We start from the raw sequence: 56,413 nt of genomic DNA on the forward strand, positions 1-56,413 counted from the left end.
CGACGGCAACCAGCAGCAGTACCAGACCCATATGCAGACTCACCCCACCATCATCCCGGCATCTCGACGCAGCCGACATTCGGAGCGGCCGCCTCAGGGCCATTTCGTGGGTTGCCGATTTCGGCGCCTGGGTACATCCAGTCCGGGTCGCGCGCTCGCCGCCCCTGGTGACGAAGTCGGAGAGGCGGACATGGACCGCGTGGCTAGAGTTCGGCAGGCATCGATCAAGATCGGCAGAATCCAGCGTCGCGTCTGGCTGATCCAGACGTTGTTCTGGCCCGGGGCGCTGGTCGCCGGAATCGTGGTGGTCGTGGCGGTCGGTCGGTTGGTCTGGCGTCGGCGGGCCACGGTGGTGGGATCAGAGCCCGCGACGGCGGCTGCCGCCGGCAACGGCGTCGTCGTGTCCGCAGCACCTGGCGAGTCGCGCTTGAACACCCCTTCCAGCGGGAACCATTCCGGCTAATCGATGCGCGCGGGTGACGCCCGCACGTTAGGTTCCGTCGCAATGAAGCGAGAGGGAGCGCGCGTGGTGCATGGCAGTGACCTGGTGACGAGTCCTTGCGACACACATGTCGTCGCCGAGATCGGTTGTCGATCGTGACAACTCCACCGCTGCAATTGATCGAGCGCGTCGACGGCAACGCGACGGTGCTGGCCGCGGATGGCATCGTCGACATGGCTGCCGCGCCGACGCTGACCGATCGGATTCGGGTGATTCTTCGTCGCCGACCCTCGATCCTGGTCGTCGACCTCACAGCGGTTGCTTTCCTCGCCACGGCTGGGATGAGCGTGCTGATGGAGACCAAGCGCAAGTGCGACGAACTGTCCATCGGCTTCAGGGTGGTTGCGGTCGGACCGGTGACCGTCAAATCCATGCAGTTGCTGGGAATCGACGATCTCCTGGATCTCTATCCGACGGTGGACACGGCGCTGGGGGCCACGCCGCCGAGTCCGACGCCCAGCGCTTAGGTTCGACGCCGAAACTCCCTGCCGCACTGGGCATTTGCGGCGAGGGTTGTTGGCCGCTGTGGTGTGCGCCCACCACTCATCCGACATGTTCCAGCGGTTCTTGCTACGCCGCGATATACGACTCTAAATTAATAGAGTAGTTTGTTCTGCGGATAGGGCCCCGGGAAAGGATGAAGGACATTGAGTAACGCCATTGCGGTCTTCAACCCGTCCAACGAGGAGCAGATCGCGGAGGTGCCCGACTCCGACCAGGCGGCTGTCGACGCGGCGGTGGCCCGGGCTCGTGAGACCTTCGAATCGGGCGTGTGGCGCAAGGCTCCGGCCACGCACCGGGCCAACGTCCTGTTCCGGGCCGCGCGCATCATCGAGGAACGTGCGGACGAGCTGGCCGCGCTCGAAGCTCAAGACAACGGCATGAACACCAACGCGGCGAAGCACATCATTCCGGTCTCGGTCGACATGCTGAAGTACTACGCGGGATGGGTCGGAAAGATCCACGGCGAGTCGGCCAACCTGGTTTCCGACGGCCTGCTCGGCACCTGGGAGACCTACCACACCTTCACCCAACTCGAGCCCGTCGGCGTGGTCGGCCTGATCATTCCGTGGAACGGCCCCTTCTTCGTGGCGATGCTGAAGGTGGCGCCGGCCCTCGCGGCGGGCTGCAGCGCCGTGCTGAAGCCGGCCGAGGAGACTCCGCTGACCGCGCTGAAGCTGGAGGAGATCTTCCGCGAGGCAGGCCTGCCCGACGGCGTGCTGAATGTCATCACCGGCTACGGCGAGACCACGGGCGCGGCACTCACGGCGCACCCGGACGTCGACAAGATCTCGTTCACCGGGTCGACCGAGGTCGGCCGGTTGATCGTCAAGGCGGCCGCGGGCAACCTCAAGCGACTGACCCTCGAGCTCGGTGGGAAGTCGCCGCTGATCATGTTCGACGATGCCAATCTGGACAAGGCGATCATGGGCGCCGGCATGGGCCTGCTGGCGGGCTCTGGACAGAACTGTTCGTGCACTTCCCGCATCTACGTTCAGCGGGGCATCTACGACCAGGTGGTCGAGGGCCTGGCAGGCTTCGCGAAAATGCTGCCGATGGGCGGCAGCGAAGACCCCAATTCTGTTCTGGGACCGTTGATCAGCGACAAGCAGCGCACCCGCGTCGAAGGAATCGTGAACGACGGCGTCGCCGGCGGCGCCAAGGTGATCACCGGTGGTCAGCCGATGGACCGCAAGGGTTACTTCTACGAGGCCACCATCATCACCAACACCACACCCGATATGCGGCTGATCAAGGAAGAGATCTTCGGACCCGTCGGCTGCGTCATTCCGTTCGACGACGAAGACGAGGTGCTGGCCGCGGCCAACGACACTCACTACGGGCTGGCCGGCTCCATTTGGACCGAGAACCTTTCCCGCGCCCACCGCGTCGTGAATGAGCTTCACGCGGGCCAGATTTGGGTCAATTCATCGCTGGCGGCCGACCCCTCGATGCCGATCAGCGGCCACAAGCAGTCGGGTTGGGGCGGCGAGCGCGGCCGCAAGGGAATCGAAGCGTACTTCAACACCAAAGCGGTCTACATCGGCTTGTAGCCGAGGCGGCCCGGCTACCGGGCGTATCGGTCGTGCAGTTTGGTCAGGGTGGACTCGATGCCGGTCACGTTGAACCTGGTGGCGCCGATCAGGTGGTAATAGCCGATCGCGTTTTTGATCGGGCCGGCGTCATGAAAGTCGAACGTCTCGGTGACCTTGGTCGTCGTCGGTGACAGCGCTTCGAATTCCCAGCGCCAGTGGTGGCCCACGGGGTGACGCCACTCGACGAGTTCCTCCGGCTTGACGGCGGTCACCCTGCTGGTGATGCGGTACGGGATGCCCAGGACTTTCATGTGGGTCGAAAACTTCGATCCCACAGTCAGTGTCGACGGCGCTTTGATGTTGTCACCGACAGTGCCCGAGCCGTCGAGTTCGTGGTGGCGGCGTGGATCGACCGCCATGGCGTACAGCTCTGCCGCCGGAGCGGCGACCTCCACCGAGCGACTGATCCGGCGCGGCCCGGCGTCGACGACAGCGACGCTCACGACGCTCCGCTGACCTCGATGACGACTTTGCCCCGGGCATGGCCGACTTCGACACCTGCCAGTGCGTCGGCAGCCTCATCGAGCGGTCGGACGTCTTCGACGTGGGGGTCCAATTTGCCGTCCGCGACCAGGGATCCGACGATCTCGAGCACGCGCGAGGTCCGGTCGCGTTCGATGAAGTGACCGCCGAGCTCGCCGACTCCTGGGTCTCCTGCGCTGATCAGCTTGCCGCGGTCGGTGAGCAAACCCGCCACTGCGCGGAGACCGTCGCCGCCGGCCAGGTCGAGGATTCCGTCGACACCGTCGGGCAGGATTTGTCGGATGCGCTCCTCCACACCATCGCCATAGGGCACCAGGGTGGCGCCCAGCGACTCGACCAGTGCGCGCTTGTCCTCGCTCGCGGTGCCGATGACGTTGATGCCGAAGTCGCGGGCAATCTGCGCCGCGGCGACACCGACACCACCGCCGACTCCGTTGACGAGGAGCGTCTGGCCTTCCTTCAGACCGAGTTGCGTCACACCGTCGTAAGCGGTGGCGGCTGCCACGGGCAACGTGGCGGCGTCGTTGAAGGAGACGTGAGTTGGCTTGTGGGCGGCGGCGTTTGCCGTGACGAGCGTGAACTCGGTATAGCCACCCGAGCCTGGTGCGACCGAGCCGAACACCTCGTCGTTCTCAGCGAAACCTTCGACGTCCTTGCCGACTTCCCGGACCACGCCCGAGACCTCCGAGCCGAGCACGGCGGGCAGATCTGAGGCGCTCGCTTCGCCCATCATCCCGGACCGGATCTTCCAGTCGACAGGGTTGACACCCGCACTGCGCACTTCGACGAGCAGTTCGCCGGGCAGCGGGGAGGGCATCTCCAGCTCGAGGAACTCTTGGACGTCAGGTCCGCCGTTGCTGCGGTAACCGAATGCTTTGACCATGCGCGACGCTTACCCGGTCAAGGCAGGGGTAAACCGGGCGCCTAGCCCGGGGCGCCCTCGGCCGCGGCTTTCAGGGCGTCCAGCGTCCGACGGATGTTGACTCGCTGGAACTCTGGGAACGTCTTGCCCGAGGTGACCACCCGGTCGAAGACCGCGACCAGCGGATCGGGCCACGACGTCCGGTCGTCGTTCCAGATCTCGGTGACCCGGGTTTGGCCCGAGGCGGTCGGCTCGAACCGGTACTCCCAGGACGCGTTCGCGCTGCGAAGGCGCGGTTTCTTGATCCCGATCGTGTGAACGGTGAAGGCGAAGCGTCGCCCGGGATCGGCGGCGGTGACCGTGCAGCGGGTGATCCACGCGGCCCGACCCCGCTTGTTGCGCCCTTCGAACGTCATGCCGACAAACGCTGCGCCGTCCTCCGCCGGGTTCAAGACCGTTGCTCCCCGGTTCTCCGGGCTCCACGTCGGCATCCGGGTTGGATCGCTGATGAGTGCATAGAGCTTGTCTGCGTCCGTGTCGATGTCGACGGTGTCCGACACCGTCAGGATTCGTGCCATGTCGACGGCCTCCTCAGGTGATGTCGGGGCAGGGTACCCAAACAGACACGGGAGTCGCTGCGCGGCGCGAAACGGTGTGCGGCCCTCAGATTGATTCCGGTGGATACATCCACATCAGTTCAGTGAGGTCGATGACGCCGAACAACAGAATTTCGTCGTTGGCGCGCAGGAAAAGCGATTCGGAGATGACGCTTCGGACCGGAAAACCTTCCGCGTGATGCCAGTCGACGATGACGTTGTTGGCGTTGCGCAACGTGTTGACGCTGTCCAACGGTGTCATGTCGGAACACCCGTCGAGTAGTGCGGGAAGGCCATAGCCGGTCAGCGTGACGTCGGGACCATGTCCGAGCATCGTGGCGAACGCGGGGTTGTGATAGACGACCTCACCGTCGAGTCCGATCGCGAGCATGGGCACCGGTAGTCGACTCAGAAGTACCGCCGCGGGGAGCGCGTGCAGGTATTGGTCAGGAGTACCTGGCGGGGGTCTGCGGCGACGTTCGGTGCCGCGCTCCTCTGCGCGCGAAGCAGCCTGAAATGTCGAATGTGCAGGAAATTCCGGTGAAGTACTCCACGATGGCCCCGGCGTCAGACGAGCACCATAAGCGTCGAGTTTCGGCGCGGTGCGCCTTGAGTTCTGCGGCTGTGCCACGGCGGCGGAACCCGTACTCGACCCAGCTTGATTTGCCAGCCGCTTTCAAGGTACTAGATCGGCTCCCGGTACGGGGACTGGAAGGTTATCCGTACACAGCTTGATCAAAGAGGTTGAGCCCGCTACGAGCAGATGGTTTGCTTCACACCAACTCCGAACGGTGCGTATACCTGCGAGAAGACCCGTAGTTCGAGGGGAGCTCGGCGATGGCCGAATTCGACGCTCAGGCGCAGCGTGCGGTGCCTGGGGACGGCGATGTGGATCCCGAGCAGGCTGCCGCCGACAACGTCGACCTGACGTCCAGTTTGCGCGGGTTGGCTGCCATGGTCTCCGCCGGACGCGACATCGAGGCCGTGCTGCGGGAGGTGGCGGAGTTCGCCGGGGAGGCGATTCCCGGTGTGGATGGAACCGGCGTCGGAGTGACTTTGATCAAGGCGGTCGGGGCCGCGCTGGGGGTTCAGGCCTGGGCGGCGACCACGACGCTGGTGCATGAGATAGACGTCATGCAGTACGAAGTGCTCGACGAAGGGCCGTGTATCACCTGTATGCAGATCCGCCGCGCGGTGGTCAGCGGATCGTTGGGCAGCGACGAGCGGTGGCGGCGGTTCGGCGCCCGGGTGGCTCGGCTGGGGGTGGCGTCCGCGCTGGCGCTGCCGTTGCTGATCGACGAACAGGTGGTCGGTTCCATCAACGTCTACGCCCGCGACAAGGACGTCTTCGGTGAGCACGCCGTGCGGCTGGGTTCGGCGTTCGCGCAGGCGGCGGCGGTCTCGGTGTACAACACCCAGTTGCTGGTGGCCACCCAACAGCGAGCCGAGAATTTGGAACGCGCACTGATCACCCGGCAGGTGATCGATCAGGCGATCGGCATCCTGCGGAGCCGGACCGGGGGAAGCGCGGAGGACGCGTTCGACCGGATGAAGCGGATAAGCCAATCGGAGAACACCAAGCTGGCCGTGGTTGCCGAGAGGATCGTCGAGGAGTCGGTCCGCCGGGCTCGAAGCCGTCACCGCGGCCCGGGAGCCGACCCGGAGAACTGACGTTCCGCGTGCCGCCAGAGTGTGTGTCTTGGCGGTGAGCTAAGTCATGCCCAATCCAATGACACGTCACCGGGCCGATTCCTACGGTTCAGGGTGTGGCGAGCGAGCAATCGGCAGAGCACGGCTGGGTGGGACACACGCCAGGGTCCGCCGCCTACGCTCGCCTGCTTGCGGCACTGGCCTGCGCCGGCGTCGCAACGTTCGCGCAGCTGTATTCACCGCAAGCCGTATTGCCGCTGATCTCATCGGATTTGAACGTCGGCGCGGCAAGTGCGGCGTTGGTGATCTCGGCGTCCACGGTGGGCCTCGCGATCGGGGTGATCCCGTGGTCGGCGCTGGCCGACCGCATCGGCCGGGTCAAGGCAATCTCGATCTCGGTCACGGTCGCCACGATGGTGGGGATGCTGGTGCCGTTCGCCCCGACGTTCTCCCTGCTGCTCGCCGGACGCTTCGTCGAGGGTTTGATGGTCGGCGGTGTGCCCGCCATTGCGGTGGCGTATCTGACCGAGGAGGTCGACCCCGGGCACGCCGCACGGGCCGCCGGCATCTTTGTCGGCGGAACGACGATCGGCGGACTGCTCGGCCGAGTCGTGAGCAGTCCGATTGCCGAGGTGGCGGGTTGGCGCGTCGGCGTCTTCACCGTCGCGGTGATCTGCGGGATCGCGGCCATGGGCTTCGTCAAACTGGCACCCGATCCGCGCGGATTCACGCCGGTGTTGCGTCACGACCCCAATCCCGAGGGCGGCCTGGGTCATCGGCTCGCCGCGAATCTGTCCACCCCCCGTCAACTCGTGCTGTTCGCCCAGGGTTTCCTGCTGATGGGCGGCTTCGTGGCGCTCTACAACTTCCTTGGTTTCCGGTTGACGAACCCGCCGTTTCACCTGGCGCCCTCGGTGGTCAGCCTGATGTTTCTGGCGTATCTGGCCGGTACCTGGGCGTCGTCACGGGCCGGTGCGGAGGCTGCCCGTTTCGGCCGCAAGCGGGTCCTTCTCGCGTCGGAGTTGATCATGATGGCGGGCGTGGCAATAACGTTCAGCGCCAATGTGATTGCCGTCCTGATCGGGTTAGTGGTCGCCACGGCCGGATTTTTCGGCGCGCACGCCACTGCTGCGGGTTGGACCGGGCAGGCTGCACCGGTGGGCAAGGCCCAGGCGTCGTCGCTGTACAACCTGTTCTACTACGGCGGTTCCAGTGCCATCGGATGGTTGGGTGGCGTGGCTTTCGACGCCCGCGGCTGGAGCGCGGTCGCGGTGACGATTTTGTTGTGTGCCGGTAGTGCCGCGGTGCTTGCCGCGCTGTCGTTGCACGACGGTTAGGGGCGATACTGTTGTTACCACGCAACCACGTTCGGGCAACTCGAGGGCCAGGTGCTCCAGAAATCCATTGACGATGTCGCAGGCGCGAGCATCGGCATCGAGTGGGCCATCTCCTTTCGCGACGCAACCAGCCACGAAGTGGCCCGCAGCAACGCCAATAGTGCGAAGAGGACGGCAAGCGTCGGCAAGCTTCTGCTGCTCATCGAGACCGCGCGACAGTGTGATGCGGGTGAGCTCAGCGGCGTAGCGCTGCTGAGCCGCGATCACGAACTCCTGGTCGCCGATTCCGGTCTCTGGCAACATCTTCGCGTCGACGCCCTGTCCGTCGACGACCTCTGCGTTCTGATCGCCAGCGTCAGCGACAATGTGGCGACAAACGTATTGCTGAAAACAGTTGGATTGCCGGCACTTCGCGCGCTGTCGGATTCACTCGGCCTGGTCCACACGGCTCTGCTCGACTTCGTCCGCGACCAACGCCGACCAAGCGACCCGGCGACGCTTTCCACCGGCTCTGCATCGGAGTTGTCGTACCTGATGAGTCAGCTGTCCCGCGACGCATTGGTGTCACCTGCCGTGTCAGCACAGGTGAACGCCTGGCTGGCGACAGGAGTGGACCTGTCGATGGTCGGGTCGGCGTTCGGTCTCGATCCGCTGGCGCACCCACTGTCCGACCGGAACTTGTTCATCCGCAACAAGACTGGCACCGACCCGGGTGTCCGGGCAGATGTCGGAACGGTCGGCCGAGGCGCCGGGTTCTACTCCTACGCCGTGATCGCCAACTGGGACGCATCGGGCCCCGACCGCGGAGATGCCGCGCTTGCGGGGATGCGGGCGGTCGGCAACGCACTGCGTAACGCGGTCGAAGCTGCGGCCTGACCCCGGGGCCGCTCGACAGGGCGGAGCCGTCAGCTCAGATGCAGCGTAACGCCGTTGTCCTTGAACACATCTCGTATCGCGTCGAACAACGGCTGCTTGGTGTGGCCGACGACGCCGAGTTGCGCTCGCGACAGCGCGCTGTATTGCCAGTCGAATTCGAAGCGCCGGTGTTCCGGGGTGCCATATCCGCCTCGGAGGCAATCGGCCAGCGCGTCCAAATTGCGCCCGAAGTAGCCACCGGGCCCGTTGACGGCAGCGCCGATCTCGCGATAGAAGTCTTTGGGTGACTTGATCTTTCGGCCATCGAGTCGGTACCTCAGAGGTGGGGTGTCGCTCGGCTCACGCGTCATCGTTGCTCCGCGGCGTCAGTGACCAGGCAGAACGAATCGTAGTGGTCAGCGGTGTAGAAGTACTGGGCCGGATGGTCCAACGGTGTTCCGCCGGTGACGATTCGCCTCGTCGATCGATCTCGGGCACGTGGCGTCACCACGGTGTACTCGTGATAGAAGCCCCGGTGCTGCTGCGGCAGGTGCCCCTCACGATTGGTGAACACATCGCCGTCGCTGCGCGGGAACGGGAACGGGCCGCCCGAATGGATGCGCTTCACGGTGTCGACCACCTCGTGCGGCAATGTGGCTATCGGGCAGCTCGATCCGTCCCTTCCGCTGACCGTCCTCGGGACAGGTTCGAAGTCCCGCGTGCGCGTCATCATCCACCCACCGACGATGGCGATCAGCGCGCACAGTGCAACCAGTGCCAGCCTGCGTCGATCCACTGCCGAAATGTACCCGGCCCGGTAGGCCTTCCGGGCAGAGCGGACATTCGGCAGGATAAGTGCCACGCCCGTCTTACATGGAGGCCTTCGGTGTCATATCCCACCCAGCCGGAAGCGACCGTGGTGGTGATCGGCGCGGGGATGGCAGGCTTGACCGCCGCGCGTGAACTGCACCGCCAGGGTGTCGACGTCGTGGTACTGGAGGCGGCCGACCGACTGGGTGGGCGGGCGATGAGCGCGACTACCTCGTTGGGCTCACGGGTCGACCTGGGCGGCCAGTGGATCGGCCACGACCACCACCGCATGATGGCGCTGGCCGAGGAACTCGGCTCGACGCAGTTCAGGATGCACACCAGACTGATGCCCGTCCTGGTCGACGGACCCCGGCGACTCTCCGTGCCGGTTGTCCTCGGTGCGCTGCTCGTCCTGGCCGGGGTCGAAGTGGTGTGCCTCGTCGGAACCCCTCGACGGTGGGACCACAGCACCGTCGAGTCGTGGTTACAGAAAGTCCCCGGACGAAGCGTGCGACGGCTCCTCGAAGTGCTGGCCTGGACCTCGTGGACGGCGGACCTCGATCGGTTCTCGATTCGGGCGATGGCAAAAATGATCCGGCTGCAGGGTGGCCTTCGGACCGCCATGGCCACCAAAGGTGGTGCCCAGGAATCACTTCTGGTGGAAGGAATCGCATCGCTGATCGACGGGCTGGCCGCCGAACTCGGTCCGCGAGTACGCCACGGGCAGCGGGTCGACTCGATCCGTCAGGCGGACGGCAGAGTCCTGGTGCGGACGTCGACGGGCGACATCTCTGCGGCCAAAGTCATCGTCACCGCGCCACCCCCGATGGCCGCGTGCATCTCCTACGACCCGGCACTGCCGCGATCCCTGGCCGACCTGCAGCGCAGCTCCTACATGGGCTCGGTCTTTAAGGCGATCGCGGTATACGAGGAGCCGTTCTGGCGTGCGCGAAAGGGTGGCGAGTTCATCGTGCTCGACGGCCCCGGCCGCGCTGTGTTCGACACGACACCACCCGCAGGACCGGGTCACCTGTGCATCCTCGTGGCCGGTCCGGAAGCGCGTGATCTCGATCGACTCGATCCCGAAGATCGTCGCAGCGCCGTGCTGGGCAGCCTTGCCCGTCACATCGGACCAGAGGTGCTGCAACCCGCGGATTGGCATGAAAAGGCTTGGCACCGAGATCAGTTCGTGGGTGGCGGGTACATGGCGGTGCCCAACCCTGGTTCGGCGGGATTCTTGCCCATGCCGTCGACACCCGTCGGCGACATCCACTGGGCGGGCACCGAGACCGCCGGCGATCATCCCGGATACCTCGAGGGCGCAATCGAATCGGGCCATCGCGTCGCCCACGAGGTGATGGCGACGCTGCCGCTGGTCACAAGCGGACAGCGGTGAGCGGCCCTACCCCAGCGGGCTGACGCCGAGCCGCTCGCAGATCGCAAAGACTTCCTCGAAGATCGAGCCGGGAACAGAGTAGGGGTCGGTGGCGGAGACTTCGGAGAGGTGATCAGCGATGTCGTCGGCGGTCGGTGCACTGCCCGGCTCCGCGAGCCAGCCTTCGCCGAGGCCGACGAACACCCGGGCGAATCTGCCGCCGCAGGCCGAATAGTTCTGGTGCGTCAGCTCGCAGGCGCGGCTGGCCAGAAACGCCACGATGGGGACGACCAGCTCGGGTTTGATCACCTTGGTGAAACCGATCTCCTCCAGAGCTGTGGGATCGCCGATCGTCTCAGTTACCATTCTCGAAAAGCCAAATGGCAGAACGGTATTGGACCTAATACCGTATTCGGCACCCTCGATCGCGATGACGTTGGACAGGCCGACCAGCCCGGCCTTCGCCGCGGCGTAGTGAGCTTCCGACGGTTGACCGAACATCCCGCCGGACGACGAGATGAAGACGAACCGCCCGTAGCCCTGCTCCTTCATCGCCCGATAAGCGGGCTGACCGAGGTTGAAACCGCCGTCGAGGTGGACCCGCAGCATGCGTGTCCAGTCATCGTGGGTGAGTTCGTCGAACGGGGCGCTGCTGAAAATCCCGGCGTTGCTGATGACGGCGTCGACGCGGTCGAATGCCTCCAGCGCGGCGTCGACGATCGCCCGGCCGCCCTCGGGACTGTCGACGGAATGGTGCGACGCCACCGCTGCTCCGCCCCCATCTTCGATCTCGCGGACAACAGCATCGGCGACAGAGGTGTCTTCACCGTCACCACGCATGGTGCCGCCCAGGTCGTTGACCACTACGCGAGCCCCCCGCCGCGCCAACTCCAGGGCATACAGGCGCCCCAATCCACGGCCGGCGCCGGTGACGATGGCAACCTGGTCGGTGTAATCGATCATCGTGACGGCTCCTCGCAGAACGAAAGTTTGGTCTCGCAGAGCCAGGATCGGGTGGTAGGTCCGCCCGCGTCAACGGATCTTGCCGAAGCTGACGGGCTCGCCGACCTTCCGCGACTGCCGGATCACAGCCACAACGGCCGCTGAGCTGGGCAAAGTTGTGAGACAGACCGACAAGAGTGTCTTGCGATGATAGAAATGATTCCGGCCCTGTCGGGACGGAGACTGTAATGACACACGACTGGATACTCCGCGCCGACCGCGGCGCCGAGGCTCACGAGCGGATATTGACCGCGGCATCAGATATCGTGTCGCGCAGCGGTTTTGAGGCCTTGACCATTGATGCACTGGCCGCCACGCTGAACTGCTCGCCGGCCACCGTCTACCGCCGGGCCGGGGGGAAGGCCGCGATCCTGGAAGTCTTGATATCGCGTTTCGCCGACCGCATCACCCGCTCGGTCAACCGCGAGCTCGAGGGCCTGGAGGGAACCGAGCGCGTGGTGGGTGCCGTGCTGTTCGGGCTGGAACACATGCGGGCCGAACCGCTCGGGCGGCTGATCATGGGCGACGTCCGGCCCGACCGCGACACCGGTGCGGTGACCGCGTCGCCGCTGGTCGCCGCGATCGCCGAGCAGATGATCGGGCATGACGACCCGTTGGCTGCGCAGTGGCTCATCCGCATCACGTTCTCGTTGTGGTACTGGCCGCTCAAGGACAGGCACGCCGAGTACGAGTTGGTGAAGCGGTTCGCTGCGCCGTCGGTGATCGAAGGCATTCACCGGGGAGCCCCGTCCGGCATCGCATAGCCGCCCGTATACTCACACCAAATCTTTGTTCCAATCTGCGTCCGCGCACGGTTGACAATGGAGGCGCCGTTGTGAGTGATTTCGAGTCGGTCGACTACTTCACCGACCAGTCCCTGGTTCCCGATCCGTACCCGTATTTCGACTACCTGCGGTCGCAGTGCCCGGTGCGGCCGGCCACACCGCACGGCGTCGTCGCCGTCACCGGCCACGCCGAAGCGCTGTCCGCCTACAAAGACCCGGCCTTCTCGTCGTGTGTGGCGGTGGCCGGCCCGTTCCCGCCGCTGCCCTTCACTCCCGAGGGCGACGACATCAGCGACCTGATCGCCCGACACCGCGCCGCGATCCCGATGGCCGAGCACGTGGTGACCATGGACGCCGAGGACCACGCGAAAACCCGTGGCCTGCTGAGCAAGCTGATCACACCGAAGCGGCTCAGCGAGAACGAAGAATTCATGTGGCGTCTGGTCGACGAGCAGATCGACAAGTTCCTCGAACGCGGGTCGTGTGAGTTCATGGAAGACTTCGCCAAGCCGCTGTCGATGCTCGTCATCGCCGACCTGTTGGGTGTCCCGGTCGAGGATCACCGCGAATTCCGGGCGGTGCTCGGCAACGAGCATGTCGGCGAGTTGGGCAACGACGACACGGTCGCCCACAACCCGCTGATGTGGCTGGACGACAAATTTCGGTCTTACATCACCGATCGTCGGCGCGAACCGCGCGAAGACGTCCTGACCGAGCTCGCCGCCGCGACATACCCCGACGGCTCGACCCCGGACGTCGAAGAAGTGGTGAAGCTGGCGACCTTTCTCTTCGCGGCCGGTATGGAGACCACGACCAAATTGCTCAGCACCGGCATGCGGGTGATGAGCGAGCGCCCCGACATCCAGCAGAAGCTGCGCGAGGATCGGTCGCTTGTCCCGGCCTTTCTCGAGGAGTCCCTGCGAATGGAAAGCCCGGTGAAGAGCCACTTCCGCTTGGCGCGCACCAACACTCGAATCGGTGATGTCGACATCGCTGCCGGGACGATCATCATGCTGCTCCCCGGGGCCAGCAACCGCGATCCGGAAAAGTTCGACGATCCACACCAATTCCGCCACGACCGGCGCAACGTACGCGAGCACGTGGCATTTGGTCGCGGGCCGCACTCATGCCCGGGCGCGCCGCTGGCGCGGGCCGAGGCGCGAATCGCGATGAACCGGCTGCTCGATCGCGCCGCAGACTTCAGAATCGCCGAAGCGCAGCACGGTCCGGAGGGCCAGCGGTCCTACACCTACGACCCGACTTTCATCATGCGGGGGCTCAGCGCCCTACACATCGAGTTCGAGCCGATCAGCTGAAGCGGACGCCCAATGTGGCCATGCCGAAGATCTTTTTGCCGTCGGCTTTCGCGGTGACGATCACGACGCCGGAGCGGGTCTCGGGGTCCAAAGACTTGACCTTGCCGCCGAATTCGATTTCGCAGCCTTCACGCGCCGACACGATCGCGGGCGCCGACAGCCGCACCGCGTAACGGGTGACCGAACCGGGGTCGCCTGTCCAGGTAGAGGCGAACGCGGCGCCCAGACCCATGGTGAGCATGCCGTGCGCGATCACGTCGGGCAGATTCGCCAGCTTCGCGATGCCCTCGTCCCAATGAATGGGGTTGGCGTCGCCTGCCACTCCGGCGTAGTTCACCAAATCACCACGGGTGAGCCGGGCTCGGTGCACCGGCAACTCGTCGCCGACATGGACGTCCTCGAACGATGCGGTGCCCGGATTACGGGTCAGGCCGCCGTCGGCAATACGGATCTCGCCCTCGGGGCGGACCGTCTTCTCGTACTCGTCTTCCCCGATACCGAAGATGTCGACATCGTGCATCATGGCGCCCTGCACGGCGGTCTTGATCGCGGGATCGACATCGGCGGCGGTCACTCCGACAACGGTGGTGTGCAGGGTGTGGACCCGCTCGCCGGCTGCATCGGTGAAGGTGTTGGTCACGGTGATCAGATCGCGGCCGGCCATTCTGCGCACCGATGTCAGCTCGACGTCGACGGTCAACTCGTCGCCGGCCACGATCGGCCGATGCTGCTCGAACAGTTCCTCGGTCTGCATATAGGTGTCGTAGCCGACCACGATCTGTTCGAACATGCGGCGGTTGCAGGTCATACCGGGCGTCGAGGTGAAGGTGAGCGGCGCGATGAGGTCGGAGTATCCGAGCTCCGCCGCGGCGTCGACGTCCCAGTGGGCCGGGTGGTAATCCTGCACCGCACGGGCGTATTCACGTAGCTTTTCGCGGCCGACCAGATACGTCCCGTCCATCGTGTAGTGATGGCCGATCCGCCCTTCGAGCACCGACGAGTCTGTTGCTGCAGTCATGAATAGCCCAACTTTCCTGCCGGCTTGTTCGCTGAAGCCAACCAAAAGACACTAACGCGGGGCCACACCGGCAGTGCAGCGCGTGCCACCCTCAGCTCGCGATTCGAAGCGATCGACGCGAGCCGATCTCGATTCAGTTGGCGGTCGGTGGCGGTTGCGGCTGGAACGGGTCGTACCACCACCAGTCCGCGCGCTCGCCGGTGGGACCGCGCCACGGTGCCACCGCGGGCGGAGATTTCTTCGGCGGGTGGGCCAGCGACCCCGGGCTCAGCAGTCGACCGTCGCTGTCGGTGACCGCGAGCTGGTCTGCGGGTCCGGCGACGGTGATCAGGCCCCGGTGATGCAGTCGGTGGTGATAGGGGCAGAGCAGTACAAGGTTGGCCAACTCGGTGGGGCCGCCGTCTTCCCAGTGCCGGATGTGGTGTGCGTGCAGACCGCGGGTGGCGCCGCAGCCGGGGACCGCGCACGAGGGGTGGCGGTGTTCGAGGGCACGGCGAAGCCGGCGGTTGATCAGGCGCGTCGTTCGACCCGAACCAATGACCTGGCCGTCGCGTTCGAACCACACCTCGCACGTGGCGTCGCAGCCCAGGTATCGGCGTTCGGGTTCAGTGAGCACAGGACCCAGATGAAGTGCCGCGGCCCGGTCCTTCACGTCGAGATGCATCACCACGGTGGTGTGATGGCCGTGGGGGCGGCGCGCCGCCTCGGCGTCCCATCCCGTCTCGATCAGGCGCATGAACGCGTCCGCGGTACCGGGCAGCGGAGGTGCCTGATCCGACGCACGGTCGCGATCGCACTTCCACTCTGCGATCAGCGCATCGAGGTGAGACTGCAGGGCGGCGTCGAACTTCGCTGCGTCGAGGTGCGGAAGTTTGATCCGCCAATAGGTGGCTTGTTCGTCGGCGGTCCTGGTGATCGACCGCTCAGGTTCGGGCCGAGGATCGGGTTCGGGTCTCGGCTCCAGTTTCACCGCGGTACGCAGCTGATTGACCGTCGCGCAGGAGGCCAGCTCCGCGTAGTGCGCATCAGAGCCCTGCCCGGCCCGTCCCGCGATGACCCCGACCTGATCCAACGACAGCCGACCCTCCCGCATACCGCGGGCACAGCGGGGAAACTCGTGCAGCCGGCTCGCGACCGTGGCGATGGTGGCGGCGTTCGCCGATGACGAGCCAGTCTTCCAGGCCACCAACGCCGACACCGACCGCGCTCCCGTCGCGCCCCACAGCTCATCGCGATCCACCTCCGCGACGATTTCCACGATGCGTCCGTCAATCGCATTGCGTTGACCGGCCAACTCCGCCAACTCGTCGAACAGGGCCTCGAGGCGCTGGACAGGGCTCCTCAGAAGAGCGTCGGCGGAAGCGAACATGGCCTCATCGTCGCAGCGGGGTATGACATCTGTCGGCTGCCGGGTTGGCGCTGGTTGCGATGCGGGGTGGCCGTTGACGGCGGGCCGACGGGCTGGCAGACAATCAGGGCGTGACCAACCGCATCCAGACGTTGCTCGGTGTGCAGTACCCCGTCGTGCAGGCGCCGATGACGTACATCGCCCGGGCTGAGCTCGCCGCCGCCGTGTCCGAGGGCGGCGGGCTCGGAGTGATCGAGACGCTGACCCCCGAAGGGCGCGCCGACCTCCGCCGGGTCCGCGAACTCACGGACCGCCCGGTCGGAGCGAATTTGATGATCAAGGGCTGGAAGCAGGATCCGTCGATCGTCGACGAACTGGTGGCCGCCGAGGTGCGTCACGTCTTCACCTCTGCCGGCGATCCGGCGCTGTTCACCGCTCGACTGCACGACGCCGGCATGACCGTCGTCCACGTCGTCGGGTCACTTAAAGGCGCGATGAAAGCGGTGCAGGCGGGCGTCGACGCGCTCGTGGTCGAGGGAGTCGAAGGCGGCGGCTTCAAGTCAGCCCTCGGCGCATCGACGTTGGTCCTGCTGCCGCTGCTCGCCGACCGGGTCGACCTCCCGATCATCGCCGCCGGCGGGATCTGTGACGCCCGGTCGGCTGCGGCCGCTGTGGTGCTCGGCGCCGAAGGCGTTCAGATGGGCACCCGGATGCTCGCCACTCACGAAGCCGGTGTGCACGCCAACTTCAAGAACGAGATCATCGCGGCCGGCGATGACGGCACGGTAATGCTGGATCTTCCCGGCAACCCGACGATGCGCGTACTGCGAACCGGCCTCGCCGCCCGGGCCGCCGCCGAGCCGGGGATACAGCTCCTCGGCCGGATCACCGACCTGTACTTCGACGGCGACATGGAAGCCAGTGTCGCCAACACCGGCCAGGTGTCCTCGCGGATCACCGAGCTGCTGCCGGCTTCGAAGATCGTCGAGCAGACCTGGACGGAGATCGAGAAGGTGTTGAGTGACAGTCGATCTCGACTCGGCTGAGTCAGTGCGCGGCGAACCACTCCAGTAGCAGATCGGCCAGCTTGTCGGGTTCCTCGTCGGGGATCCAGTGCGAAACCCCGGGCATGATCTCGAACCGGTATTCACCGGTCACGTAACGACCGGTGTTATAGGCCGCCTTGGGCATCAACGCGACGTCCTGGTCGCTCCACACGTAAAGCGTTGGTACCGAGACTTTTTGGTTGATTGCACTCGGGCTCGACAGCGGCATCGCGCGATACCAGTTGATCGCGGACGTCAGGGCTCCGGGTTCGAGCATGGCCCGGGCATCGCGCTGGGCCACCGCCGCCGACTGCCCCGCCTGGCGTAGCGCCTTCGACATGAAGCTGCCGTTGCGGCGCAGCATCGTCCACTCCGGGAGGCGCGGCAGTTGGAAGAGATACATGTAATAGGACGCCAGACCCTGCCGGCTGTTGAGGAACGATTTCAGAAATGCCGCGGGATGCGGCACGGAAACCGGTGCGACAGTTTTCAGGCGCTCGGGCAGCTCGGCGGCGGCGGCCCACGCCACCGCGGCGCCCCAGTCGTGTCCGACCAGGTGTACCTGCTGTGCTCCGCTCTGATCGATCAACGCGCGGACATCGCCGACGAGTTCGGGGATGCGGTAATCGCGGCGACGCGGTGGTCGCGCACCCGGCGAATAGCCCCGCTGGTTGGGCGCCAGGCAGCGGTAGCCCTGTGCGGTGAGCCGCTCGATGACGGCGTCCCAGCTGTCATTGTGCTGCGGAAACCCGTGCAGCAGCACCACTACCGGCCCGTCAGCGGGCCCGGCATCGCGGACTTCGAAGGTCAACCCGTCATGGGTGAAGTGGTCCATGGTGCAAGCATGTCGCATCGGCCGGCGGCGTTGACGCGTAACACCACTTTGGCCCGCCGGCCAGGTGGTACGTCAGGATCTAGCTCGGGCCCGCAGGAGTTGCACACCGGGGCCGTCGAGTTCGTCGACATAGACCTCCCGGCCGGCCATGCTCATGATCAGCGCCAGGGTGGGCCCGGTGACCAGGGCCCCGCTCCCTGCGACGAACGGCCCGTCGTCGGCCCGCAACTGCAGATCGGCCATCCGGCTGCTGCTCGGCACGGCAAAGTTGCGCCGGGCGAAGAATTCGGCCACCGGGGTCAAAGTGTCGACGCCGGGCGTGTGTGGCAGTCCGAGCGGCTGGCGAATGTCCTGGGCGTGGACGACGACCTCGCCGAGGTAGGCCGGGATGTGCGACGAGGGCGCCACCGTGCTGTCGATGACGGCCCGGAACCGGTCGAGCGTCTCACCGGGATCGTCCCCGCGATGCTCGGCCAGTCGACGACGATTGTGCACAGCCGGACGGAAGCGAGCGCCGAGCATGCTGAGCAGCCACTTCCCTTGCGTCATGCTCGCCGCCGCGGTCAGGTGCGCGACGACGTCTTCGACAGACCAGTCCGCGCACAGCGTGCCGTGCTCCCACTGATCCGGGCGAAGGCCGGCCAGGTCGTCGGCGAGCGCCGCGCGCTCGGCGTGCGCAAGCGGCCACAGATCGTCGTACTCCGGTTTCGCCACGGCACCTCTCCGTCAGGTTGGGGTCGGCACCATCATTGGCTGCTCCAGCGAATGGCCGGCGGCACCACCCGGGCGCACAGCGGATGCCCTTTCGCATCGGTGAGACCAAGGGATCCGACCAGCGTCCCGGACGCGGCGGCCGCCAGCACCGCCGTGGGGACGTGGGCCAGCATCAGCTTCGCCCGGCGAAACATGGTGAAGTGACCGGCCTCGTCGACGGTTCCCCAGCTCAAGTAGATGAAGCGGTCTCCCGGCGGGCCCTGGATCTGCGGCCCGCGGATATCGCCCTCGGCCGCCGAGCATTCCAGCACCCACGTCGCCGAGGGGACGTCGGCGGGCAGCAACCCCACGATCTCGTCGCGAGGACGCTTGGCCTGCACGCCGACGTGAATGTTGGTGTAGCCGGGGAAGTTATCGCCCGCCCCGCAATCGCGGCCGGGCAATTCGGTTCCCCTGATCCGGATCTGCACGCCCCATTGTTACGCAGGGCGCGCAGATCCGTTTCGGAGACGGCGCGATCGTTCGGCTCCCTACCGCGGCGTGTACAACAGCGCACGAACCAGCGGGCGCGGACCGACGGACCGAAGCATCTGACTGGCCGGGCGCACGCGTACCCGCTTCGGCCACCAGAACCAGCGTCCCATCAACCTCATGATCGACGGCGTGATCAGGGTTCGAACGACGAAGGTGTCGAACATCAGCCCGATACCGATGGTGGACCCGAATTGTCCGATCGCCCGCAGGTCGCTGCTGAGCATCGCGGCCATCGTCACGGCGAACACCACACCGGCGGCGGACACCACCGGGCCGGTCACACCCACGCCGCGGATGAGCCCGGTGTTCAGCCCGGCGCCGATCTCCTCCTCGATTCGGGACACCAGCATCAGGTTGTAGTCGGACCCCACCGCCAAGAGCACGATCAAGGCGAATTCCGTTGCCACCCAGTGCAGCTGGAAGTGGCCGAGGTGCTGCCAGATCAGCGTCGAGAATCCGAACGCCGCCCCCAGCGACAGCACGATGGTGCCGACGATCACTCCCGCGGCGACCAGAGCGCGGGTGACGATCACCATGATGATGAAGATCAGCACGATCGACGCCACCGCGGCGATCAGCAGGTCATACCAGGCGCCGGTGGCGATGTCGTTGAACGTCGCGGCGGTGCCGCCGAGGTAGATGTCGGCGTTTTCCAGTGAGGTGAGTTTCAGCGCCTCCTTGGCCGCGTTGCGCTCCTGATCGACCGACGAGATTCCCGGCGCCGTCGCCGGATCCACGGCGTGCGTGATGATGAACCGCGCGGCCTTTCCGTCCGGCGACACCATCAGGCTCAGCCCGAACTGGAAATCGGAGTTCTGGAAGATCTCCGGCGGCAGGTAGAACAGGCTCTCCACCCGAGAGTCGTTGAAGGACTTGCCCATCACGGCGTTGGTGTCGGTCAGCCGGTCGAACTGATCGATCAGGCTGTTGAACGAGCTGTAGATCGTCAGCGTCGTATCCCGGATCGCCTTCGAGACCGCGATGTTCTCGGGAATGATCGCCAGCAACTCGCGCGTGGCCGAAGCCGTGTTGTTGAGGTCGGTGGTGAGGGCGTGGAACTTCTCCGCCAGTTGATCGAACCCGTCCAGCGAGTCGAACAACGATCTGGTGGACCAGCAGATGGGAATGTCGAAGCAGTGCTTGTCCCAGTAGAAGTAGCTGCGGATCGGCCGGTAGAAGTCGTCGAAATTGGCGAAGTTGTCCCGGATTTCATCCGTGATGGCAGCCGTCTCCCCAGTGGTTTTCGAGCTGTCGTCCGCAGCGTTCGCGAGCTTCTGGGTGATCGTGTACTGCTTCTCCAGCAGGGCGATCTGGGTGTTGAGGAATTCGGTGATCTTCTTGATGTCGCCGGTGCGGGCCTTCAGGTAACTGAGGTTGTCGCGGATCGGCGCACTCTGCACGCTGAGCTGGAACGGAATGGATCCGTCCTCGATCGGTGGGCCGAGCGGTCGGGTGATGCTCTGGACCCGTTCGATGCCCGGCACCCGGAAGATCGCGCCGGCAACCTTGTCCAGCACCAGCATGTCCCGGGGATTACGCAGGTCGTGGTCGGATTCGATCATCAGCAGATCCGGGTTCAGGCGGGCCTGGGTGAAGTGTTGGTCGGCCGCGTCGTACGCCTGCACCGACTGCGCACTGTGCGGCAGGTAGTAGAGGTCGTTGTAGCGCGGGGTGAAGCCCGCCAAACCCAGGGCGCCGACGATCGCCACAATGACGGAGATGGCGAGGATGGGCGCGGGCCACCGCACGATGGCCGTGGCCAGGCGGCGCCAGCGGGTGTAGTTGAACTTGCGCTTGGGGTCCAGAAGTCCGAAGCCACTGGCGAATGCGATGAGCGCGGGCGTCAGCGTGACCCCAGCCGCCACCACCACCAGCAGACCCACCGCGCACGGGAACGCCAGCGAGCTGAAGTAGGGCAGTCGGGTGAACTTCAAGCAGGCCAGCGCTCCGACGATGGTCAGACCGGAGCCGAGCACCACCTTGCTGACACCGGCGAAGGTGTCGTAGTACGCCGCTTCCCGGTCCAACCCCCGTTCGCGACCCTCCTGATAGCGGCCGACCATGAATATCGCGTAGTCGGTGCCGGCCGCGATGGCCAATGAGGTCAGCAGGTTCACGGCGAAGGTCGACAGGCCCATGACGCCGGTTTCGCCCAGTAGCGAGACCACGCCGCGGCCGGCCGCCAGCCCCACGAAGAGGATGAACATGGTCAGCAGCACGGTGCCGATGGAGCGGTAAACGAACATCAGCATGATCGCGATGATGACGACGGTGATGAGCGTGATCTTGGCCAAGCTCGCATCGCCGACCACGATGGTGTCGGCCGTCAATGCCCCCTGGCCGGCGACGTAAGCCTTCACTCCCGCCGGCGGCTTGGCGTCCGCGACGATTTTGCGTACTGCGGCAACGGATTTGTCGCCTTCGGCACCACCCTGGTCACCCTTCAGGTTGACCTGGACGTAGGCGGCCTTGTGGTCGTAGCTCTCGACGCCCGAGGACGTGAACCGCTGACCCCAGAAGTTCAGCGCGTGCTCGACGTGTTCGTGGTCAGCCTGGATCTTCTTGACCAGCTCGTCGTAGAACTTGTGGGCGTCCGGACCGAGTTTCTGGTCTCCGACCAGGGTCACCAGGACGAGGTTGTCGGAGTCGTACTCCTTGAACTTCTCGCCGATGTGCTTCATCCCGGTCACCGATGGCGCATCGGACGGCGAGAGCGGCACCGAGATTTCCTCGGCGACTTTCTCCAGCTGCGGGACGAAGACGTTGACGCCGACCGCGAGCAGTACCCAGATGATGACGATCGGCAACGCCAGGACGCGGATGGTGCGGGCTATCCGCGGTTTGTGCTCGACTTCGGTCCGCTGGTGGGCGACCGGGATTTCGTCCGTGTCGCTCGTGCCGTCCGTCACGCGGACTTGTCCAAGCAGGAGACTTGCGCGTCACGGGTGTTGACCTCGTGTTGATCGACGAGTTTGCCGTCGACAGTGATCCGGCAGCCGATCGAGGGGCCATCACCTTGGGCGACGACGTAGGCGAAGATGCCGGGCATTGCGGCGCTGATCGTCGTAGACCACGGCAACGTGGTGAAGTTGGCCTTCTGCGGTAGTGACTCCGCGTCCATCCAATTCACGACGCCAGTCGTCCCGGGCGGTCCGAGGATTTCGTAAGTGGCCGTTTTGACCGCGTAAGGCGGGGTCGCGTCCCGGGGATCCGGCTTCGGCAGTCCGGGGCCCGGGAAGACGCCGTTGAGTCGGAGCACCGCAACGCCGCCGATGATCAGTGTGACCACCACGACGAGCGGAACCCATGCTCGCTTGAGAAGCGTCATCACTGCGACCCCCGCTCAGGACTGTTGGACCGGCTCAGATTAAGGCATCTTCTTGGTTGCGGCACCGCCAGACGAACGCGGTCGTGCCCTAATTCATTCCGGCTTCGGGTGGGCAGTGTGGTCTGCGTCGGCGCCGGGTCCTTGGCCGCGGAACGCGCTCGACGACGCCCGAACACCTGGCAAGCGGGGGCGGAGTCGGCGGCAGGAAGGCGTCCAGCGGTGCCGCGATCCGCTGCCGTTCCCTGATCAGGTGCCAAGGCCGGAAGCGAAGCCTAGTTAGTTTCGAAAGGTAATCAAGTGCCTGTGCGCGAATCGCTGATGCTTGGAATTGCTACCAATGTGTTTCGGGGCCTCGAGCTATTCCGATCGTTGCCCTGAAAACGACACCGATTCAGGGCTTTCGCGCGTAATCTCAACTGTATGGCTACCAAGGTCAAGATATGTATTCACTGCGGCCACACATTCGATCCAAGTGACCGCTGGCGCGACCTGGCCAGTCCGTACTGGCAACCGGCCGCATCGTCGTATTGTTCGCAATATTGCAGCGATCGCTACCACCTCGAAATGGTGCACTGCTGTTCCACTCACGTGAAAGCGAAAGCTCGGCGCGAGGCCGCCCAGGTGACTCGATAAATCGTCCGGCGTTAATAGACGGCTCCGTCGCTTATGGCGATGAATTTCGCCCGGCGCCGAAAGTTACGCGCAATTCCGCGTAACCTCTGTGTCACGACAACGCCCGTCAAACCTGTATGCCCGCACGGCTGTCGTGTGCTGAACTAATCAGCGCAGGCGTGAATTTGCCAACTGAAGGCCGGGGCGGATGGACCAACACCTCAGCGCGGAGCCCGTCGCGGGGCCCGAGACTGAGCAGGCATCGATGGAGTCCGACGCCGAGCAGCGCTACCGGTGGTTGCTCGACCACAGTCCGGTCGGTATCTGCGTCCACGTCGACGGGCGCTACGTCTACGTCAACGAGGCGCTGGTGCGCGCGATGGCAGCCGAGTCCGCCGAGCAGCTGCTGGGACGGCGGGTCGCGGATTTCGTCCACCCGGACTCGGCGCAAGCGGTGCGGGAATATATCGCGGCGCGCCGACACGAAGGCGACGCGACGGCGGCTCTGGAAATCACAGTTCTGCCATTGGACGGGACGACCCTAGCCGTCGAGGCGCTCGGCGTCCGGACTAGGTGGGAAGGCGAGCCCGCGCACAAGGTCATCTTTCGGGATCTCAGCGCGCAGAAGGCCGTCGAGGCCGGGCTGCGTCTTCAGGCGGCTCTGGTCAACCACGTCAGTGACGCGATCATCGCGACCACCGGGCACGGTGAGGTGGTCAGTTGGAACCCGGCCGCCGAAGCCATCTACGGCAGCTCGGCAGCGCGCGCGCTCGGCCTGCCGATCAGCGAAGTGGTCGGCGCCTCCTTGAACCCCGCGGACGTCCTCGCCGGCGGGGGCGTCACGCACGCCACACACCGCGCCGCGGACGGAACCGCGCTGACCATGCGGGTGTCGGTATCGCCGATGAGCGACGGATATGTAGTGCTGTGCGCTGACCAGACCGCACTGCGTCGCGCGGAGCAGCACTTCCAGACAGTGGTGAATTCCCTGGAGGAAGGCGTCGTCGTAATCAACGCGGACGGCGGTGTGGAGTCGGTCAATCCCGCGGCCTTGCGGATCATGGGCGTTCCGGAGACCGGTGTCGACGTGATCGAGTTCGCCAAGCTCGCGCAGGTATCGATCTACGACGGAGACGGCGCGTTGCTGAGTCCCGACCAGCGGCCGGTCCTGCAGACGCTCACCGACAGGCCGTGCCACGCGGTCGTCTACGGGGTCGATCGGCTTTCTGATGGAAAGCGGATATGGGTGTCGGTCAATTGGTCGTCGCTGGATCCCACCGATCCGTCCCGGTCGTCGGTGCTCGTGTCGTTCGTCGACATCACCGCCAGCCACAACGCACACCTGCAGCTGTTGCACGAGGCCACTCACGATCTCCTCACCGGGCTGCCCAACCGGGCCCGGATCATCTCGCTGGTCACCGCATCGGTGAGCTCGAGCCAGAGTGACGTGGGCGCAGTGCTTTTCATCGATCTGGACAACTTCAAGGCGATCAACGACGCCCTCGGCCACCACGCCGGGGACACGGTCTTGCAGATCGCAGCGCGACGGCTACGCCTGGCGCTACGGGCCGACGACGTGGTGGGCCGCGTCGGTGGCGACGAATTCGTCGCGCTGCTGGCCGCGCCCTCGCCGCCGGCCGAGGTCGACCGGTTGGCCAAGCAATTGCACGCCGCGCTCGCGGAGCCGATCGCGGTCGATCACCAAGCGGACTCCACCGCAACGCGTTACGTGTGGATCAGCGCCAGCATCGGCCTGGTCGCCGTGCGGCCCGATGATCGTCGCGGTGCCGAGGGAATTCTGCGCGACGCGGACCTGGCCATGTACCAGGCGAAGAGGACCGGCCGGGCCACGAGTCGGTATGACCACCCCTCGGGCCGTCATCCCGGCCGCAGAGCGGTGATCGAACGACTGCTGACGCGCGGACGGCGCCGTCCTCACGGGTGATCGGTGGGCGTTCTCAAGCTTGCTGCCCCGCGGCAGAGTGCGTCAATTCCGCTGTCACCGAACGCAATTGGTCGGCCGACCGCAACGGCTCCGGAAAGCCGATGCGCGTGTAGGCGACCCCGCGCGGTGTGTGCACACGTAGGTCGAGACCGTAGCGGTCGATGCCGGTACATGCTGCGCCGCCGGCATCGGGGTAACCGCCGAAAGCCCGGGCCATCAAGGCCAGCGCATCGGCGTGATCGGCGTTGAGATGTGCGATGGCCCGCCCGGCGGCCGGCGTCACGGGATCCGGCTCGGCCGCCAGGTAGTCGCCACCTGAAGCCGAGTCCATCCGGCCGTAGCCTCCGACCCATCGCACCCGCTCGACCCGCAACACCCACAGGGTGAAGTCGCTGTAGTCGATGTAGAACCGCGCCGCGGGCACCGCATCCAGGTATGCCGCGCGGGCAGCATCCAGATTCGCGTCGAGCGGCGCACCGACCACGCCGGCCAACGTGATGCGACTGGTCGCCAACGGGTCGGTGTCGCTGCTGGCCGACACGATCGACAGGCTGGCCCGCGGGTCGTTGGCCAGGTTGCGGCCATGCTCGGCAAGGTTCGACACACACAGCACGGGCGCGCCGTCCACCAGTCCGTACGCCACCAGTGACGCCCACGGGTCACCGTCGACCGTCAGGGTGGCCAGCGTCGCCGCGTTAGCGGCCGCAGCGATCGTGCGGGCCTGCTCGGCCGCCGACGGCTGCGCAGCATTGGTCACCGGCCGCAGCGGCGGCGGGACGGACGGCGCGTCGCCGACGTCGCCATGATCGCGGTTCGCCACAGCCCGCAGCCTACGGAATAAGGAAGCCAGCCGGCGAAGTTGCACTGCACCACGCCGTCAAAACGTTGGCAGCCGGCAAGTCGGAACTGGAAGGGAGCTCAGATGCGCCTCGGGGTGTTCACGTTTCTCAACGACACAGGTATCGGGCCGGTCGACCTGGCCGTGGCACTCGAGTCACGCGGGTTCGGGTCACTGTTCGTCACCGAGCACTCGCACATCCCCGTCGACACCAAGACTCCTTATCCCATGGGTGGGCCGATTCCGCCGCAGTACTACCGGACGCTCGATCCCTTCGTGTCACTCGCGGCCGCGGCGGTAGCCACCGAGTCGCTGTTGCTGGGCACCGGCATCTCGTTGGTCACGCAGCGCGACCCGATCCAGACGGCGAAGGAAGTCGCCTCACTCGATCTCGTGTCGCGAGGCCGCTTCCTGTTCGGTGTGGGCGTGGGCTGGCTGCGCGAGGAAATCGCCAATCACGGCGTCGACCCGAAGGTGCGCGGCCGCGTGATGGACGAGCGTCTGCGTGCCATGGCCGAGATCTGGACCAAGGACGAGGCTGAATTCCATGGCAAGTACGTCGATTTCGATCCGATCTACAGCTGGCCCAAGCCGCTGACCAAGCCCCACACTCCCGTGTACATCGGCGGTGGCCCGGCGAACTTCAGCCGTATCGCCGACCTCGGTGCCGGCTGGCTCTCCCTGAGCCCGTCGGCCGACGCTCTTGCCGGTGACCTGACGGCGCTGCGCGAGCGCGCCGGGGCCGATGTGCCTGTGATCGCCTCGCACGTCGGGAAGGTGACTTCGGACCTACTGGCGGGCTATCGGGATCTGGGGATCGACCACGTCACCGTCGAGCTGCCCACGCAGGAGCGTGACGAGACGCTGCGCCGGCTGGATGCCCTGCATGCGGTGTATGCCGAGCTGAGCTAGGTAACCGAGGAGGCCCTGACTGCCGTGATATAGTTAAGTCAACTAACTAAATCATAGTGCAGAAAGGCACCAAGATGGTTCGCACTGATAACGACACATGGGATCTGGCGTCCAGCGTCGGCGCCACGGCGACCGCCGTCGCCGCCTCGCGTGCGATGGCGTCGCAAAACCCGGATGCGCTGCTGAACGACACGTGGGCCGACCCGCTGGTTCGCGCCGTCGGCATCGAAACGTTCGTGAAGCTCCTCGATGGCGACATCGATCATGGAGACGATCCGTTACTGAACCGGCGTGCGATGAGCGAGCAGATCGCCGTGCGCACCCGTTTCTTCGACCAATTCTTCGTACAGGCAACCGAATCCGGTATCCGGCAGGCCGTGATCCTGGCGTCTGGCCTGGACACGCGGGCTTACCGTTTGCCGTGGTCGACCGACACTACGGTCTTCGAGATCGACCAGCCTCAGGTCATCGCGTTCAAGACGCGGACGCTGGCAGACCTCGGTGCCGAACCGACGGCGCGACGGACCACCGTCGCCGTCGATCTGCGCGAGGACTGGCCGGCGGCATTGCTCGAAGCCGGTTTCGACCCGCACCAACCCACGGCCTGGAGTGCGGAAGGTCTGCTCGTCTACCTACCGCCGGAGGCCCAGGACCGCCTGTTCGACAACATCGCGGCGCTCTCGGCGCCCGGCAGTCGGATCGCCACCGAGCATATGGACATGCGCGACGTTCCGGCCGACTGGGCAGAGCGGCTCACCGAGCGGTCCCGGCGCATCGGATCCGACATCAACCTGGCCGAGCTGTTCTACGCCGGCGACCGCAACCCTGCGGCCGACTACCTCGGTGAGCGCGGCTGGAGCACCGACATCCGGACGACCGAACAGGCCTATTCCGCGAACGGGTTCGAGGTCCCCAACGACGAGCTGGCGTCGTTCGGCAGTGGATCCGGCTACCTGACAGCGACTTTCGGGTAGATCGCGCGACGGTACCGTGCAGGAATGACCGTCGAGTTCGACGCGGCACCCAGCTACGGTGCCGTCGTCGCTGCGCACATCGACGTGATCCTGCGCAGGGTGCTATGTGAGCCGGCTTTGGCCGCCGAAGTCGCGCAGTACGCGATGTTCGGTTAAACGGCCCAGCGGCAGTACTTTCGGCTCAATGCGTGTTGAGACGTTCCTCGACCTGAAGCGCATGCAGTGCGCGGGCCGCGGTCTCGTAGCCTTTGACGACGCCCTCGAGTCGCGCGGTCGAACCGTCGAAGCAGGCCCAGTCGAACACGGCTTGGCATACGTGATCAGCCAGGCTTCGCAAGATCCCGTCACGGGGAGGATTGTCGATCACCCTGATCGCGGCTGTGCACAACGCGCCCTTGTCGACGTCGTCACTGCGTAACGCGTGGTGAGCCAACGACATGAGTTCGCGGGCGTGGTCACCCTCGAAGTCCATAAAACTCCTTGCCCATCATCGATTCTCAGCCCTGTGCCGTCAGGTGTGCTGTCGATCAGCCGAGATAAAGCTAGCCGAGCAACCAACACGTGCCGGCCACGGTGAGGTCACAGAGCGACATCGGAAGTCGCGCAACAGACGACGCGCAGTCGTACGGTAAGACCATGTCTGACGACGTTGCGCTGCCGAACACATCCATCGGACAACTGCGATGAACGCGACCGAGTGGATCGCCCAGAACCACACCTTGATCAGCAGGCGTGGCCACAGCATCGCCTACCGACGGAGCGGCACCGGCCCGACCGTGCTTCTGCTGCATGGGTTTCCGACCTGGTCCTACGACTACGCCGAGTTGGCCGACGACCTGTCCGCTGACCACGACGTGCTCACCTTCGACTTTCTCGGCTACGGCGCCTCGGACAAGCCCGATCACTATCGGTATTCGGTGACCGAATCCGCCGACACCGTCGAAGATCTCGTCGCGCACCTCGCCGTCACGTCCGTGCGCCTCGTCGTTCACGACTACGGCGGCATCGTCGGGCAGGAACTCGTCGATCGCGCCAACCACGGCCGATTGCCCTTCGCGATCGACGACGTCACGATCCTGAACAGCGGCATCGTCTACAGCGCCTACCGGCCCACCCGGATGCAGAAATTGCTCATCCTGCCGGTGATCGGCAAGCTGCTGGCCGGCCAGGTCAGTGCCGGCCGGATCCGCTCCGCGCTGGATGCGATCCGCGGAACCCCGTTGAGCGACAACGAGTTCGACGATCTCTGGCTGGGCATGTCCAAGGACGACGGACACAAACGGTCGCACCTGTTGATCAAGTACAACACCGAGCGGGCGACCCACCATGAGCGATGGGAGGCGGCGCTGGCCGCCTGGCCGGGTCCGCTACATCTGGTCTGGGGACTCGACGACCCCGTGTCGGGCCACCACGTTCTCGAGCAGGCGGTGAAGGTCCTGCCGCGTGCGGTGGTGACCGAGTTGCCCGGGGTCGGCCACTACCCGTCGTCGGAAGCGCCGCGAGCGGTGGCCGCAGCGGTGCGCAACCGCCGTTAGCGCCCCGTTTCCTGCAGCTTGGTGACCAGAAAGAACGGCACCGCCACGAACAGCGTGCCGCCGATGAGGTTACCGAGCGTCGTGATCGCGATGTTGGTCAGCAGACCGTGTGCACCCAGACCCCACGTCAACGCCGTGTGCGGCGCCTCGGGATGAAATGCCGAGAGTAGCAACGGCAGTCCGAGGAAGCCGATGTTCGCAATGACGTGCTGGGTGGCTCCGCTCACGAACGCGAATGGCCCGTAGAAGGCGAATCCCATGCGGGCGACGTCGGTTCGGGCCTTGAAGAACAGGCACATCGAGGTCTGCAGGAACCAGGTGCACACCACGGCCAGCAGGATCGCGGTCAGGGTCGGTTGTGATGTCTTGGCGGCCGCCACGACTGCGGCGCGTTGGGCGAACGCACCCAGGTACGGGCCGCCGGCTGCGGCGCAGACGGCCACGAAAGTCAGTGCGCCGACGCAGTTTCCGATCATTCCGATCACCAGCAGGCGCAGATAACCGATCAGCGTCAGCCGTCGCTGCAGCAGGGCTATCGCGCCCGCTGCCATGTCGGCGGTGATCAGCGACATGCCTGACACCAGGATCAGTGCGAACGACATTCCGAACGCCAACCCCATCAGCAGGCTCGCGATACCCGGCGTCGACACTCCGGTGCTTGCCACCAGCGACAGCAACACCCCGAATGCGACCATGGCACCGCCGACCAGTGACCGCACCAGGAAACTCCAAGGATGCGCAGCCTTTTCGATGGCTGAGTCAGCGACTCGCGTCGTCATCTCGCCGATCGTGAACAGCTCGAACGGATCACGGACGTTTGGTGCATCGGACGTCGAGGTCGGCGGCTCGGCGCCGTTGACAGTGAGGGTGGTCACGGACACGGTTGTCTCCCGGTGAGTTGTTGTCATCAGCGGCCGGTGCGCAGTTCCCAGCGGAGCTGGGCCTCTGAGGGGGATTGCACCGGTATGAATGCGGCTTCGCGGAATCGGCGGCTGGCGTCGGTGCGGCGCGCGTATCCCTTGCCGCCGGCGGTGCGGATTTCCAGGGCTGCTGCGGTGCTGACGGTGTCGGCTGCGGCCAACCGCAGCGTCAGCAGATCGTGCTTCGTGGGCGTGCTCGGGCCGCCGACAGCGGCGGCGAATGCCGTCACCTGGGCTTCGATGTCAGCCAATTCAGCTGTCAACGAACCGAATTCGGCCTCGAACGCAGAGTTGACCCCGCTGAGGCTGGGCTCGACCTCGTCGAGGCACCGCCGTGCCAGACCGACACACATCGCCGACTGCAGCACCAGAAACGTCGGGCGGACGCGGCTGAGGAACTCGTCGACGTCGCGGCTCAGAATCTGGTTCTCGCTGATGAAGACGTCGTCGAGTTTCAGGAAGGACGACGCCGTGCTGCCGAGCGCGAGCAGCTCGAAGTGGTTGCCGATCGTGACGCCGTCGGTGGCCAATGGCAGTGCGACCACCAGCTTTTCGCCGGACTCGGTTTGCGCTGCGGTCACCATGATCGAATCGGGATACAGGTTGCTGGCCCAGCGCAACGTGCCGCCGAGCCGGTAGCCGCCGTCCGTCGGCGTCGCGGCCAGTTCGATCGAGCCGCAGCCCGCGGCATCCTTGAAGGCCGAGGCCATACCCGTGACACCCAGCGGGCCGCTGCCGGTCAGATCGGCGACCGCGCTGAGCGACCACGGTGTGGCCGCCGCGGACAAATACTCGACCGTCATGCGGTGTGCCCACACCGAGAAGGCCGTCGACAAGCAGTGCCCCGCGACTTCGGCTATCACCGCGGCCATCTGCGGCAGCGCACCCTCGTTGTTGGCGGGTGCTCCGAGTGCGAGCAACCCGCTACTGGCCAGCAAGGCCAGGTTGCCGCGCGTGTCGCGGTCACCCTCGTCTAAATCTGTTGCACTGCGGGCGATCTCGTCGAGGATGTGGGGCGCCAGGATTGCGGCCCGCGGCTCCGTCAGCTCGGTGGTCATCTCGGTCCTCGCCTCCGCTTATTCGACGGTCAGGGTGGAGTCGACCGTCGCCGGTCGCCGCAACGTGTTGACCACGGGGGACCAGTGAATGGCGTTGTCGTGGATCTCCTGCAGCACGTCGGCGCCCGCGTCGCCGGCCAGCACGACTTGGCTGCGGACAGCGGTGAATCCGGGGACCTTGTCGTCGGGAGTGTCACCGACGCCCCACACCGCCGAGATGTCGATGTCACCTTCCATGGCGACCTCGATCTTGGTCAGCGTCACGCCGCGGTGGGTCGCGTTGGCCAGCAGGCCGACCGCGATGCAAGAACCCAGCGCTGCCAGGACGGTTTCCGACGGGTTGGGTGCGGCGTCGTCGCCCAGCAGCGCCGGCGGTTCGCCGACCAGCATCGGCGCCAGGTCACGAACGTAGGTGAGATTGCGAAAGTTGGATTCGCACACCGTCTTTGCCTTGAGGGTCTTCTTGCCGGTGGTCGGGTCGGCTTTGGCGTTACAGGAAAGACGATCGAGCCCGGCGGCGTCGATCGTGATGGCTTGGCCAGAGAAGGTGGTCATGGGTGCCGGCTCCTTGAAGTTCGTCGATGATGCCCACACGCTGACATAGACAGACCAATCTGTCTATCAGGACGTGGCCCGGGTGTGCGGGTAACCGGGCGGCCTGCCGCTAGCGCCGACGGCGCACCCGAGGTCGCCTGCACCGGGTGGCAATGAGCTCGACCTGCGGGTTTACCCGGTGATGGTGGGCGAGCTCAGCGCCAGGTGTTGTCGCTGTTCGCACCACGGCCGATGAGCGGTCCGCGCCGTCGGCGATGGAATCGTGGTGATTCGAACGCTGCGGCCTCAGGGCCGAGCGGCGCGTGCCCGGGCTATCGCGTCGTCGGCAAGGTCGCGGCCGAACCGGATCGGCTCGACGGACTGCTCGACTTTGGACGCCACCAGGGCGCCGTCGTACAGCAGCTGGATCTGTCGGGCCAACGGCTCTGGCCGACGGATGCCGGCCGCTTTGAGCAGTCCGTCCAGTGTGGATCGAACCCATTGCCGGTGTTCGTCGATGGGCTCGAAACGGACCCCGGGGAATTCGGATGCCGCGCTGGTGTAGAGGCAACCGGGGAAGTCGTGTCTCAAGCCTTTGGCGTGCGCCAAGTCGAAGAACGTCAGTGCTTGCGCGACGGGATCGTCGACGCCCTCGACCGCCTGCGCGAATCGATGACGATCAGCGAGGTCCAGTTCGGCCAGGTAGGCGATCACCAGTGCGTCTTTGGAGCCGAAAGCGCTGTAGAGACTGGCCTTGGCGCAGTCGGCTTCGCGCAGGATCCGGTCGATGCCGATGGCGCGAATCCCGAATCTGCCGAACAGGTCCGTTGCCGCCGCGAGCAGGCGATCGGCTGGCCGCGGAGATCTGGCTCGGTCGACGACGGCCGCGTCCGTCTCGTCGCCCGCGGTCTGCATGAGAGCCAAATTTAGCAGAACAGACAGAGGGGTCTGTCCGGACGCAACTAATCAGCGGCGACGATCTTCGCGATCTGCTCGCCGACCGCTGCGCGAATCTCGGAGTCGTCGAGATCCTGCAGCCCGAACGCGACCCGCAACGTCGGCCCCAGCAGACCCCATCCCACCTGCAGTGCCATGCCGTGCGCGGCCAGCAGTCGCGCCGTCCTGTCATCGGTGTGCCCGGCCTGCACCTGTTTGAGGAACGCCTCCATGCCCGGGAAGCGCTGCTGGAGCTCCTCCACGGGAAAGCCGTCGAGGGTGGAGCGGACCATCACCCGCGCCTGGAATTCGTAGGCGGCTTCCAGCTGTGCCGGCGAGGCCCCGGATGCGCGCAGGGCGGCGGCGGAGTCGGCGAGATGTTGCAGTGTCGCACCCAGGAGTTGCCGTTTGCTGCCGAAATGGCGATGCAAGAGGCCGTGGTTGACGCCGGCCCGAGCCGCGACCTCACGTATCGACGTTGCGGCTGGGCCCTTCTCGGCGAACAACGTGCTGGCCGCTTCCAGGACTGCCGCGCTGACCTCGTCTTTGCCCATTGGCTTCGCCGTGGTCGAAACCGTTGCTTCCGCTGTAGCCATCTGTGTACGTTAACCGATATCGATCGGTGTAGACAGCCGCCTACACCCAAAAACTCGAAGAGGGAGCAGTAATGAGTAGTGACCTACGCGTGGTGAAGCTGGGCGAGAACATCGGGGCACGCATCGATGGGGTGCACCTGGGTGCTGTCGGTGCCGAGACCGCCGAGGCAATCAATCAGGCGCTGGTCGCTCACAAGGTGATCTTCTTCCGCGGCCAGACGCACCTCGACGACGACTCGCACTACGAATTCGCCGAAAGCCTCGGCGTGCCCACCACCCCGCACCCGACGCTGAAGTTCGAGGGCAGCCGCGTCATGCGCCTGGAGGCCATCGGCGGCGGCGGCGCCAACCAGTGGCACACCGATGTCACGTTCGTCGACCGTCCGCCGAAGGCTTCGATTCTGCGTGCCGTCGAGTTGCCGCCGTATGGGGGCACGACCACCTGGGCCTCCACCGTTGCCGCCTATCAACAGCTCGCGCAGCCGCTCAAGGACCTCGCGGAAAACCTGTGGGCCGTGCACGACAACGCCTTCGACTACGCCCAGATCGACCCGGCCAAGCTGGCGGCGGCCGAAGCCGACCCCGAGGCCATTCTGAAGTACGCGTCCCAATTCCACTCGACTCACTACGAGACGCAGCACCCGGTGGTCCGGGTGCACCCGGAATCGGGCGAGAAGTCCTTGCTGCTGGGCTCGTTCGCCAAGGCTTTCGTCGGGCTCAACGGTGCCGAGTTCCAGTCCCTGTACAGGATTTTCCAGGATCGAATCACGTGGCTGGAGAACACCATTCGGTGGAATTGGGAGCTCGGTGACGTGGCAATCTGGGACAACCGGTCAACGCAGCACTACGCCGTGTCCGATTTCGGCAACCAGCCTCGCGAGGTGCGCAGGATCACCCTCGCCGGCGACATTCCGGTCAGCGTGCACGGAGAGCGCAGCCGCGTGGTGGCCGGCGACGCCAGTGACTACTCGATCGTCGACACTCCCAAACGGCTTGTCGCATAACTGAGTCCGCAGACGCGTGCGCCGCCGAGAGTGCAGCTAGCGAGATGTTTCCCGAGAAGGGCTCTCGCTAGTTGCACTTTCGCGAGTCGAGTCGAGTCGGTTGCTCCTGCAGCGATGAGAGGATGACCTGATGGGATTGCTCGACCAGAAGACCGCGGTCGTCACCGGCGCCAACTCCGGCATCGGGCTGGCCACCGCGGAGCGGTTCATCGCCGAGGGCGCCGAACGGGTCTTCATCACCGGCCGTCGCGAGCCCGAACTGAGCGCCGCTGCAACCCAACTGGGTCCGCACGCGGTCCCGGTTCCCGGTGACGTCGGAGCACCCGGCGACCTAGACCGGCTCTACGCCGAAGTCGCCGCTGCCGGCCGGGGGCTGGACATCGTGGTGGCCAACGCGGGGACGACGAGGGTCGCGCGACTGGGCGCGATCAGCGACGACGATCTCGACGCCCTGCTGACGACCAACGTCAAAGGCGTCGTCTACACCGTGCAGAAGGCGCTGCCGTTGCTCAACGACGGCGCGTCGATCATCCTGATCGGTTCGACCACGGCCGACCGCGGGCGCCCGGGGCTGAGCATCTATGCCGCGTCCAAAGCCGCCGTCCGATCACTGGCGCGCACCTGGGCCAATGAGCTCGCCGACCGCGGCATCCGGGTCAATGTCCTCGTCGCCGGGTCGACCGCCACCCCGGGCAGCGACAATCTGGCCGCGCAGACCAACCCGAACCTCACGGTCGAGGAATTCCGCGCCGGCCGCATCTCGACGATCCCGCTGGGCCGTTTCGCCGAACCCGTCGAGATCGCCAACGCCGCGGTGTTCTTGGCCAGCGACCTGTCCAGCTTCACCACCGGTTCGACGATCGACGCCGACGGCGGCTTCAATCAGGTCTGACCCGAAAATGTTATTGGGCAAGTAGATTGACGACACCGGAGAACACTGCCGGTAACGCCGCGGCGGCCGGGACGATACGTGACCGGGCCGGACCATAGCCGCTGGCGTGAAGTAGGGCGGCCGTCAGCATCCGGTAGCGCCGCGTCAGGTGACGCCACCTTCGGTCGTAGTCGCCCGGTCGCCCGGCGAGTACGCATTCCACCAAGGCCTCGGCCGCGCCGAAGGCCAAGCCGAGTCCCTCGCCGGTGAGTGCATCGACGTAACCGGCGGCATCGCCGACAAGCAGCACCCGGCCGGCCGTCCGGCTCGAAACCTTCTGCCGCAGCGGGCCGGCGGCCCGATCCGGCTCGTGCGGCCGACCGTCGATGCGGGCCCGCAGCTCGGGGAATTCGTCGAGGTGACAGTCGAATCCGCCACGGCGCGAGCTGAGCAGCGCCACCCCGACGCAGTCATCGGCGACCGGTGTCACGTAGGCCTCGGCGCCGTCGGCCCAGTGCACCTCGACGTGATCGGACCACGGCGCGGTCTGCACGTGGCGGCGGATCCCCCAGCGGCGCGGGCCGGGGCTGGTCTGCTCCAGCCCCAGCGATTTGCGGATGGGGGAGTGCAGGCCGTCCGCCGCGGCGAGATAGCGCGCGTGCCAACGCCCGGCGTGAACCCCGCCGGCGTCCTGGCTGATTTCGCGTACCTCGTCGCAGACGATGTCGACACCGGCTTCGACCGCCGCGTCGATCAGGGCGCTGTGCAACACCGTTCGGCGCACCCCGCGGCCGGCACCGCCTTTGAATTGCGCGTCGACGTGGTGGTCGCGGTCCCGGTAGCTGATGCCGCGGATCGGCTTGCCGATCGGCTGCACATCGAGTCTCTGCAAGTGACGCAGGGTATGCGGCATCAAACCCTCACCGCACGCCTTGTCGATGGGCCCGCGGCGTCGCTCGGCGACCACCACGTTCAATCCCGCTCGCGCACCGTGGATCGCGGTGGCCAGTCCGGCCGGCCCGCCACCGACCACCAGGAGATCAATCACGAAAGGCTCGCCAACGCGGCGTTCTCGACCCTGATCCGCTTACTGAGCAGCCAGCCGTTGAGCATCGAAAAAACCAGTGCGGTAACCCATCCGGTGTGTACGAGCGGCAGTGCCGCACCCTCGGCAATGACGGCCACGTAGTTCGGATGGGGTATCAGCCGGTAGGGGCCGCCGGTGATGCGTGCGGCACCCGGAATCACGATGACGCGGGTGTTCCACTGATAGTCCAGGGTCGTGATGCACCACCAGCGCAACGCCTGCGCCGCCAGAACCACGACGAACATCGACCAACCCAGAGTTGGAATGAAGTGGCGGTGCAACACAACCGGCTCGACCAGGCAGCCGACCAGCAGGCTGAAATGCAGCGCCACCATGGCCGGGTAGTGCCCGGCGCCGAATTCGACGCCGCCATGTGAGGTGCTGACGGCGCGATTACGTTCGGCCACACGGACTTCGAACAGCCGCTCGAACGCGACCGCGCCGACGAGCAACGCATACCAGATCATCATCACCGCCAGCGCAGCATGACGAGCTCGGAGCAGAACCCGGGGCCCATCGCCAGCATGATGCCGGGGCTGCCGGCGGGTGGCTGTTTGGCGATCGTGTCGCGGAAGACGTGCAACACCGACGACGAGGAAAGATTGCCGACCTCAGCCAGCGATCGCCACGTCAATTCCAATGCGTCGTTGCGCAATCCGAGCGATGAGACGATCGCTTCGATGACCTTGGGGCCGCCCGGATGGCTCACCCAGGCACCGATATCGCTGATCTCGACGCCGTAGGCGTTGAGTAAGCCCGCGACGTCGTCGGCCAGATACTGCTCCACGACATTGGCGACGTCTGGGGAGAGGATCAGTCCGAACCCGGTGGAGCCGATCTTCCAGCCCATGGTGTCGCGTGAATCCGGGTAGAGGTGACTGCGCGAGCCGAGGACCTCGGGACCGCGAGCGCCGATCTGCTCGGCCCGGCGTTCACCGACCGCAACGACGGCGGCCGCGCCGTCGCCGAACAACGACGTGCCGACCAGCGACGCCAACGACGGGGTGGTGGCCGGGAACGTGAGCGAGCACAGCTCCACCGACAGCAGCACCGCGACGTCGTCGGGTGCGCCGCGCAGGTAGTCGTTGAGGCGACCGACGCCCGCAGCGCCGGCAACGCAGCCGAGGCCGAACATCGGAACCCGTCGTACATCGGGACGAAGGCCCAGCCGAGTGGCGATGCGCGCTCCAGCGATGGCACCGCGAGGCCGGTGACGGTGGTCGACATCACCACGTCGACGTCCTCGGGCCGCAGGCCGGCCTCGTCGAGTGCGGCGGACAGGGCCGCGCACCCCAGCTGTACGGCGTTCTCGATCCAGATGTCGTTGGCGCGACCGAAGTCGGTCAACCCGGCGTACTCCTCGAGCGGCAGAACCAGGTAGCGGCTGTCGACCTTCGAACTCGCGTGGAACTTGCGCAGCAACTCGCCGTGACCCTCGAACGCCGGCAGCTTGGAGAGCATCTCGGTGATCTCGCTCTGCTCGTAGCGATGTTCGGGCAGCGCGCCCTGAACGCCGGCGATCACGCTGCCGGCCCGGTGGTCCTGAAAAACTCTGCCGCTCAGATCTGCGCTCACTTCTCTGCCCCTTGGTTAGACGACTGGCGTGCCGGCAACGCTGCCGCTGGTGAAGCTGGGAGCTGTCGCGACAACTGTGCCGCGTCAGCCAGGCTTTCGCTCATTCCGAATTGGCCGTGCAGGTGCATCAACACCACCGATGTCCGCAGTGATTCCGGGCGGCGAGGGGGATGTTCGCCTGACATTTTATTGGTAGGTAGCGCAATCATAGGGCCGCCCGTTCCCTCGACATCAACAGCGGATGACTTTTGTCAACGACTGATGACATGAACATACGCGTGGCTCGCGATGTAGTCAACGCCGGATGACATAGAGTTGGTGAGCAATGACAAGGCGACCGCGCAATGCCGCGCAGACCAGGGCCGACATCCTGGACTGCGCGCGACGCCGATTCGCCACCGACGGGTACGACCGGACGACGCTGCGGGCGATCGCGTCAGATGTCGGTGTGGACGCCGCGCTGATCACCCGGTATTTCGGCAGCAAGCAGGATCTGTTCGCGACGGCGACCGACTTCGCCATCGAGCTTCCCGATCTCTCCGATGCCGCGCCCGAGGACATCGCCGACATGTTGTTGCCGCGGTACTTCGCGGTCTGGGAAGACGACCACTCGTTTCTGGCTCTGCTGCAGGCGGCGATGTCCAGTCGGGTAGCCGCGGACAAACTCAACGCAACTCTCGCCCGCCATGTCGCGCCGGTGCTGAAGGCTGCCACTCCCGATCACGATCAACAGCGCATCGCGTTGACGGACGCCTTCGTGATCGGGCTGGCCGCGACCCGGTCCGTGCTGGGCAACGTGCCGGCAGCCGAGCTCACCCGAGATGAGTTGCGGCAGTGGGCCGCTCCGGTGTTCCGGCGTCTGCTGGTGGGGCCGGCACCGGCATGACGGTCGTCAGGCCCCGCAATGCCGCGCAGACGCGCGAGGACATCCTGTCGGCCGCCCGCCGGCGGTTCGGATCTGCGGGTTACGAGCGGACCACGCTGCGGGCGGTCGCCGCCGACGTGGGTGTGGACGCGGCCCTGGTCATCCGGTACTTCGGCAGTAAGCAGGACCTGTTCGCAGCGGCCGCGGACTTCGAGATCGATCTACCGGATCTGACGGACGTGGACCCCGACGACGTTGCTCTCATCTTGCTGCCGCGATTCTTCGCGGTGTGGGAGGAGGACGAGACATTCCTGGCATTGCTGCGAGCCGCGATGACCAGTCCGCTTGCTGCCGAGACCTTGCGGCGGGTGTTCGCCGAACAGGTGGCGCCCAAGCTGATCACCGCGACCCCGGACAACCCCGTGCAGCGGATCGGTCTGATGGGTGCATTCGTGATCGGTCTGGCGATCACGCGGTACGTGCTGGTCAATCCGCCGATCGCCGATCTCAGCCGCGCGGAGCTCAGCCGCTGGGCTGCTCCGATCATCCGACAGCTCCTGGTGGGTCCGGCGCCGCACGAGCACATGACCCGCTGAGAAACGAGACTGTTAGTCTCTGTTTGAGACGTATCGTCTCAATGCACCGAATCCGCTGGAGGGAGGTGCCTCGTGGCCCACACGCTGACCGAGTCGCGCCGGGACGACGATTTCGCGCTGTCCGGCCTGTCCGCTCGAGCCAGAGTCTGGCTACTCACCGTCGCCTGTTTCGGCGTGCTGCTGGTCATTGCGTCGATGGTGGCGCTGAACACGGCGTTGCCCGACATCGCGATCGCCACCTCGGCCACTCAGACCCAACTCACCTGGGTCGTCGACAGTTACACCCTGGTCCTTGCCTGCCTGCTGTTACCGGCCGGCGCACTGGGAGACCGCTACGGACGGCGGGGTGCGATGTTGGTCGGCCTGGCCATCTTCAGCGCGGCATCTGCAGTGCCGGCCGTCCTGTCGGATCCGATGATCGTCATCGTCTCGCGGGGGGCGGCCGGTGCGGGCGCGGCACTGATCATGCCCGCCACACTGTCGTTGATCACCGCTGCTTATCCAAAGGATCAGCGCAACAAGGCAGTCGGCATCTGGGCCGGCGTGGCCGGGTCGGGCGCGGTCATCGGGATGCTCGGCTCCGGTGGCCTACTGGCCTTCTGGTCGTGGCACTCGATCTTCTGGGCGTTCGCGGGTGCGGCGCTGACGATCTTCCTGCTGACGCTGACCATCGCGAGTTCGCGTGATCCCGAGGCGCATCCGCTGGACTGGCGGGGCGCGGTCGTCATCGGCGGCGCGGTCGCGACGCTTGTCTTCGGCATCCTCGATGCGCCCGCCCGTGGCTGGACGCATCCGCTGGTGCTGACCAGCATCGGTGTCGGGCTGATACTCAGCCTGGCTTTCGGCTTCGTCGAAGTGCGGCAACGTTATCCGCTGCTGGATGTGCGGCTGTTCGCGGTTCCGGCGTTCGCCACCGGCGCGGCCACCATCACAGTCTTCTTCCTGTCGATGTTCGGCTACATGTTCCTGCTCATGCAGTACATGCAGTTGATCCTCGGCTACAGCCCGAACAAGACGGCGATTGCACTGACCCCGATCATGGGCCCGATGCTGCTGCTGTCGGTGCTGTCGTTCTGGTATCTGCCCCGATTGGGCCTGCGGGTGGTGGTGTTCAGCGGATTGATGCTGATTGCGACCGGGTCGCTGTGCATGCTCGGTATCACCGCGGGTTCGCCCTACTGGCGGGCAGCGTGGCCGATGCTGGTGATGAGCGTCGGTATCGGATTGTGCACCGCGCCAACGACATCGGTGATCATGGCGACCGCTCCCGACGACAAGCAGGGCGTCGCGTCGGCGGTCAACGACGCCAGTCGGGAGATCGGTGCCGCGTTGGGGATCGCGCTGGCCGGATCGATGCTGGCCGCGCAGTACGCGAAGACGTTGGCTCCCAACCTGATCGGTTTTCCCAAATCCGTCGGCGACGCCGCCTCGACCTCGCTGGGCCAGGCGCTGGAAGTGTCGCGACGGCTCGGGCCCGCAGGGACCCGACTTGCCGAAGTCAGCAAAGTGGCCTTCATCGACGCCATGCATTCATCGCTATTGGTGCTGGGCCTGCTGGTCGCCGTCAGCGCGGTGCTGATCGGCCTGTGGGCGCCGGGCCGCGACGATCAACAACTCCGACCGGTGCGACGGCTCCTGGCGCGTCGACGCCCGAGGTAGTCGCCGCAACCCTGTGCTCCCGTTTGCAGGCTGTGGGAGGCGGTTGTCCGCAGACGCCGCGATTGCAGCAGTGCGTCATTCCTTCGCGAGGCCGTTGATCAGCGAAAACGTTGAGCGTCCAGGCCAATTGCGATCAGGCTGATTTACACAGCTGTCTTTCAGGGACGCCGTCGCTAGGCTCCAAATCCCATAGCTGGCGAGAACGTCCAGCGCCCCGAGCGGCCCATGGCGCGCGACGGCGAACCCCACGAATCCGACACCAGGAGGCGGCTATGACTGAGCCCGCGCCCCCGCCAAAGCGCCGCGGCAGGCTGCCGTTTTCCATATCGAGGCTGAACGCCCTCGGGGTCGTCGCGATCCTTGCCGCGGCCGGCCTGCTCGGCTTTCACAACCTGCACCGCGACGCCTCGCCCAATCAGATCCTCAACGTGTCCTACGACCCGACCCGCGAGCTGTACGCCGCGATCGACAAGACATTCGTCGAGGAGTTCCGCAAAAAGACCGGCGTCACCGTGCAGGTCAAGCAGTCGCATGGCGGTTCGGGCCGGCAGGCCGCCGAAGTCATCAAGGGCCACGAGAAGGCAAGCGTCGTCTCGCTGGCATTGCCCAGCGACGTCGATGCGCTGCGCAAGCGCGGCTTGATCGCCAACAACTGGCAGGACCGGCTGCCGAATCACTCCGTCCCGTACACCTCGACGATCGTCTTCGTCGTCGAGAAAGACAATCCGCGTGGTATCCACGACTGGCCGGATCTGATCAAAGACGGCGTCGACATCATCAGTCCGAACCCCCGCACCTCGGGCAACGGGAAGCTCAGCGTCCTCGCGGCCTGGGGGTCGGTGACCACTCGCGGCGGCAGCGAGCAGGAGGCCACCGACTATGTCAGGGCGTTGCTGAGCCATGTCAAGGTCGCTGACAGCGGAGCCCGAGGCGCCGCCACCACCTTCTCCACCGAGAAGATCGGCGATGTCCATTTGACGTGGGAGAACGAAGCCCTACGAGAAGTGGCGGAGAACAAAGACCAATTCGAGATCATCTATCCGCCGGTCAGCATCCTCGCCGAGCCGGCCGTCACCTGGGTCGACGCGAACCTCAAGGACAAGAAGCTGGCCTCCTACGCCAAGTCCTATCTGGAGTATCTCTACACCGACGAGGCTCAGGAGAAAGTCGCCCAGTACGGCTACCGCCCACTGCAGCCGGACATCCTGGCCAAGCACGCGGATCGGCTGCCACCCATCAATTTGTTCCCCATCACCGCGGTCGCCAAGAGTTGGTACGACGCGCAGGAGAAGTTCTTCGGCAGTAACGGCATCTACGACGTGGTCTCCTCGCCTCCGGCCCGGGTCGCGTCCGCGCTCACGCGGTGAAAGGCGGCGAGTCAATGAGCATCATTACCGACAATCTGAAGAAGCTGAACTACGACGGCACAAAGGCCCGCCGCGACCTGATCGCCGGGCTCACCGTCGCGGCGGTGTCGCTGCCTCAGGGCATCACCTACGCGTTGGTCGCCGGGGTCGACCCGAAGTTCGGCGTGTACTCGTCGATCGTGGTGACCTTCGTCGCGTCGGTTTTCCAATCGTCCTCGCATCTGGTGAACGGCCCGACCAGCGCGATATCGCTGTTGGTGTTCAGTTCGCTGGCGTTCATCGACCAGGAAAACCGGACGGTCTTGTTCGAAGCGTTGTTCCTGCTCGGCGTTCTGGTCGGCACCTTCCAGATTTTGATCGCGGTATTCAAGCTCGGTGATCTGACCCGATATATCTCCGAATCGGTGATCCTCGGCTTCATCCTGTCCGCGGCCGTGCTGATCGCGCTGGGCCAACTCGGCAATGCGCTGGGAGTCAAAGACCAGGGCAACGGCCGGCAGTCGGTGCTGAAGCGCACTTACCTCACGCTGTTCCACGGCGAGCATTTCAACTACCGCGCGTTGGTCATCAGCGTCGCGACCATCGTCCTCGCGGTCGTGCTGCGACGGCTGGTCAAGCGATTCGGCCTGCCCCAGATCGACCTGCTGGCAACGCTGATCGGCGCGGCCGCCATTGCCTACCTGGCCGGATGGGCGACCGAGGATCACACCGGTAAGACCGCGATCACCCTGACGGCGAAGATTCCCCAGAGCCTGCCGCATCCGCACATCCCGTCGGTCCAACTCAACGAGGTAACCCAGTTGGCACCGGGCGCGCTGGCCATCGCCTTCATCGGCCTGCTCGAGGCGCTGTCGATCGCCAAGGCCATTGCCTACGAGAGCGGCCAGAAGATCGACTACAACCGGCAGATCATCGCCGAAGGTCTGGGAAACCTCACCGGCGGATTCTTCCAAGCCGTCCCGGGTTCGGGATCGGTGACGCGTTCACCGATCAACTACCAGGCGGGCGCGGTGACCAGATTCTCCGGTGTCATCGCCTCCATCGGCGTCGCGATCATCGTGCTGCTGTTCGCGCCGCTCCTGCACTACATGCCCCGGGCCGCGCTGGCCGGGCTGCTGCTGATCACCGCGGCACGGTTGATCGACGTCAAGCGAATCAGCTACGCCATCAAGGCGTCACGCTACGACGCGGGCCTGGTGCTGATCACCGCACTCACCGGCGTGCTGGTGGACCTGGACACCGCCGTACTGCTCGGTGTGGCGCTGTCGATCCTGCTGTTCGTGCCGAGGGCGGCCAAGCTCAAGGCGCGGGAGTTGGTCGTGGCGCCGGAGCGGGTGGTTCGTGAGCGGGTGCCGTCCGATCCGTCCGATCCCTCGACGCTCATCTACGACTTCGAAGGTGAGCTGTTCTTCGGTGCCGCACCCGAACTCGAGAAATACCTCGACGAGCTCGGCGCGCGGATCAAAGCCGACAACATCAAGTATCTGGTGTTGCGGCTCAAGCGGGTGCGCCATCCGGATGCCGTCGTGATCCAGCGGATCGAGAAGTTCGTCCGCGATGAAACCGACCGCGGCGTGGTGGTGTTGCTGGCCGGCGTGCAGGCCGACTTGTGGACGCTGTTGACGAACATCGGTTTCGACAAGTGGTTCCCCTCCGATCGCGTCTTCCCGGAAGAGGAAGTGGAATTCTCCGCGACTCTGAAGGCAGTCCGGTACGCCCACGCCCTGCGCGGTTTCGACGAGGCGGGCGACAAGGTCCCAGACGAGGCTGTCGCGACCAACGGGGACGCCAAGCACTACTACTACCTGGTCTGATTCAGCGGGCGCCAGCGCAGAAGTAGGCTCGCCCAATGAGTTCCGATCGCCGGTACATCGTCGTCGGCGCGGGTGCGATCGGCGGGACCGTCGGTGGAGTGCTGACTCGGGCCGAGGTCCCGACGGTGTTGGTCGCCCGTGGTCGGCATGCGGAGACCTTGGCGGCCCGCGGTCTGACTCTGCGCACGCCGGACGGGATCTTTCACACGGCCGTCACCGCGGTGTCAGAGGCCGGACAATTGCGGCTGACGCCCGACGACGTACTGGTGTTCGCTACCAAAACCCAACAACTCGACGCGGCGCTGCAGCAATGGGTCGATCAGCCGGTGCACGGTCCGGACGGCGTCCTGGGCACCGCGGGTGATCTGTTGCCGGTGCTGACTGCACTCAATGGTGTTGTCGCAGAAGAGAAAGCGCTGCGCTACTTCAGTAGGGTCTTCGGCATTTGCGTCTGGCTGCCCGCCGTCCACCTGGAAGCCGGTGAGGTGATCGTCCGTTCGTGGCCGGTGGTCGGTCAGTTACACGTCGGGCGATGGCCGGCCGCGCTGCGCGATCCGGCCGACGACACGCTGCTGCGCGCGTTGGACACCGCGTGGACCGCGGCGGGAGTACGGATCAACGTCGTCGACGATGTCGCGCCGTGGAAATACAACAAGCTGCTGAGCAATCTCGGCAACGCCGTGGGTGCCCTGACCGCGGACGACAACGCCGGTTCCTTGGTGACGTCGCTGCGTGAGGAAGCTCACCACGTATTGGATTACGCGGGAATCGCTTTCGTGCCGTTCGAGGTATCGACCGCGGCGCGGGTCGACGGGCCGACACCCCGGTCGGTTCCGGGCGTCGACAGCGCGGCGAGCAACTCCACCTGGCAGTCGCTGAGTCGCAACACCGGTGACGTCGAGACCGACTTCCTCAACGGCGAGATCGTCCGCATCGCGCATCAGCACGGCATCGAGGCGCCGCTCAACGCCGCGTTGGCGCGGCTGGCGCGCGAAGCGGTGCTCGATGAGGTTGGGCCGGGCCACTATTCGGCTCAGAAGCTGGCCGAACTGGCGGGGCTGGCATGACCGACGGGCCCGACCCGCGGGCCCGATCAGAGCTGCAACGCCGACTCGGCACGGGCGACGCGGTTGTGGTCGGCCTGGGTTCGATGATCGGCGCCGGAATCTTCGCCGTTCTCGCGCCCGCCGCGGCGGCTGCCGGCAGCGCCCTGTTGATCGCTGTCGCGGCTGCGGCGATTCTGGCTTACTTCAACGCGACATCCACGGCTCGCTGCGCAGCCCGCCACCCGGAATCCGGCGGCGCGTACGTATACGGACGCCGGCAGCTCGGTGAGTTCTGGGGCTATCTCGCCGGCTGGGGCTTCGTCATCGGCAAGACGGCGTCGTGTGCGGCGATGGCGTTGGTCGTCGGACTCTACGCCTGGCCGGCGCACGCCCACGCGGTCGCAGTGGGCGCGGTAGTCGTCCTGACCGCGATCAACTACAGCGGCATTCGCAAATCACTGCTCGTGACGCGGGTCATCGTCGCGGTGGTGTTGGCAACGCTGGCCGGCGTCGCGTTCGTCTCGCTGACAGCTCCCCAGGCCGACTGGGGCCGAATCGCCCTGGGCGCCAACCCAAGTGCTTACGGAGTATTACAGGCAACGGGTCTGGTGTTCTTCGCGTTTGCCGGCTACGCGCGTATCGCGACGTTGGGTGAAGAGGTGCGTGACCCGGCTCGCACCATACCCCGCGCGATTCCCGTCGCGCTGGGTATCACGCTGGTCGTCTACGTGGTCGTCGCGATCGCAGTGCTCGCGGTGCTGGGCAGCTCGCGGCTGGCTCAGTCCGCCGCACCGATTGCCGACGCGGTGCGCGCCGCCGGCATGGCCGGGTGGGAGCCGGTCGTACGCTCGGTCGGGGTGCTGGCCGCATTGGGATCTTTGCTCTCGCTGATCCTCGGCGTATCGCGGACGACGTTCGCCATGTCGCGTGATCGCTATCTGCCGCAACAGCTGTCGGCTGTGCATCCCACCTTCGCGACGCCGTATCGTGCGGAGGTCGCCGTCGGCGTCGTCGTAGCGGTGCTGGCCGGCACCGCCGACGTCCGCGGTGCCATCGGGTTCTCGTCGTTCACTGTTCTCGCGTACTACGCGATCGCCAACGCCTCGGCGTGGACTCTCGGCACCAGGATCATCCCGGCACTCGGATTCGCCGGCTGCGTCGTCGTCGCCTTTGCACTTCCGTTCTCGTCGGTGGCGGCAGGCGTGGTCGCACTGCTCGGCGGCACGGTGGTCTACCTGCTGCGCGCAAGGTCTACCGGCGCTCCGACCATTTTTAGAAGATGAACCCCGCGAACGGCGATTCCGGCACCGCGAACAATCGGTCGGCCAGCGCGGTGTCGGCCGGATCGTCCGCGCGGGCCAAGCCGGCCAAAGTTAGATTCCGCCAGGTCGTTCCACCGAGCAGGACGGCGGCGAGCCCTTCGATGCCGATGCGAATCTGTGGAGGCCGGTCGGTACGTTCCGAGCCGTCGCCGCTGATACTCACCGTGATCGAGTTCTCCGGTATCAGCGGGTCTTCGACGGCGAGCGTGACAGCCACTTCGGCGTTGTATCGCCTTGTGGCCAGCACTTTTTCGGCATCGACGATGCGGAGCCAGGTCTCGTCCTGAGTCGCGGTCAGCCGCGCGGCCCGACGGTCGATCAGCAGTGCCGGCAGCGGGTCGTCGGCCGGAAGGATCCAGAACACCACCCGATCGATCAGGTCGAGTCCGAACAGGAAACGGAGCAGGCCGAGATAGCTGTCGGCGGTCGGCGCGAAGAGATCCTCCACCACGATGGTGCGCTGATTGCTGACGAACCACGTGTCGGTGTCGACCGGACGGTAGCGGACGAATCCCGTCTCAGCCCCGGCAGCTCCGCTGACGGCGACATACCAAGCGCCCGTACCAGATTCGGTACGCAGCTGCACACCTTGCCACCATTCGTCGGGCCGGTCGATGGTGCCCGGCCGCGACGGCCGGTTGTCGGCATAGATCCGCGGCAGCCTGTCCCATACGTCCGCGGGGTCCAGCAGGCGCACGGGATCTCCCGGCGCGACGCCCGGACGAAACGCTGCCCGCGCCGTCTGCACTTCCACCGTCTGTGCGAAGCTCGCGACCCCGTAGCCGTACCGCCCGTAGATGGTGGCCTCGGAGGCGCGCAGTGTCGCGACCGACTCGCCACGCGCGGCGACGTCGTGCAACTGGTGACGAACCAGATCGGTGGCGACGCCCCGGCGAGTGAACGACGGCAGCACGCCGATGTGCGTGACCGCCGCGTGGCCGACAGTGGCTCCGCCCGGAAGGGTGAGCCGACTGGTCACGGCGTCCGCGGTGCCGACGAGCTGGTCGCCGACGAATGCGCCGATCGTGCGCCCGGGTTCGAGCAGGCGACTGATCTGCCCGGGCGCGAGGTTGTTCAGCGGCGGAAACCCGATCATGGCTGCGCGGAACACGTTGGCGGCGGCGATCAGGTCGCTTTCGCTGTCGAGCACGCGAATCTCGGTGGTCACCCCGCCATCATGTCCCGTGAAGGTTCGCGCTGTCAGTTGCCCTGGCCGCCGCGACCGAGCTTGGCCAGATCGGGCAGCGGATCCTTGCCGTTGATCAACCAGTCGCCGAGGATGCGCGCCTTGTAGACCCGCGGATTGTGCGACGCCAAGGTGCGGGCGTTGCGCCAATGCCGGTCGAGGAGCAGATCTTCAGACACCCCCGAGGCGCCCAACGCATCGAAGACGGACGTGGTGCTCTGCAGTGCGGCACCGATGACGACCAACTGAGCCTGGGTGACGGCGACGTCGGCGTCGATCAAGGTCTGCCGACCGATCTCACCGGCAAGTCGGTCGGCGACGACTTGGTCGAGAGCGCGGGCCGCCTTCTCCAGAGCGGCTTGGGCGGCGAATGCGTCAGCCGACACCTGGCCGATCACCTGCAGCAGCTGAGCATCATCGGCAGGCACCGCGTTGAGCCCCTGAGGGTAGTTGCGGCGTCGCTGTTGCAGAGCGGCGCTGCCGTCCCGCAGCGCGGCCCGGGCGATTCCGGTCAGCACCGACAGCATGGCGATCTGATAGAACTGCGGCTGGTAGGCGAACCGCTCGGCGACCGGGAACACGTCGCCGCGATCCGCCCGCACCCGAACGTAATTGGCCGAACCGCTGGCCGTCGTGCGTTGCCCGAAACCGGTCCAGTCGTCGGTCAGGGTGACCCCGGGATCATCGGATCGAACCAGCGCGGTCCACAGCTGACCGTCGTCGCCGCGGCCGATGACGTCGAGCCAGTCGGCGTAGAGACTGCCGGTGGCGTAGAACTTCGCTCCGGTCACCACCCAGTGGTCCGCCTCGGCGGTGACGGTCGAGGCGATGTTGGCCAGGGTGCCGTTGTGTGCCTCGGTCCAGCCGCCGCCGACGAATGCGCCGGCCAGAAAGCGTTTGATCCAGCTGTCGTTGGTGTCGGACACCGGTGCGTTGAGGCGGTCTTCGACGAACGCCAGATGGTTGCGCCAGATGTGCGACACGTTGGCGTCGGCCTCGCCGAGATCGGCGAGCAGTGCGAACGTCTGCTCCAGCGATGCCCCGAGTCCGCCGTGCTGCAACGGAATTCGCACAGCGCCCAAACCCGCGTCAATCAGCCACCGCACCTGCTCGTGCGGAAACACCCGGCCACGCTCGCGCTCGACGTTGCCTTCCGCGATGCGGTCGAAGATCGGCTGGAAGCGTGCGCTTAGCACATCGGCACTAGCGGTCGCGGCCCCCAAATACGTTTTGGCACCGGTCATCGCGACTCGTATCGGTTGAGCGGATGCTGAAGGCCCAGATGGTCGCGCAGCGTGGTGCCGGAGTATTCGTGTCGGAACAACCCGCGTTTGCGCAGCAGCGGCACGACCTGGTCGACGAAATCGTCGAATTGGCCCGGCAAGCCGGAGTCACCCAGTACGAAACCGTCGGAGGCGCGGCCGCTGAACCAGTCCTCGATCTCGTCGGCGATCTGCTCCGGTGTACCGGAAATGCCGGCACCCCAGCCATTGACGGTGCGATAGAGGAACTCTCGCACTGTCGGATTGCCGTCCTCGGCCAGCGCGCGGTAGCCGGCGAGTGCGGTCTGATGCGTCTGTGTGGTCTCGGGAAACGCCGACGCGGGCACCGGCCCGTCCAGGTCGGCATCGACAACGTCGACGTCGACCTCCAGCAGCCAGCCCGCCTGGTACTGCGGGCTGAAATACGCGTAGGCGCTGTCCTCGTGACGCCGGACCTCCGCTTCGGTGGATCCGACGATGAACCGCAGGGACGGTGTGATCAGCGGCGGCGTGCGCCGCCCTTCGCGGTGGGCGTCGTCGTGCACCTGCCGGTAGAACTCCTGGGCCCGAGCCATGGTGCCCTGGCCGGTGAATATCACCTCGGCGTGTCGCGCGGCGAATCGTCGGCCTGTCGGCGAGGAGCCGGCCTGGAACAGCACCGGTTGACCCTGCGGCGACCGCGCCGATCCGATCGGCCCGGCGACATCGAAATACTTCCCGTGATGGTCGGCAACGTGAATGTGGTTGAGGTCGTTGAAGATACCGCCGGCACGGTCTTCGACGATCGTGTCGTCGCTCCAGCCGTCCCACAGTTTTCGAACGACCTCGAGCGCCTCTTCGGCGATCTCGTAGCGTTCGTCATGGTCGATCACCCCGCGGGAGCTGAAATTGTCCGCTGCCGCGTGAGCGAAGCTGGTCACGAGATTCCAGCCGGCACGTCCGCCGCTGAGGTGATCCAAGGAGAGCAGCTGCCGGGCCAGCTGGTAGGGCGGCACCAAGGTGGCCGAGCCGGTGACGACGAGTCCGATCGACTCGGTGACCGAGGACAGCGCTGCCGTAGTGGTCAGCGGTTCGAAGTCCTCGGTGGTTTTGTAGGCCCACGTCGCCGGCGGACCGAAGTTCAACCCGTCGGCGAAGAACACCGCGTCGAAACCGCCGGCTTCGGCGGATTGAGCGCGGGCGATGAGCCGCTTCCGGACACCGGCGGGGGTGTTGTCGATGTCGGGGTGACGCCACGGACCGGCGGATCGGGTGTTGCCGAAAGCCAAAAGATGCAGTTCGCGTGGCACGCCCGGCAAAGCTACTCGACTCCGGCGGTGTCGCGGGTGGCCGCGGGTCGCCGGAAACAGCGCGGGTAGGCCGACCGATCGAGCAAGGCGTTGCGATAACGCCGCGAGTACCCGGCTTGTAATCCCGATGATTCCAACGGCGTCGCGCCTACCTGCTGCTGGCTTGCGTTGGCGCGAATTCGCACGTCAGCAGGCAGCGGTTGACGTCATTAGGGTTTGAGTTGAGTAGGCGTGCACGGTCTGGCACGGCAGGCGTGCCGGAATCGGCGAACGAGCCGGCGTGCTGAACACGTCGAATCTCGAATCCAGAAGAAGGGCAGGGCGCTATGGCTGATCCGTCGACGCCGATCCACCTCGCTGTGGCGCTGGACGGCGCGGGCTGGCACCCGGGCGCGTGGCGCGAACCCGACGCCCGCCCTGCCGAGCTCTTCGAGGCGGGTTATTGGGCCGACCTTGTCGCCGCGGCCGAACGGGGCCTGCTGGACTTCGTCACGATCGAGGATTCACTGGGCCTGCAGTCCGACAACCACTTCGAGCCCGACGACCGCACCGATCGGGTCCGCGGCCGGCTGGACGCCGCGCTGATCGCTGCCCGAATCGCACCGCGCAGCAGCAACATTGGACTGATCCCCACCGCGGCGGTCACCCAGACCGAGCCCTTCCACGTCTCCAAGTCGATCGCGACGCTGGACTACGTCAGCACCGGCCGAGCCGGTGTCCGCGTCCAGATATCGGCCCGGCATGACGTGGCAGATCATTTCGGGCGACGCCCGCTGCCGCGGCTCTCGACAGCGGACCTGGCGGATTCGGCAGTGCAGCAACAGGTCAACGACTACTTCGCCGAAGCCGCCGATTATGTCGAGGTGCTGCGCCGACTCTGGGACAGCTGGGAGGACGACGCCGAGATCCGCGACGTCAGCACCGGCCGGTTCATCGACCGCGACAAGCTGCACTACATCGACTTCGAGGGCCGCTGGTTTTCGGTGAAGGGGCCATCGATCACGCCGCGCCCGCCGCAGGGGCAGCCCGTGGTCGCAGCGCTCGCGCACAGTGCCCCCGGTTACGAACTCATCGCCGCCGGCGCCGACGTGGGTTTCGTGACACCGCACGACGCCACCGAGGCCTCGGAACTCGTCGCGGAAATCGGTGCGCTGCGCCGGGCCGCCGGACGCGAATCGGAAACGGTCCACGTCTTCGGCGAGGTGGTGGTGTTCCTCGACGAGGACGTGACCGCCGCGCAGGCGCGACGGCGTCGCCTCGACGACCTGGCCGAAGCCGAATACCGCAGCGACGCCTATATTTTCACCGGAACGCCCGGCGGGCTGGCCGACCTGCTGCAGGAGTGGCACGCCGCCGGTCTGACCGGATTCCGGTTGCGGCCCGCCGCGCTGCCTCACGACCTGCTGCAGATCACCGACGGACTGGTTCCCGAACTGCAGGGCCGGGGGTTGTTCCGCACCACCTATGAGGCCACCACGTTGCGCGGCCTACTCGGGTTGCCCCGCCCAGCCAACCGCTACGCCGTCGCGTGACCCCAGACGAAGGATCACCTCAATGACCAAGCCGATCAAGCAAATTCACCTTGCCGCGCATTTCCCCGGTGTCAACAACACCACGGTCTGGAGCGACCCGCAGGCCGGCAGTCATATCGACTTCAGTTCGTTCACCCGGTTCGCCCAGTCGGCGGAGCGGGGGAAGTTCGACTTCCTGTTCCTCGCCGAAGGCCTCCGGTTGCGCGAACAGAACGGGCACATCTATGACCTCGACGTGGTGGGGCGGCCCGACACCTTCACCGTTTTGGCCGCGCTGGCCGCGGTCACCGACCATCTCGGTCTGACCGGCACGATCAATTCGACGTTCAACGAGCCCTACGAAGTCGCCCGCCAGTTCGCCTCGCTGGACCACCTCTCGGGTGGGCGCGCCGCATGGAATGTCGTGACGTCCTGGGATGCGTTCACCGGCGAGAACTTCCGTCGCGGAGGCTTCCTGGCCGAGGATCAGCGTTACGAGCGAGCCCGGACGTTCCTGCAGACCACCAACGAACTGTTCGACTCGTGGGCCGGGGATGAGATCGTCGCGGACAAGGACACCGGGACGTTCCTGTCCACCCCGCATGCCGGCGAATTCGCGCATCGGGATGGACATTTCGACATCCGCGGCCGGTTCAACGTGCCGAGGAGCCCGCAGGGGCGCCCGGTGATCTTCCAGGCCGGGGATTCGGACCAGGGCCGCGATTTCGCGGCTTCGTCAGCCGATGCGATCTTCTCCCGACACAGCACCCTGGACGCCGGGCAGGCTTTCTATCACGATGTCAAAGGCCGACTGGCCCGTTACGGGCGACGCCACGAGGAGTTGCTCATCCTGCCGGCCGCGTCATTCGTCATCGGCGACACCGATGCCGAAGCCGAGGACCTCGCGCGCGAAGTCCGGTTGGCGCAGGTGTCACCCCAGACGGCGATCAAGTTTCTCGAACAACTCTGGAACCGTGACCTTTCCGATCACGACCCGGACGGACCACTGCCCAGCGTCGATCCCGTCGTCGGCGAGAACACGATCTCGCGCGGACGGGCCAGTGTCCGCATGTTCAGGGACTCGATCGCGATCGCCAACGACTGGCGCGCCAAGGCCGAGGCGGAGAACCTGACCAGTCGCGAATTGATCATCGAGGTACTGGGACGCCAATCTTTCATCGGCTCACCGCAAACCGTTGCGACGACGATTAACGAATTCGTGCAGACCGACGCCAGCGACGGGTTCATTCTCGTGCCGCACATCACCCCGGGTGGCCTGGATCCGTTCGTCGATCAGGTGGTACCGCTCCTGCAGGAACGCGGGGTGTTCCGAGAGGACTACGCCGGGACCACGCTGCGCGACCATCTCGGTCTGGCGCCGCTGTCGCACCCGGGTCGACGCCGCGATACGGGTAGCACGACCGGGGTGGCGTCCTGACGAACATGACGACACATCTCGGAGTTCTCGACCTCGTCCCGATCTCCTCGGGATCTACCGCCGCTCAGGCGTTGCGCAACAGCATCGACCTCGCTCAGCACGCCGAAAGCCTTGGCTACAGCCGTTATTGGTTCGCCGAACATCACCTCAATCCGGGGGTGGCCGGCACCTCGCCCGCGGTGGTGCTGGCCCTGACCGCAGCCCACACCTCGACGATCAGGCTCGGCTCCGGCGCGGTTCAGATGGGACATCGCACCGCGTTGTCGACCGTGGAGGAATTCGGACTTCTGGACGCGCTGCATCCGGGGCGCTTCGACCTCGGTCTCGGCCGCTCGGGCGGAAGGCCGCGCGAACCGGTCGCTGCGGTTGCGCCGTCGCGGACCCTGGTCAACGGGCGCACCACCAACGGCCTGCTGATACCGCCGAAGTTCGACATCCGGCCGCTGCTGAAATCGCCCCGATTCGGTGTCCACAAGGCGCTGCTGCAGTTGCCGAACGCGGAATCGCAGGATTACACCGAGCAGGTCGACGACGTTCTCGCGCTGATCGCGGACACCTACCGATCGGCGGAAGGGATCGAAGCGCACGTCGTGCCGGGAGCCGGTGCCGACCTGCAGATCTGGATCCTCGGCAGCAGCGGCGGCGAAAGCGCGATCGTGGCCGGCGAGAGGGGTTTACGGTTCGCCGCCAACTATCACGTCGCTCCCGCGACCGTCCTGGAGGCGGCCGACGGTTACCGGGCCGCTTTCAGGCCGTCGGCCGAACTGGACCGGCCCTACGTCGCCGTGTCGGCGGACGTGGTGGTGGCCGACGACGAGGCGACCGCTCGTGAGCTCGCCACCGGCTACGGGTTGTGGGTGCGCAGCATCCGCACGGCCGAGGGCGCCATCCCATTCCCGACGCCCGACGAGGCGCGACGGCACCCCTGGAGTGACTCCGACCAGGAGCTCGTCGCGGACCGGGTCGAGACCCAGTTCGTCGGGACCGCTGCCCAGGTGGCCGACCAGCTCGAGCGGCTGCGCGACGCGACCGAGGCCGACGAATTGATCGTCACGACCATCACCCACGATCACCGGGACCGCGTGCATTCATACCGCCTGCTGGCCGAAGAGTGGGCGCGCCGCTGAGCCGTGCGCGAACTCATCAGCCGCCCCGGCGATGTCGTTGCGGCGCAGCAATATTTTTACCGACCCCTGAGCGCGGTGAGCGCGCGGTGTTCGGCCTCGCGATGAGCGTCGGACAGCGCAGCATCCTCCGCGGGTGGGTCGGCGTGCAGGAAACTGCCGGTGCCGGGGGAGCCGCCGGAGCCGAGCTTGTTCATCTTTCCCGGAACGGGCGCACCCTGGTACTTGAGCGGAACGGCAGCCAGCGGCTGGTGAACTTCGATGTAGGCGCCGTGCGGGAGTCGTTTGATGATGCCGGTTTCGATGCCGTGCTCCAGGATGGCGCGGTCGCTGCGCTGTAGCGCCACGCACCACCGGTAGGTGACGAAGTAGACGATCACCGGCAGCACCACCATGCCGATGCGCCCGATCCACGTGGTTGCGTTGAGCGAGATGTGGAATGTCAACGCGATGATGTCGTTCATCGCGCCGAGCGTCAGAACGAGGTAGAAGGCGATTGCCATCGCACCGATAGCCGTGCGAACCGGGACGTCGCGCGGTCGCTGCAGCAGGTTGTGGTGGGCGCGATCACCGCTGAACCGTTTCTCCAAGAATGGATAGCTGGTCAGCAAGACGAACACGATGCCCATGATCATTGCGGCGCCCACGGCCGCGGGCACCGTGTGGCGGCCGATGTAGATCTCCCATGCCGGGAACAGTCGCTGCAGGCCCTCGGTCCACATCATGTAGAAGTCCGGCTGTGATCCTGCCGACACGTGAGAAGGCTTGTAGGGACCCAGGTTCCAGATCGGGTTGATCTGCAGCAGGCCGCCCATCAGCCCGAGGACGCCGGTGGTCACCGCGAAGAATGCGCCTGACTTGACCGCGAAGATCGGCATGACGCGTACGCCGACAACGTTGCTTTCGGTGCGGCCCGGGCCGGGGAACTGGGTGTGCTTCTGGAACCACACCATCGCCAGGTGTGCGCCGATCAGCGCGAGGATGACGGCCGGCAGCACCAGGACGTGTAGCGCATACAGCCGGGGGATCAGCACGGTGCCGGGAAAGTCGCCACCGAAAAATGCCCAGTGCAACCACGTGCCGATCACCGGGAATCCCAGCATGATCGACGACAGCGCGCAGCGTAGGCCGATACCGGACAGCAGATCGTCGGGTAACGAGTAACCGAAGTAACCCTCGAACATGGCCAGGATCAACAACAGTGAGCCGATCACCCAGTTGGCCTCGCGAGGCCGACGGAACGCGCCGGTGAAAAAGACGCGGGCCAAGTGCACCATGATCGACGCCGCGAACAGCAGCGCGGCCCAATGGTGGACCTGGCGGACGAACAACCCGCCGCGTACCTCGAACGAGATGTCGAGCGCCGACTCGTAGGCACGTGACATCGGGACCCCGCGCAACGGCTGATAGACGCCTCGATACGCGACCTCGGTCATCGATGGATCGAAGAACAGAGTCAGATAGATCCCGGTGATCAGCAGAACGACGAAGCTGTAGAGCGCGATTTCGCCGAGCAGAAACGACCAGTGCGTCGGAAAGACCTTGTTCAGCTGCCGGCGCAGCGCGGCGGAGTGGTGATATCGCGCGTCGACGCGATGAGCCGGGTGCACCGCGGTGTCCGCCGGTCGGAGGTTCATGGCAACCATCCCCTCACGGCTGAGCCGCAGCTCCGAGGCCAGCCGTAGATCTACTATGCTGCGTAGTACCACAGAGCGTAGTACTAGCCGCGGCAGCCGTAAAGAGTCGATTCAGGCCTTACCGGTGCGTTCGCGGTGCTTGCAGCCCGGCCAGCAGCACGGGCGGCGCATGCCCTCTTCGAGTTCCTCCTGGGTGCGGCGAATCCGGCGCTCGCGGGTCGCCTTCTGCTTGGCGTCGTCGACCCAGCAGATGAACTCGTTGCGCGCCAACGGTGTGATGTCTTTCCACGCGGCCAGCGCGACGGAGTTGACCAAGAGCGCCTCGCGCAGGTCGGACGGCAGCTCGTGGACAACGCCGCCGGGCACCTGCTTGCCTTTCATGTCGCGAGAATAATCTCCGATGGCGCA

General features: G+C 65.8%; 56 protein-coding genes and 1 pseudogene (1 of these 57 running past the window's edge). 27 read left to right on the forward strand and 30 right to left on the reverse strand.

What is annotated here, in order from left to right; genetic code table 11:
• Positions 1-31, reverse strand: the start of a protein-coding gene (locus CYU59_RS09925; protein WP_292989044.1) for a sodium:proton antiporter. Its footprint begins 1,640 nt before the window's first position; only the first 31 of its 1,671 coding nucleotides appear in the window; its start codon is at positions 29-31; its stop codon lies beyond the left edge, outside the window.
• A gap of 159 nt (positions 32-190) precedes the next feature.
• Here CYU59_RS09925 and CYU59_RS09930 point away from each other — a divergent pair, with 159 nt between their 5' ends.
• The 3 genes from CYU59_RS09930 (at position 191) to CYU59_RS09940 (ending at position 2,556) form a co-directional block, all read left to right on the forward strand.
• Positions 191-463, forward strand: a complete 273-nt coding sequence (locus CYU59_RS09930) for a hypothetical protein (RefSeq protein WP_292988685.1) — start codon at positions 191-193, stop codon at positions 461-463.
• A 134-nt stretch (positions 464-597) separates the two neighbouring features.
• Positions 598-969 carry an STAS domain-containing protein gene (locus tag CYU59_RS09935; RefSeq protein WP_292988687.1) on the forward strand — a complete coding sequence of 124 codons (372 nt, stop codon included), beginning with the start codon at positions 598-600 and terminating at the stop codon, positions 967-969.
• Between the two features lie 180 nt (positions 970-1,149).
• Entirely contained in the window at positions 1,150-2,556 is a 1,407-nt protein-coding gene (locus tag CYU59_RS09940) for an aldehyde dehydrogenase family protein (protein ID WP_292988689.1), read from the forward strand.
• Between the two features lie 14 nt (positions 2,557-2,570).
• Here the strand turns inward: CYU59_RS09940 and CYU59_RS09945 are convergent, their stop codons facing one another.
• The 4 genes from CYU59_RS09945 to CYU59_RS09960 form a co-directional block, all read right to left on the reverse strand.
• Positions 2,571-3,041: an SRPBCC family protein gene (locus tag CYU59_RS09945; protein WP_292988691.1), complete on the reverse strand. Its 471-nt coding sequence runs from the start codon at positions 3,039-3,041 to the stop codon at positions 2,571-2,573.
• Positions 3,038-3,964, reverse strand: a complete 927-nt coding sequence (locus CYU59_RS09950; protein WP_292988693.1) for an NADP-dependent oxidoreductase — start codon at positions 3,962-3,964, stop codon at positions 3,038-3,040. The genes CYU59_RS09945 and CYU59_RS09950 overlap by 4 nt, the downstream gene beginning before the upstream one ends.
• A 41-nt stretch (positions 3,965-4,005) precedes the next feature.
• Positions 4,006-4,521, reverse strand: a complete 516-nt coding sequence (locus tag CYU59_RS09955) for an SRPBCC family protein (RefSeq protein WP_292988695.1) — start codon at positions 4,519-4,521, stop codon at positions 4,006-4,008.
• 85 nt (positions 4,522-4,606) lie between these two features.
• Positions 4,607-4,930 (reverse strand): hypothetical protein, encoded by a 324-nt coding sequence (locus CYU59_RS09960; protein ID WP_292988697.1) that lies wholly within the window; start codon positions 4,928-4,930, stop codon positions 4,607-4,609.
• Positions 4,931-5,376: 446 nt separating this feature from the next.
• Between CYU59_RS09960 and CYU59_RS09965 the strand changes: the two genes are divergently transcribed.
• From CYU59_RS09965 to CYU59_RS09975, 3 genes are all read left to right on the forward strand, one after another.
• Positions 5,377-6,210, forward strand: coding sequence for a GAF and ANTAR domain-containing protein (locus CYU59_RS09965; protein ID WP_292988699.1), 834 nt, complete (start codon positions 5,377-5,379; stop codon positions 6,208-6,210).
• Between the two features lie 95 nt (positions 6,211-6,305).
• Entirely contained in the window at positions 6,306-7,526 is a 1,221-nt protein-coding gene (locus CYU59_RS09970; RefSeq protein WP_292988701.1) for an MFS transporter, read from the forward strand.
• A 51-nt stretch (positions 7,527-7,577) separates the two neighbouring features.
• Positions 7,578-8,402 carry a serine hydrolase gene (locus tag CYU59_RS09975; protein WP_292988703.1) on the forward strand — a complete coding sequence of 275 codons (825 nt, stop codon included), beginning with the start codon at positions 7,578-7,580 and terminating at the stop codon, positions 8,400-8,402.
• Between the two features lie 29 nt (positions 8,403-8,431).
• On the opposite strand, the gene CYU59_RS09980 is transcribed toward CYU59_RS09975, so the two are convergent.
• Together CYU59_RS09980 and CYU59_RS09985 are read right to left on the reverse strand one after the other, a co-directional pair.
• Positions 8,432-8,752, reverse strand: a complete 321-nt coding sequence (locus CYU59_RS09980) for a barstar family protein (RefSeq protein ID WP_292988705.1) — start codon at positions 8,750-8,752, stop codon at positions 8,432-8,434.
• Entirely contained in the window at positions 8,749-9,177 is a 429-nt protein-coding gene (locus tag CYU59_RS09985) for a ribonuclease domain-containing protein (RefSeq protein WP_363114328.1), read from the reverse strand. The genes CYU59_RS09980 and CYU59_RS09985 overlap by 4 nt, the downstream gene beginning before the upstream one ends.
• Positions 9,178-9,267: 90 nt before the next feature.
• On the opposite strand from CYU59_RS09985, the gene CYU59_RS09990 reads away from it, so the two are divergent.
• Positions 9,268-10,587: an NAD(P)/FAD-dependent oxidoreductase gene (locus CYU59_RS09990; RefSeq protein ID WP_292988707.1), complete on the forward strand. Its 1,320-nt coding sequence runs from the start codon at positions 9,268-9,270 to the stop codon at positions 10,585-10,587.
• Positions 10,588-10,593: 6 nt separating this feature from the next.
• Here CYU59_RS09990 and CYU59_RS09995 read toward each other — a convergent pair whose 3' ends face one another.
• The gene (locus tag CYU59_RS09995) at positions 10,594-11,529 is read right to left on the reverse strand and encodes an SDR family NAD(P)-dependent oxidoreductase (protein ID WP_292988709.1); all 936 of its coding nucleotides are present in this window, start codon (positions 11,527-11,529) and stop codon (positions 10,594-10,596) included.
• Positions 11,530-11,756: 227 nt separating this feature from the next.
• Between CYU59_RS09995 and CYU59_RS10000 the strand changes: the two genes are divergently transcribed.
• Both CYU59_RS10000 and CYU59_RS10005 read left to right on the forward strand, forming a co-directional pair.
• On the forward strand, positions 11,757-12,332 hold the full coding sequence (locus tag CYU59_RS10000; RefSeq protein WP_292988711.1) for a TetR/AcrR family transcriptional regulator: 576 nt from the start codon (positions 11,757-11,759) through the stop codon (positions 12,330-12,332).
• Between the two features lie 71 nt (positions 12,333-12,403).
• A complete protein-coding gene (locus CYU59_RS10005) occupies positions 12,404-13,669 on the forward strand; it encodes a cytochrome P450 (protein WP_292988713.1) in 1,266 nt (421 codons plus the stop codon).
• Here the strand turns inward: CYU59_RS10005 and CYU59_RS10010 are convergent.
• Together CYU59_RS10010 and CYU59_RS10015 are read right to left on the reverse strand one after the other, a co-directional pair.
• Positions 13,662-14,687: a fused (3R)-hydroxyacyl-ACP dehydratase subunits HadA/HadB gene (locus CYU59_RS10010; protein ID WP_292988715.1), complete on the reverse strand. Its 1,026-nt coding sequence runs from the start codon at positions 14,685-14,687 to the stop codon at positions 13,662-13,664. The genes CYU59_RS10005 and CYU59_RS10010 overlap by 8 nt on opposite strands.
• A 133-nt stretch (positions 14,688-14,820) precedes the next feature.
• Entirely contained in the window at positions 14,821-16,056 is a 1,236-nt protein-coding gene (locus tag CYU59_RS10015; protein WP_292988717.1) for an HNH endonuclease signature motif containing protein, read from the reverse strand.
• 110 nt (positions 16,057-16,166) lie between these two features.
• On the opposite strand from CYU59_RS10015, the gene CYU59_RS10020 reads away from it, so the two are divergent.
• Entirely contained in the window at positions 16,167-17,081 is a 915-nt protein-coding gene (locus tag CYU59_RS10020; protein WP_292988719.1) for a nitronate monooxygenase, read from the forward strand.
• A 1-nt stretch (position 17,082) separates the two neighbouring features.
• Here the strand turns inward: CYU59_RS10020 and CYU59_RS10025 are convergent, their stop codons facing one another.
• The 5 genes from CYU59_RS10025 to CYU59_RS10045 all read right to left on the reverse strand — a co-directional run bounded on the left by CYU59_RS10025 (position 17,083) and on the right by CYU59_RS10045 (position 22,492).
• Positions 17,083-17,916, reverse strand: a complete 834-nt coding sequence (locus CYU59_RS10025) for an alpha/beta fold hydrolase (RefSeq protein ID WP_292988721.1) — start codon at positions 17,914-17,916, stop codon at positions 17,083-17,085.
• A 72-nt stretch (positions 17,917-17,988) separates the two neighbouring features.
• Positions 17,989-18,630, reverse strand: a complete 642-nt coding sequence (locus CYU59_RS10030; RefSeq protein ID WP_292988723.1) for a maleylpyruvate isomerase family mycothiol-dependent enzyme — start codon at positions 18,628-18,630, stop codon at positions 17,989-17,991.
• Between the two features lie 32 nt (positions 18,631-18,662).
• Complete coding sequence (locus CYU59_RS10035) at positions 18,663-19,100, reverse strand: DUF5990 family protein (RefSeq protein WP_292988725.1); 438 nt, start codon at positions 19,098-19,100, stop codon at positions 18,663-18,665.
• Positions 19,101-19,160: 60 nt separating this feature from the next.
• Positions 19,161-22,073: an RND family transporter gene (locus tag CYU59_RS10040; RefSeq protein ID WP_292988727.1), complete on the reverse strand. Its 2,913-nt coding sequence runs from the start codon at positions 22,071-22,073 to the stop codon at positions 19,161-19,163.
• Positions 22,070-22,492, reverse strand: coding sequence for an MmpS family transport accessory protein (locus CYU59_RS10045; protein WP_292988729.1), 423 nt, complete (start codon positions 22,490-22,492; stop codon positions 22,070-22,072). Before CYU59_RS10045 ends, CYU59_RS10040 begins: the two co-directional genes overlap by 4 nt.
• Positions 22,493-23,312: 820 nt before the next feature.
• Here CYU59_RS10045 and CYU59_RS10050 point away from each other — a divergent pair.
• Entirely contained in the window at positions 23,313-25,049 is a 1,737-nt protein-coding gene (locus CYU59_RS10050; protein WP_292988731.1) for a diguanylate cyclase, read from the forward strand.
• A 13-nt stretch (positions 25,050-25,062) separates the two neighbouring features.
• Here the strand turns inward: CYU59_RS10050 and CYU59_RS10055 are convergent, their stop codons facing one another.
• Complete coding sequence (locus CYU59_RS10055) at positions 25,063-25,869, reverse strand: DUF2470 domain-containing protein (RefSeq protein ID WP_292988733.1); 807 nt, start codon at positions 25,867-25,869, stop codon at positions 25,063-25,065.
• Between the two features lie 102 nt (positions 25,870-25,971).
• Here CYU59_RS10055 and CYU59_RS10060 point away from each other — a divergent pair, with 102 nt between their 5' ends.
• The 3 genes from CYU59_RS10060 (at position 25,972) to CYU59_RS10070 (ending at position 27,929) form a co-directional block, all read left to right on the forward strand.
• The gene (locus CYU59_RS10060; RefSeq protein WP_292988735.1) at positions 25,972-26,799 is read left to right on the forward strand and encodes an LLM class F420-dependent oxidoreductase; all 828 of its coding nucleotides are present in this window, start codon (positions 25,972-25,974) and stop codon (positions 26,797-26,799) included.
• Positions 26,800-26,873: 74 nt separating this feature from the next.
• A complete protein-coding gene (locus tag CYU59_RS10065; protein WP_292988737.1) occupies positions 26,874-27,773 on the forward strand; it encodes a class I SAM-dependent methyltransferase in 900 nt (299 codons plus the stop codon).
• Positions 27,774-27,797: 24 nt separating this feature from the next.
• Positions 27,798-27,929 carry a hypothetical protein gene (locus CYU59_RS10070; RefSeq protein WP_292988739.1) on the forward strand — a complete coding sequence of 44 codons (132 nt, stop codon included), beginning with the start codon at positions 27,798-27,800 and terminating at the stop codon, positions 27,927-27,929.
• A 25-nt stretch (positions 27,930-27,954) separates the two neighbouring features.
• Here CYU59_RS10070 and CYU59_RS10075 read toward each other — a convergent pair whose 3' ends face one another.
• Positions 27,955-28,245 (reverse strand): hypothetical protein, encoded by a 291-nt coding sequence (locus CYU59_RS10075; protein ID WP_292988741.1) that lies wholly within the window; start codon positions 28,243-28,245, stop codon positions 27,955-27,957.
• A gap of 211 nt (positions 28,246-28,456) precedes the next feature.
• Between CYU59_RS10075 and CYU59_RS10080 the strand changes: the two genes are divergently transcribed.
• Positions 28,457-29,308 carry an alpha/beta hydrolase gene (locus tag CYU59_RS10080; protein ID WP_292988743.1) on the forward strand — a complete coding sequence of 284 codons (852 nt, stop codon included), beginning with the start codon at positions 28,457-28,459 and terminating at the stop codon, positions 29,306-29,308.
• Here CYU59_RS10080 and CYU59_RS10085 read toward each other — a convergent pair.
• The 5 genes from CYU59_RS10085 to CYU59_RS10105 form a co-directional block, all read right to left on the reverse strand.
• Positions 29,305-30,189 carry a formate/nitrite transporter family protein gene (locus CYU59_RS10085; protein WP_292988745.1) on the reverse strand — a complete coding sequence of 295 codons (885 nt, stop codon included), beginning with the start codon at positions 30,187-30,189 and terminating at the stop codon, positions 29,305-29,307. The genes CYU59_RS10080 and CYU59_RS10085 overlap by 4 nt on opposite strands.
• 26 nt (positions 30,190-30,215) lie before the next feature.
• Complete coding sequence (locus CYU59_RS10090; protein ID WP_292988747.1) at positions 30,216-31,286, reverse strand: acyl-CoA dehydrogenase family protein; 1,071 nt, start codon at positions 31,284-31,286, stop codon at positions 30,216-30,218.
• 18 nt (positions 31,287-31,304) lie between these two features.
• A complete protein-coding gene (locus tag CYU59_RS10095) occupies positions 31,305-31,841 on the reverse strand; it encodes an OsmC family protein (RefSeq protein ID WP_292988749.1) in 537 nt (178 codons plus the stop codon).
• 285 nt (positions 31,842-32,126) lie between these two features.
• Positions 32,127-32,735, reverse strand: coding sequence for a TetR/AcrR family transcriptional regulator (locus tag CYU59_RS10100; RefSeq protein WP_292988751.1), 609 nt, complete (start codon positions 32,733-32,735; stop codon positions 32,127-32,129).
• Between the two features lie 47 nt (positions 32,736-32,782).
• Positions 32,783-33,352 carry a helix-turn-helix domain-containing protein gene (locus CYU59_RS10105; RefSeq protein ID WP_292988753.1) on the reverse strand — a complete coding sequence of 190 codons (570 nt, stop codon included), beginning with the start codon at positions 33,350-33,352 and terminating at the stop codon, positions 32,783-32,785.
• 71 nt (positions 33,353-33,423) lie between these two features.
• On the opposite strand from CYU59_RS10105, the gene CYU59_RS10110 reads away from it, so the two are divergent.
• On the forward strand, positions 33,424-34,356 hold the full coding sequence (locus tag CYU59_RS10110; protein WP_292988755.1) for a TauD/TfdA family dioxygenase: 933 nt from the start codon (positions 33,424-33,426) through the stop codon (positions 34,354-34,356).
• A gap of 130 nt (positions 34,357-34,486) precedes the next feature.
• Positions 34,487-35,248 carry an SDR family oxidoreductase gene (locus tag CYU59_RS10115; protein WP_292988756.1) on the forward strand — a complete coding sequence of 254 codons (762 nt, stop codon included), beginning with the start codon at positions 34,487-34,489 and terminating at the stop codon, positions 35,246-35,248.
• A gap of 10 nt (positions 35,249-35,258) precedes the next feature.
• On the opposite strand, the gene CYU59_RS10120 is transcribed toward CYU59_RS10115, so the two are convergent.
• The 3 genes and pseudogenes from CYU59_RS10120 to CYU59_RS10130 all read right to left on the reverse strand — a co-directional run bounded on the left by CYU59_RS10120 (position 35,259) and on the right by CYU59_RS10130 (position 37,877).
• Positions 35,259-36,275, reverse strand: coding sequence for an NAD(P)/FAD-dependent oxidoreductase (locus CYU59_RS10120; protein ID WP_292988758.1), 1,017 nt, complete (start codon positions 36,273-36,275; stop codon positions 35,259-35,261).
• A complete protein-coding gene (locus tag CYU59_RS10125) occupies positions 36,272-36,781 on the reverse strand; it encodes an isoprenylcysteine carboxylmethyltransferase family protein (protein ID WP_292989048.1) in 510 nt (169 codons plus the stop codon). The genes CYU59_RS10120 and CYU59_RS10125 overlap by 4 nt, the downstream gene beginning before the upstream one ends.
• A 2-nt stretch (positions 36,782-36,783) precedes the next feature.
• Positions 36,784-37,877: pseudogene (locus CYU59_RS10130) on the reverse strand (3-oxoacyl-[acyl-carrier-protein] synthase III C-terminal domain-containing protein).
• Positions 37,878-38,214: 337 nt separating this feature from the next.
• Between CYU59_RS10130 and CYU59_RS10135 the strand changes: the two are divergent.
• From CYU59_RS10135 to CYU59_RS10165, 7 genes are all read left to right on the forward strand, one after another.
• Positions 38,215-38,775, forward strand: a complete 561-nt coding sequence (locus tag CYU59_RS10135) for a TetR/AcrR family transcriptional regulator (protein ID WP_292988760.1) — start codon at positions 38,215-38,217, stop codon at positions 38,773-38,775.
• A complete protein-coding gene (locus CYU59_RS10140; RefSeq protein ID WP_292988762.1) occupies positions 38,772-39,350 on the forward strand; it encodes a TetR family transcriptional regulator in 579 nt (192 codons plus the stop codon). The genes CYU59_RS10135 and CYU59_RS10140 overlap by 4 nt, the downstream gene beginning before the upstream one ends.
• 72 nt (positions 39,351-39,422) lie before the next feature.
• Positions 39,423-41,009 (forward strand): MFS transporter, encoded by a 1,587-nt coding sequence (locus CYU59_RS10145; protein ID WP_292988764.1) that lies wholly within the window; start codon positions 39,423-39,425, stop codon positions 41,007-41,009.
• A gap of 272 nt (positions 41,010-41,281) precedes the next feature.
• Positions 41,282-42,376 (forward strand): sulfate ABC transporter substrate-binding protein, encoded by a 1,095-nt coding sequence (locus CYU59_RS10150; RefSeq protein WP_292988766.1) that lies wholly within the window; start codon positions 41,282-41,284, stop codon positions 42,374-42,376.
• A 14-nt stretch (positions 42,377-42,390) separates the two neighbouring features.
• Complete coding sequence (locus CYU59_RS10155; protein WP_292988768.1) at positions 42,391-44,190, forward strand: SulP family inorganic anion transporter; 1,800 nt, start codon at positions 42,391-42,393, stop codon at positions 44,188-44,190.
• Between the two features lie 35 nt (positions 44,191-44,225).
• The gene (locus CYU59_RS10160; RefSeq protein ID WP_292988770.1) at positions 44,226-45,257 is read left to right on the forward strand and encodes a 2-dehydropantoate 2-reductase N-terminal domain-containing protein; all 1,032 of its coding nucleotides are present in this window, start codon (positions 44,226-44,228) and stop codon (positions 45,255-45,257) included.
• A complete protein-coding gene (locus CYU59_RS10165) occupies positions 45,254-46,519 on the forward strand; it encodes an amino acid permease (RefSeq protein ID WP_292988772.1) in 1,266 nt (421 codons plus the stop codon). Before CYU59_RS10160 ends, CYU59_RS10165 begins: the two co-directional genes overlap by 4 nt.
• On the opposite strand, the gene CYU59_RS10170 is transcribed toward CYU59_RS10165, so the two are convergent.
• The 3 genes from CYU59_RS10170 to CYU59_RS10180 are packed head-to-tail and all read right to left on the reverse strand — an operon-like array spanning position 46,509 to position 50,295.
• Positions 46,509-47,726, reverse strand: coding sequence for a GNAT family N-acetyltransferase (locus tag CYU59_RS10170; RefSeq protein ID WP_292988774.1), 1,218 nt, complete (start codon positions 47,724-47,726; stop codon positions 46,509-46,511). The two genes, CYU59_RS10165 and CYU59_RS10170, sit on opposite strands and share 11 nt — an antisense overlap.
• Positions 47,727-47,758: 32 nt before the next feature.
• Positions 47,759-48,988 carry an acyl-CoA dehydrogenase family protein gene (locus tag CYU59_RS10175; RefSeq protein WP_292988776.1) on the reverse strand — a complete coding sequence of 410 codons (1,230 nt, stop codon included), beginning with the start codon at positions 48,986-48,988 and terminating at the stop codon, positions 47,759-47,761.
• The gene (locus CYU59_RS10180) at positions 48,985-50,295 is read right to left on the reverse strand and encodes an NtaA/DmoA family FMN-dependent monooxygenase (protein WP_292988778.1); all 1,311 of its coding nucleotides are present in this window, start codon (positions 50,293-50,295) and stop codon (positions 48,985-48,987) included. Before CYU59_RS10180 ends, CYU59_RS10175 begins: the two co-directional genes overlap by 4 nt.
• Before the next feature lie 326 nt (positions 50,296-50,621).
• Between CYU59_RS10180 and CYU59_RS10185 the strand changes: the two genes are divergently transcribed.
• Genes CYU59_RS10185 through CYU59_RS10195 form a run of 3 tightly spaced genes read left to right on the forward strand, consistent with a single transcriptional unit; the run spans position 50,622 to position 54,371 of the window.
• A complete protein-coding gene (locus CYU59_RS10185) occupies positions 50,622-51,827 on the forward strand; it encodes an LLM class flavin-dependent oxidoreductase (RefSeq protein ID WP_292988780.1) in 1,206 nt (401 codons plus the stop codon).
• A 22-nt stretch (positions 51,828-51,849) separates the two neighbouring features.
• A complete protein-coding gene (locus CYU59_RS10190) occupies positions 51,850-53,244 on the forward strand; it encodes an NtaA/DmoA family FMN-dependent monooxygenase (RefSeq protein WP_292988782.1) in 1,395 nt (464 codons plus the stop codon).
• 5 nt (positions 53,245-53,249) lie between these two features.
• A complete protein-coding gene (locus CYU59_RS10195) occupies positions 53,250-54,371 on the forward strand; it encodes an LLM class flavin-dependent oxidoreductase (RefSeq protein ID WP_292988784.1) in 1,122 nt (373 codons plus the stop codon).
• A gap of 56 nt (positions 54,372-54,427) precedes the next feature.
• Here the strand turns inward: CYU59_RS10195 and CYU59_RS10200 are convergent, their stop codons facing one another.
• On the reverse strand, positions 54,428-56,005 hold the full coding sequence (locus CYU59_RS10200; RefSeq protein WP_292988786.1) for a cytochrome bc complex cytochrome b subunit: 1,578 nt from the start codon (positions 56,003-56,005) through the stop codon (positions 54,428-54,430).
• Positions 56,006-56,116: 111 nt separating this feature from the next.
• Entirely contained in the window at positions 56,117-56,386 is a 270-nt protein-coding gene (locus CYU59_RS10205) for a YdeI/OmpD-associated family protein (protein WP_292988788.1), read from the reverse strand.
• Positions 56,387-56,413 lie beyond the last annotated feature (27 nt).

Source organism: Mycobacterium sp., from assembly GCF_002863225.1.
In the GTDB taxonomy this organism is placed as follows: domain Bacteria; phylum Actinomycetota; class Actinomycetes; order Mycobacteriales; family Mycobacteriaceae; genus Mycobacterium.

Excerpts from the sequence above, each read along its gene's own strand:
- CYU59_RS09930 (WP_292988685.1), top strand. The coding sequence starts at position 191 with ATGGACCGCGTGGCTAGAGTTCGGCAGGCATCGATCAAGATCGGCAGA.
- CYU59_RS09950 (WP_292988693.1), bottom strand. The coding sequence starts at position 3,964 with ATGGTCAAAGCATTCGGTTACCGCAGCAACGGCGGACCTGACGTCCAA.
- CYU59_RS09955 (WP_292988695.1), bottom strand. The coding sequence starts at position 4,521 with ATGGCACGAATCCTGACGGTGTCGGACACCGTCGACATCGACACGGAC.
- CYU59_RS09960 (WP_292988697.1), bottom strand. The coding sequence starts at position 4,930 with ATGCTCGCGATCGGACTCGACGGTGAGGTCGTCTATCACAACCCCGCG.
- CYU59_RS09965 (WP_292988699.1), top strand. The coding sequence starts at position 5,377 with ATGGCCGAATTCGACGCTCAGGCGCAGCGTGCGGTGCCTGGGGACGGC.
- CYU59_RS09980 (WP_292988705.1), bottom strand. The coding sequence starts at position 8,752 with ATGACGCGTGAGCCGAGCGACACCCCACCTCTGAGGTACCGACTCGAT.
- CYU59_RS09995 (WP_292988709.1), bottom strand. The coding sequence starts at position 11,529 with ATGATCGATTACACCGACCAGGTTGCCATCGTCACCGGCGCCGGCCGT.
- CYU59_RS10000 (WP_292988711.1), top strand. The coding sequence starts at position 11,757 with ATGACACACGACTGGATACTCCGCGCCGACCGCGGCGCCGAGGCTCAC.
- CYU59_RS10010 (WP_292988715.1), bottom strand. The coding sequence starts at position 14,687 with ATGACTGCAGCAACAGACTCGTCGGTGCTCGAAGGGCGGATCGGCCAT.
- CYU59_RS10015 (WP_292988717.1), bottom strand. The coding sequence starts at position 16,056 with ATGTTCGCTTCCGCCGACGCTCTTCTGAGGAGCCCTGTCCAGCGCCTC.
- CYU59_RS10025 (WP_292988721.1), bottom strand. The coding sequence starts at position 17,916 with ATGGACCACTTCACCCATGACGGGTTGACCTTCGAAGTCCGCGATGCC.
- CYU59_RS10045 (WP_292988729.1), bottom strand. The coding sequence starts at position 22,492 with ATGACGCTTCTCAAGCGAGCATGGGTTCCGCTCGTCGTGGTGGTCACA.
- CYU59_RS10050 (WP_292988731.1), top strand. The coding sequence starts at position 23,313 with ATGGACCAACACCTCAGCGCGGAGCCCGTCGCGGGGCCCGAGACTGAG.
- CYU59_RS10060 (WP_292988735.1), top strand. The coding sequence starts at position 25,972 with ATGCGCCTCGGGGTGTTCACGTTTCTCAACGACACAGGTATCGGGCCG.
- CYU59_RS10065 (WP_292988737.1), top strand. The coding sequence starts at position 26,874 with ATGGTTCGCACTGATAACGACACATGGGATCTGGCGTCCAGCGTCGGC.
- CYU59_RS10070 (WP_292988739.1), top strand. The coding sequence starts at position 27,798 with ATGACCGTCGAGTTCGACGCGGCACCCAGCTACGGTGCCGTCGTCGCT.
- CYU59_RS10075 (WP_292988741.1), bottom strand. The coding sequence starts at position 28,245 with ATGGACTTCGAGGGTGACCACGCCCGCGAACTCATGTCGTTGGCTCAC.
- CYU59_RS10080 (WP_292988743.1), top strand. The coding sequence starts at position 28,457 with ATGAACGCGACCGAGTGGATCGCCCAGAACCACACCTTGATCAGCAGG.
- CYU59_RS10090 (WP_292988747.1), bottom strand. The coding sequence starts at position 31,286 with ATGACCACCGAGCTGACGGAGCCGCGGGCCGCAATCCTGGCGCCCCAC.
- CYU59_RS10095 (WP_292988749.1), bottom strand. The coding sequence starts at position 31,841 with ATGACCACCTTCTCTGGCCAAGCCATCACGATCGACGCCGCCGGGCTC.
- CYU59_RS10100 (WP_292988751.1), bottom strand. The coding sequence starts at position 32,735 with ATGCAGACCGCGGGCGACGAGACGGACGCGGCCGTCGTCGACCGAGCC.
- CYU59_RS10105 (WP_292988753.1), bottom strand. The coding sequence starts at position 33,352 with ATGGCTACAGCGGAAGCAACGGTTTCGACCACGGCGAAGCCAATGGGC.
- CYU59_RS10110 (WP_292988755.1), top strand. The coding sequence starts at position 33,424 with ATGAGTAGTGACCTACGCGTGGTGAAGCTGGGCGAGAACATCGGGGCA.
- CYU59_RS10115 (WP_292988756.1), top strand. The coding sequence starts at position 34,487 with ATGGGATTGCTCGACCAGAAGACCGCGGTCGTCACCGGCGCCAACTCC.
- CYU59_RS10125 (WP_292989048.1), bottom strand. The coding sequence starts at position 36,781 with ATGATCTGGTATGCGTTGCTCGTCGGCGCGGTCGCGTTCGAGCGGCTG.
- CYU59_RS10135 (WP_292988760.1), top strand. The coding sequence starts at position 38,215 with ATGACAAGGCGACCGCGCAATGCCGCGCAGACCAGGGCCGACATCCTG.
- CYU59_RS10140 (WP_292988762.1), top strand. The coding sequence starts at position 38,772 with ATGACGGTCGTCAGGCCCCGCAATGCCGCGCAGACGCGCGAGGACATC.
- CYU59_RS10150 (WP_292988766.1), top strand. The coding sequence starts at position 41,282 with ATGACTGAGCCCGCGCCCCCGCCAAAGCGCCGCGGCAGGCTGCCGTTT.
- CYU59_RS10155 (WP_292988768.1), top strand. The coding sequence starts at position 42,391 with ATGAGCATCATTACCGACAATCTGAAGAAGCTGAACTACGACGGCACA.
- CYU59_RS10160 (WP_292988770.1), top strand. The coding sequence starts at position 44,226 with ATGAGTTCCGATCGCCGGTACATCGTCGTCGGCGCGGGTGCGATCGGC.
- CYU59_RS10165 (WP_292988772.1), top strand. The coding sequence starts at position 45,254 with ATGACCGACGGGCCCGACCCGCGGGCCCGATCAGAGCTGCAACGCCGA.
- CYU59_RS10175 (WP_292988776.1), bottom strand. The coding sequence starts at position 48,988 with ATGACCGGTGCCAAAACGTATTTGGGGGCCGCGACCGCTAGTGCCGAT.
- CYU59_RS10185 (WP_292988780.1), top strand. The coding sequence starts at position 50,622 with ATGGCTGATCCGTCGACGCCGATCCACCTCGCTGTGGCGCTGGACGGC.
- CYU59_RS10190 (WP_292988782.1), top strand. The coding sequence starts at position 51,850 with ATGACCAAGCCGATCAAGCAAATTCACCTTGCCGCGCATTTCCCCGGT.
- CYU59_RS10195 (WP_292988784.1), top strand. The coding sequence starts at position 53,250 with ATGACGACACATCTCGGAGTTCTCGACCTCGTCCCGATCTCCTCGGGA.
- CYU59_RS10200 (WP_292988786.1), bottom strand. The coding sequence starts at position 56,005 with ATGAACCTCCGACCGGCGGACACCGCGGTGCACCCGGCTCATCGCGTC.
- CYU59_RS10205 (WP_292988788.1), bottom strand. The coding sequence starts at position 56,386 with ATGAAAGGCAAGCAGGTGCCCGGCGGCGTTGTCCACGAGCTGCCGTCC.